This window comes from Pedobacter cryophilus (assembly GCF_005116455.1).
Lineage (GTDB): Bacteria > Bacteroidota > Bacteroidia > Sphingobacteriales > Sphingobacteriaceae > Pseudopedobacter > Pseudopedobacter cryophilum.
Genome location: NZ_SWBP01000002.1, coordinates 1 through 57,671 on the forward strand (window position 1 = coordinate 1; position 57,671 = coordinate 57,671).

General features: G+C 33.8%; 50 protein-coding genes, 1 rRNA gene and 1 pseudogene. 34 read left to right on the forward strand and 18 right to left on the reverse strand.

From position 1 onward, the window contains the following. Positions 1 to 124: 124 nt before the first annotated feature. From rrf to FA046_RS05280, 11 genes and pseudogenes are all read left to right on the forward strand, one after another. Positions 125 to 236, forward strand: a 5S ribosomal RNA gene (rrf, locus tag FA046_RS05225). A 313-nt stretch (positions 237 to 549) separates the two neighbouring features. After that, positions 550 to 815: pseudogene (locus FA046_RS17465) on the forward strand (transposase). A 362-nt stretch (positions 816 to 1,177) separates the two neighbouring features. Next, positions 1,178 to 2,407, forward strand: coding sequence for a glutamyl-tRNA reductase (gene hemA, locus FA046_RS05240; RefSeq protein WP_136825342.1), 1,230 nt, complete (start codon positions 1,178 to 1,180; stop codon positions 2,405 to 2,407). A gap of 94 nt (positions 2,408 to 2,501) precedes the next feature. After that, positions 2,502 to 4,088: a hydroxymethylbilane synthase gene (hemC, locus tag FA046_RS05245; protein ID WP_136825343.1), complete on the forward strand. Its 1,587-nt coding sequence runs from the start codon at positions 2,502 to 2,504 to the stop codon at positions 4,086 to 4,088. A 66-nt stretch (positions 4,089 to 4,154) separates the two neighbouring features. Further along, on the forward strand, positions 4,155 to 5,126 hold the full coding sequence (hemB, locus tag FA046_RS05250) for a porphobilinogen synthase (RefSeq protein ID WP_136825344.1): 972 nt from the start codon (positions 4,155 to 4,157) through the stop codon (positions 5,124 to 5,126). 52 nt (positions 5,127 to 5,178) lie between these two features. After that, a complete protein-coding gene (gene hemL / locus FA046_RS05255) occupies positions 5,179 to 6,552 on the forward strand; it encodes a glutamate-1-semialdehyde 2,1-aminomutase (protein WP_136825345.1) in 1,374 nt (457 codons plus the stop codon). A gap of 2 nt (positions 6,553 to 6,554) precedes the next feature. Beyond that, positions 6,555 to 7,424, forward strand: coding sequence for a sensor histidine kinase (locus FA046_RS05260; protein ID WP_136825346.1), 870 nt, complete (start codon positions 6,555 to 6,557; stop codon positions 7,422 to 7,424). Positions 7,425 to 7,435: 11 nt separating this feature from the next. Beyond that, positions 7,436 to 8,140 (forward strand): response regulator transcription factor, encoded by a 705-nt coding sequence (locus tag FA046_RS05265; RefSeq protein WP_136825347.1) that lies wholly within the window; start codon positions 7,436 to 7,438, stop codon positions 8,138 to 8,140. Between the two features lie 6 nt (positions 8,141 to 8,146). After that, the gene (locus tag FA046_RS05270; RefSeq protein ID WP_136825348.1) at positions 8,147 to 8,659 is read left to right on the forward strand and encodes a tetratricopeptide repeat protein; all 513 of its coding nucleotides are present in this window, start codon (positions 8,147 to 8,149) and stop codon (positions 8,657 to 8,659) included. Next, complete coding sequence (gene hemE, locus FA046_RS05275; RefSeq protein ID WP_136825349.1) at positions 8,660 to 9,685, forward strand: uroporphyrinogen decarboxylase; 1,026 nt, start codon at positions 8,660 to 8,662, stop codon at positions 9,683 to 9,685. A gap of 86 nt (positions 9,686 to 9,771) precedes the next feature. Continuing rightward, on the forward strand, positions 9,772 to 10,308 hold the full coding sequence (locus FA046_RS05280; RefSeq protein WP_136825350.1) for a CopD family protein: 537 nt from the start codon (positions 9,772 to 9,774) through the stop codon (positions 10,306 to 10,308). A gap of 59 nt (positions 10,309 to 10,367) precedes the next feature. Here the strand turns inward: FA046_RS05280 and FA046_RS05285 are convergent, their stop codons facing one another. Further along, positions 10,368 to 10,553 (reverse strand): hypothetical protein, encoded by a 186-nt coding sequence (locus FA046_RS05285; protein ID WP_136825351.1) that lies wholly within the window; start codon positions 10,551 to 10,553, stop codon positions 10,368 to 10,370. A 76-nt stretch (positions 10,554 to 10,629) separates the two neighbouring features. Continuing rightward, positions 10,630 to 11,214, reverse strand: coding sequence for an RNA polymerase sigma factor (locus tag FA046_RS05290; RefSeq protein ID WP_136825352.1), 585 nt, complete (start codon positions 11,212 to 11,214; stop codon positions 10,630 to 10,632). Positions 11,215 to 11,615: 401 nt separating this feature from the next. On the opposite strand from FA046_RS05290, the gene uvrA (FA046_RS05295) reads away from it, so the two are divergent. The 16 genes from uvrA (FA046_RS05295) (at position 11,616) to FA046_RS05365 (ending at position 29,292) form a co-directional block, all read left to right on the forward strand. After that, entirely contained in the window at positions 11,616 to 14,414 is a 2,799-nt protein-coding gene (gene uvrA / locus FA046_RS05295) for an excinuclease ABC subunit UvrA (protein ID WP_136825353.1), read from the forward strand. Positions 14,415 to 14,548: 134 nt separating this feature from the next. Continuing rightward, positions 14,549 to 15,718, forward strand: a complete 1,170-nt coding sequence (locus FA046_RS05300; protein WP_136825354.1) for a trans-sulfuration enzyme family protein — start codon at positions 14,549 to 14,551, stop codon at positions 15,716 to 15,718. A 75-nt stretch (positions 15,719 to 15,793) separates the two neighbouring features. Next, entirely contained in the window at positions 15,794 to 16,210 is a 417-nt protein-coding gene (locus tag FA046_RS05305) for an OsmC family protein (RefSeq protein WP_136825355.1), read from the forward strand. A gap of 44 nt (positions 16,211 to 16,254) precedes the next feature. Further along, positions 16,255 to 16,686: an RrF2 family transcriptional regulator gene (locus tag FA046_RS05310; RefSeq protein ID WP_136825356.1), complete on the forward strand. Its 432-nt coding sequence runs from the start codon at positions 16,255 to 16,257 to the stop codon at positions 16,684 to 16,686. A 99-nt stretch (positions 16,687 to 16,785) separates the two neighbouring features. Beyond that, positions 16,786 to 16,914 carry an addiction module protein gene (locus tag FA046_RS17520; protein WP_262709946.1) on the forward strand — a complete coding sequence of 43 codons (129 nt, stop codon included), beginning with the start codon at positions 16,786 to 16,788 and terminating at the stop codon, positions 16,912 to 16,914. Positions 16,915 to 17,440: 526 nt separating this feature from the next. Next, positions 17,441 to 19,537: a HEPN domain-containing protein gene (locus tag FA046_RS05315; RefSeq protein WP_136825357.1), complete on the forward strand. Its 2,097-nt coding sequence runs from the start codon at positions 17,441 to 17,443 to the stop codon at positions 19,535 to 19,537. A gap of 2 nt (positions 19,538 to 19,539) precedes the next feature. Continuing rightward, positions 19,540 to 20,307, forward strand: a complete 768-nt coding sequence (cobA, locus tag FA046_RS05320) for a uroporphyrinogen-III C-methyltransferase (protein ID WP_136825358.1) — start codon at positions 19,540 to 19,542, stop codon at positions 20,305 to 20,307. Beyond that, on the forward strand, positions 20,285 to 21,805 hold the full coding sequence (locus FA046_RS05325) for a TSUP family transporter (protein ID WP_136825359.1): 1,521 nt from the start codon (positions 20,285 to 20,287) through the stop codon (positions 21,803 to 21,805). Before cobA ends, FA046_RS05325 begins: the two co-directional genes overlap by 23 nt. 31 nt (positions 21,806 to 21,836) lie before the next feature. Then, complete coding sequence (locus FA046_RS05330; RefSeq protein WP_136825360.1) at positions 21,837 to 22,541, forward strand: phosphoadenylyl-sulfate reductase; 705 nt, start codon at positions 21,837 to 21,839, stop codon at positions 22,539 to 22,541. 195 nt (positions 22,542 to 22,736) lie between these two features. After that, the gene (gene cysD, locus FA046_RS05335) at positions 22,737 to 23,627 is read left to right on the forward strand and encodes a sulfate adenylyltransferase subunit CysD (RefSeq protein WP_136825361.1); all 891 of its coding nucleotides are present in this window, start codon (positions 22,737 to 22,739) and stop codon (positions 23,625 to 23,627) included. Further along, a complete protein-coding gene (locus tag FA046_RS05340; protein ID WP_136825362.1) occupies positions 23,627 to 24,874 on the forward strand; it encodes a sulfate adenylyltransferase subunit 1 in 1,248 nt (415 codons plus the stop codon). Before cysD ends, FA046_RS05340 begins: the two co-directional genes overlap by 1 nt. Before the next feature lie 366 nt (positions 24,875 to 25,240). Continuing rightward, positions 25,241 to 25,690, forward strand: a complete 450-nt coding sequence (locus tag FA046_RS05345) for a hypothetical protein (protein WP_136825363.1) — start codon at positions 25,241 to 25,243, stop codon at positions 25,688 to 25,690. 435 nt (positions 25,691 to 26,125) lie between these two features. After that, entirely contained in the window at positions 26,126 to 26,350 is a 225-nt protein-coding gene (locus tag FA046_RS05350) for a hypothetical protein (RefSeq protein ID WP_169303307.1), read from the forward strand. Then, positions 26,326 to 27,111 (forward strand): sensor histidine kinase, encoded by a 786-nt coding sequence (locus tag FA046_RS05355; protein WP_136825365.1) that lies wholly within the window; start codon positions 26,326 to 26,328, stop codon positions 27,109 to 27,111. The genes FA046_RS05350 and FA046_RS05355 overlap by 25 nt, the downstream gene beginning before the upstream one ends. 920 nt (positions 27,112 to 28,031) lie before the next feature. Then, positions 28,032 to 28,661 (forward strand): LysE family transporter, encoded by a 630-nt coding sequence (locus FA046_RS05360; protein ID WP_136825366.1) that lies wholly within the window; start codon positions 28,032 to 28,034, stop codon positions 28,659 to 28,661. 97 nt (positions 28,662 to 28,758) lie between these two features. Further along, positions 28,759 to 29,292 (forward strand): YceI family protein, encoded by a 534-nt coding sequence (locus FA046_RS05365; protein ID WP_136825367.1) that lies wholly within the window; start codon positions 28,759 to 28,761, stop codon positions 29,290 to 29,292. A 156-nt stretch (positions 29,293 to 29,448) separates the two neighbouring features. On the opposite strand, the gene FA046_RS05370 is transcribed toward FA046_RS05365, so the two are convergent. The 12 genes from FA046_RS05370 to FA046_RS05425 form a co-directional block, all read right to left on the reverse strand. Further along, entirely contained in the window at positions 29,449 to 30,489 is a 1,041-nt protein-coding gene (locus FA046_RS05370; RefSeq protein ID WP_136825368.1) for a DUF2157 domain-containing protein, read from the reverse strand. A gap of 49 nt (positions 30,490 to 30,538) precedes the next feature. Further along, a complete protein-coding gene (locus FA046_RS05375; RefSeq protein ID WP_136825369.1) occupies positions 30,539 to 31,576 on the reverse strand; it encodes a bifunctional riboflavin kinase/FAD synthetase in 1,038 nt (345 codons plus the stop codon). A gap of 8 nt (positions 31,577 to 31,584) precedes the next feature. Then, positions 31,585 to 32,313, reverse strand: coding sequence for a tRNA pseudouridine(55) synthase TruB (truB, locus tag FA046_RS05380; RefSeq protein WP_136825370.1), 729 nt, complete (start codon positions 32,311 to 32,313; stop codon positions 31,585 to 31,587). Further along, positions 32,313 to 33,107, reverse strand: coding sequence for an undecaprenyl-diphosphate phosphatase (locus FA046_RS05385; RefSeq protein WP_136825371.1), 795 nt, complete (start codon positions 33,105 to 33,107; stop codon positions 32,313 to 32,315). The genes truB and FA046_RS05385 overlap by 1 nt, the downstream gene beginning before the upstream one ends. Next, positions 33,104 to 33,340 (reverse strand): DUF3098 domain-containing protein, encoded by a 237-nt coding sequence (locus FA046_RS05390; RefSeq protein ID WP_136825372.1) that lies wholly within the window; start codon positions 33,338 to 33,340, stop codon positions 33,104 to 33,106. The genes FA046_RS05385 and FA046_RS05390 overlap by 4 nt, the downstream gene beginning before the upstream one ends. Positions 33,341 to 33,346: 6 nt before the next feature. Beyond that, on the reverse strand, positions 33,347 to 34,225 hold the full coding sequence (locus FA046_RS05395; protein WP_136826058.1) for a cell division protein FtsX: 879 nt from the start codon (positions 34,223 to 34,225) through the stop codon (positions 33,347 to 33,349). Positions 34,226 to 34,484: 259 nt separating this feature from the next. Further along, positions 34,485 to 34,850 carry a response regulator gene (locus tag FA046_RS05400; protein WP_136825373.1) on the reverse strand — a complete coding sequence of 122 codons (366 nt, stop codon included), beginning with the start codon at positions 34,848 to 34,850 and terminating at the stop codon, positions 34,485 to 34,487. A gap of 1 nt (position 34,851) precedes the next feature. After that, positions 34,852 to 35,430, reverse strand: coding sequence for a chemotaxis protein CheB (locus FA046_RS05405; protein WP_136825374.1), 579 nt, complete (start codon positions 35,428 to 35,430; stop codon positions 34,852 to 34,854). Next, positions 35,427 to 36,248: a CheR family methyltransferase gene (locus FA046_RS05410; protein WP_136825375.1), complete on the reverse strand. Its 822-nt coding sequence runs from the start codon at positions 36,246 to 36,248 to the stop codon at positions 35,427 to 35,429. Before FA046_RS05410 ends, FA046_RS05405 begins: the two co-directional genes overlap by 4 nt. Further along, a complete protein-coding gene (locus FA046_RS05415) occupies positions 36,229 to 36,624 on the reverse strand; it encodes a response regulator (protein WP_136825376.1) in 396 nt (131 codons plus the stop codon). The genes FA046_RS05410 and FA046_RS05415 overlap by 20 nt, the downstream gene beginning before the upstream one ends. 1 nt (position 36,625) lies before the next feature. Beyond that, the gene (locus FA046_RS05420) at positions 36,626 to 40,192 is read right to left on the reverse strand and encodes a response regulator (RefSeq protein ID WP_136825377.1); all 3,567 of its coding nucleotides are present in this window, start codon (positions 40,190 to 40,192) and stop codon (positions 36,626 to 36,628) included. Then, the gene (locus FA046_RS05425) at positions 40,193 to 41,665 is read right to left on the reverse strand and encodes an ATP-binding response regulator (protein ID WP_136825378.1); all 1,473 of its coding nucleotides are present in this window, start codon (positions 41,663 to 41,665) and stop codon (positions 40,193 to 40,195) included. 190 nt (positions 41,666 to 41,855) lie between these two features. Here FA046_RS05425 and FA046_RS05430 point away from each other — a divergent pair, with 190 nt between their 5' ends. The 4 genes from FA046_RS05430 (at position 41,856) to FA046_RS05445 (ending at position 47,915) form a co-directional block, all read left to right on the forward strand. Further along, positions 41,856 to 42,287: a MarR family winged helix-turn-helix transcriptional regulator gene (locus FA046_RS05430; protein WP_136825379.1), complete on the forward strand. Its 432-nt coding sequence runs from the start codon at positions 41,856 to 41,858 to the stop codon at positions 42,285 to 42,287. A 22-nt stretch (positions 42,288 to 42,309) separates the two neighbouring features. Beyond that, on the forward strand, positions 42,310 to 44,715 hold the full coding sequence (locus tag FA046_RS05435) for a 3-hydroxyacyl-CoA dehydrogenase/enoyl-CoA hydratase family protein (RefSeq protein ID WP_136825380.1): 2,406 nt from the start codon (positions 42,310 to 42,312) through the stop codon (positions 44,713 to 44,715). A gap of 115 nt (positions 44,716 to 44,830) precedes the next feature. Continuing rightward, on the forward strand, positions 44,831 to 46,006 hold the full coding sequence (locus FA046_RS05440) for an acetyl-CoA C-acyltransferase (RefSeq protein WP_136825381.1): 1,176 nt from the start codon (positions 44,831 to 44,833) through the stop codon (positions 46,004 to 46,006). A 118-nt stretch (positions 46,007 to 46,124) separates the two neighbouring features. Further along, positions 46,125 to 47,915 (forward strand): acyl-CoA dehydrogenase family protein, encoded by a 1,791-nt coding sequence (locus FA046_RS05445; protein ID WP_136825382.1) that lies wholly within the window; start codon positions 46,125 to 46,127, stop codon positions 47,913 to 47,915. 620 nt (positions 47,916 to 48,535) lie between these two features. On the opposite strand, the gene FA046_RS05450 is transcribed toward FA046_RS05445, so the two are convergent. From FA046_RS05450 to FA046_RS05465, 4 genes are all read right to left on the reverse strand, one after another. After that, positions 48,536 to 48,892 (reverse strand): helix-turn-helix domain-containing protein, encoded by a 357-nt coding sequence (locus FA046_RS05450; RefSeq protein ID WP_136825383.1) that lies wholly within the window; start codon positions 48,890 to 48,892, stop codon positions 48,536 to 48,538. Next, entirely contained in the window at positions 48,892 to 49,200 is a 309-nt protein-coding gene (locus FA046_RS05455) for a type II toxin-antitoxin system HigB family toxin (protein WP_136825384.1), read from the reverse strand. The genes FA046_RS05450 and FA046_RS05455 overlap by 1 nt, the downstream gene beginning before the upstream one ends. A 110-nt stretch (positions 49,201 to 49,310) precedes the next feature. Then, a complete protein-coding gene (locus tag FA046_RS05460) occupies positions 49,311 to 51,170 on the reverse strand; it encodes a hypothetical protein (protein ID WP_136825385.1) in 1,860 nt (619 codons plus the stop codon). A 214-nt stretch (positions 51,171 to 51,384) separates the two neighbouring features. After that, positions 51,385 to 53,220, reverse strand: a complete 1,836-nt coding sequence (locus tag FA046_RS05465) for a pseudouridine synthase (RefSeq protein ID WP_136825386.1) — start codon at positions 53,218 to 53,220, stop codon at positions 51,385 to 51,387. Positions 53,221 to 53,432: 212 nt separating this feature from the next. On the opposite strand from FA046_RS05465, the gene FA046_RS05470 reads away from it, so the two are divergent. From FA046_RS05470 to FA046_RS05480, 3 genes are all read left to right on the forward strand, one after another. Continuing rightward, positions 53,433 to 54,185: a lytic transglycosylase domain-containing protein gene (locus tag FA046_RS05470; protein WP_169303308.1), complete on the forward strand. Its 753-nt coding sequence runs from the start codon at positions 53,433 to 53,435 to the stop codon at positions 54,183 to 54,185. A gap of 121 nt (positions 54,186 to 54,306) precedes the next feature. After that, entirely contained in the window at positions 54,307 to 57,165 is a 2,859-nt protein-coding gene (uvrA, locus tag FA046_RS05475) for an excinuclease ABC subunit UvrA (protein WP_136825387.1), read from the forward strand. 60 nt (positions 57,166 to 57,225) lie between these two features. Further along, the gene (locus FA046_RS05480) at positions 57,226 to 57,423 is read left to right on the forward strand and encodes a hypothetical protein (RefSeq protein ID WP_136825388.1); all 198 of its coding nucleotides are present in this window, start codon (positions 57,226 to 57,228) and stop codon (positions 57,421 to 57,423) included. Positions 57,424 to 57,671: the final 248 nt, after the last annotated feature.

Genomic DNA, 57,671 nt, shown 5'->3' on the forward strand with positions numbered 1-57,671 from the left:
CTCTGCAATTACTTCTTTCAATAATATGTCATTGTTGTCATGTTATAAGTTAAGAGTTATATGTTTTAAGTTGAAAAACTTTGGGCTATAGCTTGAAACTAATGACTAACAACTATTAAAATATTTAGGTGCCTATATCGGCGGTGTCCACCTCTTCCCATTCCGAACAGAGAAGTTAAGCCCGCCAGAGCCGATGGTACTGCAGTAAAATGTGGGAGAGTAGGTCGGTGCCAAATTTTATAAGTCTAACGACTATAAAGCTTAAACCCTTCATCCAAATGATGAGGGGTTTTTTGTTTTTATCCCTGCTCTAAATCCCTGATGGGGACTATTTGGGATCAAGTGTAAAAGTTGGAGAGGAATAATTTTTAATTATTTTTGTAGAAAGACAATATTTTGAATTCTACATTACTATCAATAATACTTCCTGAGGGGCTGAGCGACTACTTTGAAATAGATAAAGTAGAGACGATAACAGATAGAGTTGTTGTTTAAGCATATCCAGATTTACAGGAAGCCTATAAGATTTCTCAGGAACTATCTACCATATTGAGCCATTCAAAAAATAGATTAGTCGCTTTTAAGAAATTAGCAATCTGGTATAATAAAATAGAGAGATTAGGCTACAAATCCTTTAATACCATAGCAAGAACCATTCAAAACAAAATGAAACCATATTGAATTACTTTGATAACAAGAGCACAAATGCATCAGCAGAATCATTTAAGGCAAAAATAAAGGCTCTTAGATCTCAATTTAGAGGGGTGAGAAATGTTAAATTCTTCCTGTTCCGATTATCTAAAATCTATGCCTAAGCTAGTCCCCAACTTTTACGCTTGATCATTTTTTGTGTTAATGAAATGATAGCAGAGCGAACAGGTTTTTTGGGTTGATTGTACAGGTTTGGCTACCTAAACCTTATTGAAGTGGATACCTGCCATCGTGTGTAAGGCCTGAGGCCGTATGAACGGAAAGAAGGACTACATAACTTTTTTGGAATACGGAAATAGCGTTTCTAAATTATCTTTACTCCTACATAAAGCAAATAAATACCTTTAGTCCAAATATTACAATTAACACCCTATTTATACTCCTTCTAAATAGTTTCAATTGACAAATGATTGACACATACTATTGCTTGCTATTATACTTTTGTGAGAATTAAAAAATTAACTAATTGAAGTACTTAAAGGTTATAGCATTTACGCACAAGCAAATTGATTTGAAAGAATTGGGATGCTTAGTTTTACGTAATGAAGCTATTGATGAAAGGCTTTTATTAGTGAAATCTAAGTTTGATATCCCTGAAATTTTCTATTTAGCGACGTGTAATAGGGTTGAGTTTGTATTTACCGCAGAGCAAAAAGTGAATAAGGAATTTGTTCATGAATTTTTAGGTACTCTTCACGCAGAGTATTTAATGAGTGAGCAATTAGAAATGATTGTTGAAAACTGTTGTGTTTTTGAGCAAGAAGAGGCTCTAAATCATTTAATGCGTGTTTCTAGTTCATTGGAGAGCTTAGTTGTGGGTGAAAAGGAAATTCTGGCCCAAGTTAGAAAAGCATACGAAGAATGCCGAATTAAGAAATTTACTGGCGATTATTTAAGATTGGTAATGAATAGAGTTGTAAAGACAGCTAAGGAAGTTTACACTTATACTAATATTTCTAAAAACCCAATTTCTATTGTCTCTTTAGCTTATAGGAGACTTAGAGATCTTAAAATGTGTTCGAATTCTAGAATATTAATTATTGGTGCAGGGGAAACCAACCAAAATATTGCTAAATATTTAAAAAAGCATACCTATACCAATTTTTCGGTTTTTAATAGAACTTTAAGTAAAGCGCAATCTCTTGCTAATGAGCTTGGAGGCGAAGCTTTTAGTTTGGAAGATCTTCAGAATTTTGACAAAGGATTTGATGTTATTATTACTTGTACCAGTGCTACTGATCCTATAATTACTGAAGAATTATACAAAAAACTATTAGGTGGTGATGAATCAGCAAAGGTTATAGTTGATTTGGCTATTCCTAATGATACTGCCCCCGAAGTTGTACAAAATTACAATGTACAATATATTGAGGTGAACTCTTTAAAAGATACTGCTGAGAAGAATTTGCAAGAGCGTTATCAGGAATTAATTAATGGTGAAGCGATTATTGAAAGTAATATTAAAGAATTTAGACCAATTCTTAAGCAAAGAAGAGTTGAGTTGGCAATGAGAGAGGTTCCTAGAAAAATAAAGGAGATTAAAGAGACTGCGTTAAACGCAGTTTTTGCAGATGAAGTTAATGGGTTGGATGCTGATTCTAGAAAAGTATTAGAAAAAGTGATGAATTATATGGAAAAGAAATACATCAGTGTACCCATGATAATGGCCAAAGATATTTTGGTTAATAATGACTAATATTCCCCTAATTGTCATTAATTAGAAATAATAGATTTTCTTTAAGTAAAACAATTTTGTAAAGTTTAATTTTACGAACTAAATCTCTAATGTATTGAACAGAACAATTACCATAGGAACCAGAGGAAGTGATCTTGCTTTATGGCAGGCGAATTATGTAAAAGATAAACTTGCTGAAATAAATGTTAAGGCTGAGTTGAAAATTATTAAGACGCAAGGAGATAGTATTCTTAATCTGAGACTTGATAAATTAGAAGGAAAAGGTTTTTTTACCAAAGAATTAGAGGAACATTTATTAGAGGGTTCGGTTGATTTGGCAGTGCATTCTCATAAAGATTTGCCAACTAAAAATCCTGAAGGGCTAATTATAGCTGCAGTTTCTACTAGAGAAGATCCTTCGGAGCTTATTCTGATTTTAAAGGATTGTGTAGACTCTTCTAAAAAGCTTTCTGTGAAGCATAATGGTACCGTAGGAACTTCATCTAACAGAAGACAATCTCAATTATTTGCTGTTAGGCCTGATTTAGAATTTCAAAATTTAAGAGGAAATGTTCCTACAAGAATTCAGAAATTAAGGGATGAAGATTACGACGCCATTATTATTGCAAAGGCTGGAGTGAGTAGGTTAAATATTGATTTATCTGAATTCTATGTGGAAGAAATTGAGCCTACTGCAGAATTAGTCCCATCTCCAGCGCAAGGCGTTTTAGCTATTCAGATTAGAGAAAACGATCAGGAGTTATTTGATGTTTTACAGCATATTCATAATAGTGAAGTTGCAGCTCAAATTGCTGTTGAAAGGAAAGTGCTGAATTTATTTGATGGCGGTTGCCATATGCCTTTAGGTTGTTATTGTGAGAAGGAAGATGACCTATTTCATGTTTGGACAACAAAATCTAAAGATGCGGAGGAGTTTCCAGATAGATTATACATTTCTTCTCAAACTACAGAGGGATTAGCAGAATTAATTGTGTCTAAGTTTGATGTTGAAAAAAGAAAAATGCCAAAGAAGGTGTTTATTTCACGAGAATTAAGTGAACATAGTTATTTTAGAAAATCGTTAGACAAGCATACTATTGAAGTTGAAGCCAGATCTTTAATTAGAACCGTTCCCACCATTCATAAATTAGACTCCTATATATTTAGGAATGTCGATTGGATTTTCTTTAGTAGTAAGAACGGGATCGAGTATTTTTTTGCATTAGAGCCAATTTTACCAAAAGATTTAAAATTTGGTGTAGTTGGAAGAGGTTCTGAAGAAGCATTAAAACAATTAGGGAAAGTTGTTTCTTTTGTTGGTGAAAGCATTGATACTACTGAAATTGCCGAAGAATTTGCAGTTATTGCAAATGGTCAATCTATCTTATTCCCGTCTGCAAAAGATTCTTTACGAACCATTCAGAAGGCGATGTCTGCTGAAACCACAATTTTAGATTTAACGGTTTATGAAACCATTTTAGAAGAAGGGGTTAGTCAGAGTTTTGCCGATGTTTTGGTTTTTACCAGTCCTTCTAACGTAGACGCTTACTTTGCTAATAATTTATTAGATCCAGGACAAAAAGTGGTAGCAATAGGAAAGTCAACAGGAAAGAAATTTGATGAAATGAATGTAAATTATATTTTGCCATCATCTCCTGATGAGATTGGATTGGCAGAAGTAGTTTTTGGAATAGATATTTAATTAGGATTAAAGAACAAGGATTATAGGGCAAGGATCAGAGAACTTGTAATCAAAAATTCAAATCATATGTTAATCAGACCAAGAAGAAATAGGAAATCTCAAGTAATTAGAGATATGGTGCAAGAAAATCGTCTTCATGCCTCTGATTTTATTTTTCCTTTATTTATTATCGATGGAAAAAATCTAAAAACAGAAGTGGCCTCCATGCCTGGTATTTTTAGATATTCTATAGATAATTTATTGTTAGAGGTAGAAAGTTGTTTGAAGTTGGGCTTAAAATCATTCGATCTTTTCCCAAACTTGGAAGAATCTCTGAAAGATCAAACAGCCTCTGAAAGCTTGAATGAAAAAGGACTTTATTTAAGAGCAATTAAAGAAATAAAAACTCATTTTCCTGAGGCATGTATTGTTACAGATGTGGCAATGGATCCTTACAGTTCTGATGGTCATGATGGTTTGGTTGAAGATGGCGAAATTATCAATGATAAAACTTTAGAAATTCTTGCCCGCATGGCTGTTGCGCAGGCAAGGGCTGGAGCAGATATTATTGCTCCGTCTGATATGATGGATGGCAGAGTACAATATATTAGAGAAGCTTTAGATGCTGATGGGTTTTCTAATGTTTCTATTATGTCTTACACAGCTAAATATGCGAGTGCTTTTTATGGGCCGTTTAGAGATGCGTTAAATTCAGCTCCAAAATTTGGAGATAAGAAAACGTATCAAATGAATCCTGCCAATCAAAAAGAAGCTCTTATTGAAGGTGCATTAGATATGCAAGAAGGTGCAGATTTTTTAATGGTGAAGCCTGCTTTAGCTTATTTGGATGTGATTAAGTTAATGAAAGATAATTTTGATTTACCAATTGCAGCCTACAACGTAAGTGGCGAATATTCTATGTTAAAAGCAGCTGCCCAAAGAGGATGGTTAGATGAACAAAGAGCAACTTTGGAGACCTTAATGGGTATTAAAAGAGCTGGTGCAGATGTGATTTTAACTTACCATGCAAAAGAAGTACTAGCTAAGGGCTGGGTTTAATTTTTGATTTACTTTAGGCGATTAATATGCCTTAAGTTTTATGCTTTAAAAGATGTTTGATTCAATAAAAAAAATATTTAGTACCGAAACCGAAAATGCATCTCCAGTTTATGGTGACAAGCCAGATATTATCAGAGAGAAATCGGCAGAGTTGTATGAGAGGGCTAAAAATTATTTTCCTGGCGGAGTTAATTCTCCTGTAAGAGCTTTCAAATCAGTTTATGGAACTCCTTTATTTATAGAAAAAGGAGATGGTTCTAGACTTTGGGATGCTGATGGAAATGAATTTATTGATTTTTGTGGTTCTTGGGGACCATTAATTTTAGGTCATAATCATCCAAAAATTAGAGAGAAAGTAATTGAAGTGATGCAAAATGGAATGTCTTTTGGTGCTCCAACTGCTTTAGAAAACGAGCTTGCAGAACTTATTATCAAAAATAATAAATACATAGAGAAAATTAGGTTTACAAGTTCTGGTACAGAGGCTGTAATGTCTGCCATTCGTTTAGCCAGAGGCGTAACTAAAAGAGATAAAATCATCAAATTTGAAGGCTGTTATCATGGCCATACCGATGCGCTTTTAGTAAAAGCAGGATCTGGATTGGTTACATTTGGAGAAACATCTTCGGCGGGAATTCCTAAAGCTTACGCTGATGAAACCATTGTTGTTTCTTTAAACGATAAGGAAGCTGTGAAAGCTGCTTTCGAACAATTTAAAGAACAAATTGCCTGTGTAATTATAGAGCCTGTTCCCGCAAATAATGGTTTATTACTTCAAAATCAAGATTTTTTAGAGTTTCTAAGAGAGATATGCGATCAAAATTGTTCGTTATTGATTTTTGATGAAGTGATTTCTGGTTTTAGAGTAGGTTTTGAAGGTGCTGCAGGTTTTTATAATATTAAACCAGATATCATCACTTATGGAAAAATAATTGGTGGTGGTTTACCTGTTGGTGCTTATGGCGCTTCTAATGGAATTATGTCTAATATTTCTCCTGAAGGAGGTGTTTATCAAGCCGGAACTTTATCTGGTAATCCGGTAGCCATGGCGGCAGGAATTGCTCAGTTAACTGAACTTTTGAAATCTGGTTTTTACAAAGAAATGAACCAGAAAACTTTAGAATTTACAGATTCTATTCAACGTTATGCGACATCTAAAAGTTATAAGTTTAAGGTTTTTCAAATAGGATCAATTTTTTGGTTTGCTTTTACCGAAAAAGAAAAAATTCAAACTTCAGAAGATATTGATGCCTCTAGTATGGAAAAGTTTAAAATGATGCACAGAGAGTTGCTTAATCGAGGAATTTATTTAGGTCCGTCTGGTTACGAGGTAGGTTTTGTTTCTGCTGCACACAGTAAAATAGATTTAGAGAAAGCTAAAAGAGCTATCTTTGAAAGTCTTGATATAGTTTTTAAGAACAGATAAACATGTCGACAAAACCAATTGCCATATTTTATGCACTTGTTTTTTATGTGTTCGCTCAGCTTTTTTGGTGGGCAAGTCTTTTAATAGAATTAGAACCTACTAAAAGAGGAATGGTAATGGGTGAAGGATTTGTCTTTATTTCTTTGATGAGTTTTGGAATTTATAAGCTTCATCAAGCAATTAATAAAGATAAAAAGATAAGCAATCAGCAAAAGAATTTTTTACTCTCGGTAACCCACGAATTAAAATCACCTTTGGCTTCTATAAAGCTTTATCTCCAAACTATTCATAAAAGAGAATTAGACCGAGAGCAACAACGTAATTTCATTGGTAAATCTTTGTTAGATATAGAGCGATTGGATGATTTGGTGGAGAATATGCTGTTGGCTACCAAAATAGAGAATAAATCATACAGCTTTCCCAAAGAAGAATTAAACTTATCAGATTTGGTTGAAAAAATTGTTTCGAGGTTACAAATTCATGTTTGCAGTAAAGAAGCAATTATTACTGCTATAGATCCAAATGTTTATATTACGGCAGATAGATTTGCAATGGCTTCTGTTGTTACCAATTTAATTGAAAATGCAGTAAAATATTCGCCAGATTGTATGCCTGTTCATGTAGATTTGCATCGAAAAAGCAATGGAAAGGTGTGTTTTAAAGTTGCCGATTTAGGTATTGGTATACCCGATGAAGAGAAACCTAAGATATTTAATAAATTTTACAGAGTAGGAAGTGAAAATACTCGTAAAACTAAAGGTACAGGTTTGGGTTTATTTATTGTAAAGCAAGTACTTGATCATCATCAAGCACAAATAAAAGTAAAAAATAACCAGCCAAGAGGAACGGTTTTTGAGGTTTCTTTTGATTAAATAAAAAGAAAATGTCTGTAAAACAAAGAATTTTATTGATGGAAGACGAAGAGCATTTGCTCGAAGCCATCAAATTGAACCTCGAAATGGAAGGTTTTTTTGTAAGAGCTGTCACCGATGGTAAAAAAGCACTAAAAGTTTATAAAGAAGAGAAATTTAATCTCATTATTTTAGATGTGATGGTACCAGAAATTGATGGTTTCCAAGTGGCTGAAACCATAAGGTTAGAAAACAGTGAAGTTCCTATCATGTTTTTAACTGCAAAAAACACTTCCGAGGATAGGATTATGGGGTTGAAAAAAGGTGCTGATGATTATTTAACTAAGCCTTTTAACTTAGAAGAATTGATTTTAAGAGTACACAACCTCATCAAAAGAAGTATGAAGGGTGATGATTTGAAAGAAATCAATTCTTACAAAATTGGTGACAAAACCATTTATTTTAACTCTTTTGAATTAAAGAATGATGATGGCACAGTTACCGCATTAACAAAAAAGGAAACCATGCTTTTAAAGCTTTTAATTGAGCGTAAAAATGAAGCAGTTTCTAGAGAACAAATTTTAGAAACGGTATGGAACTATGATGTTTATCCATCTACCAGAACCATTGATAATTTCATTCTTACCTTTAGAAAATATTTTGAACCAGACCAAAAAAATCCAATCTATTTCCATTCTATTCGTGGTGTAGGATACAAATTTACCGACGGGCATTAATCAAACATGTTCAGTAATTCGGCAAGAATAGCAGTTTGTGGTTTATTATTTTTAGTTGCAGCCTTGGCTGTATACCTAAAAGTATATGAAGTGTTTGCTTTATGCCTGATGTTTGTAGGTATAGTAATTTGGGGGTATTTTAAAGAAGGTACAGTTATTTTAGCTGCTAAACAGTATAAATTAAAAAACTACGATAAAGCTAAAACGCTTCTTTTGTCTATTCAAAATCCAGCGTATTTAAAAAAAATACGTAAAGCTTACTATGAGTTTTTATTGGGAAGTATAGCCATTAATCAACTCGATTATCATAACGCAGAGTTTCATTTAGGAAAAGCCGCAGTTTTAGGTTTAAGAGCGAGTGATTTGGGCGTAGCGTTAATGCACTTATCCAACATCAGTTTAAGAAATCAAGATAAAGAAAAAGGCTTAATTTGGATTAGACAAGCAGATAAATTACCCTTAACAGAAAAGTATAAGAGTATATTAAGTAATATAGAAAAAGAACTACAAAAAATTTAAATGAACGATTCCTTATTTATTAAAGCCGCATTTTCACAAAAAACAGAACGTCCACCAGTGTGGATGATGAGACAAGCAGGTCGTTTTATGCCTCAGTACTGGGAAATTAAGAACAAATATTCCTTTTTGGAGATGTGTAAAACACCAGAAATTGCTGCTGATGTAACCATGTTGCCTGTAGATTTATTAGGAATTGATGCCGCCATTTTGTTTTGCGATATTTTAGTAACAGGTGAGGCAATGGGTGGCGATTTAAGTTTTACTCAAGGTGTAGGTCCAAAATTCGCAAATCCAATCAAAAATGCAAGAGACATTGATAATTTACGTGTTGATGTGATGGATAATTTGCAATACGTAGCAGATGCCATTAAAGTAATTCAACAGCGTTTAAATGGTTCCATCCCTTTAATTGGTTTTGCAGGGGCGCCGTTTACGGTAATGAGTTATTTAATTGAAGGTGGGTCATCTAAGGATTTTAAATTAACCAAGCTTTTTATTCATAACCATCCAGATTTAGCACATAAATTATTAAGCAAAATTGCAGCTGTTACAGCTGATTATTTAAACCTTCAAATCGCTGCTGGCGTAAATGCCGTACAATTATTTGATAGTTGGGCGCTTGCTTTATGTTGGGACGATTATAAAGAATTTTCTCATAACTATAACGTAGAAATCATTTCAAAATTAAACCGTAAGGATATTCCAGTAATTTCTTTTTGTAAAGGAAGTTCAGTTTTTGCGCCTTTAATGGCCGAAGCTAAACCAGATGTGATCTCTATAGATTGGAACGCCGATTTAAAAGATATTAAGCATCGTTTACCATCAAACATTGCGGTTCAAGGAAACTTAGACCCTCATATTTTATATGCTGATAAACATGTAATTAAAGACAGAATTCACAGATTGTTTGAGCGTATGCGAGGAGAAAATGGATTTATCTTTAATTTAGGTCATGGTATTATGCCCGATATTCCTTTTGACAATGTAAAATATGCTATTGATGTAGTAAAGGAGTTTAGGTATTAGCCTCATCCTAAATCCTTCTCCGAAGGAGAAGGACTTTTACTTGCAAGCTTTTACTTTCTACTTTTAACCTTAAACTTATAACTTCAGTGTACCAATACGTACTTGCCATTCATATTATTTTTGTAGTTAGCTGGATGGCTGGCTTGTTTTACATTGTGAGGTTGTTTATATACCATACTGAAGCAAATTTAAAACCAGAGCATGAACGATTAATTCTTCAAAAGCAATTTGAAGTAATGGAATCTAAGCTTTGGAATATCATTACCACCCCTGCAATGGTACTTTCTGTAAGCGCAGGTTTATTAATGCTTTATCTTAACCCACTGCTTTTAGAAACAGATTGGATGTGGGTTAAACTTGGTTTTGTAGCGGGGTTAATTGTTTATCATGTGATTTGTCAAAATATTATTTCTCAATTAAAAAGAGGAAAGTATTGGATGACCAGCACTCAGTTAAGATTTTGGAATGAATTAGCTACTATTTTCTTGGTGGCAATTGTTTTTACGGTGATCTTAAAAAGCGCAATAGATTGGCTTTACGGGCTTTTAGGCTTAATGGCATTTGCTGTTGTAATTATGATTGCGGTAAAAATTTATAAAAAGCAGCGTGAAAAATCTAAATAGATATAAAACAAAAAAGAGGTCAATTAATTGACCTCTTTTTTGTTTCTAATTGCAATTAATTACAATGATTTTGAGATATTCAATATATTTTGAATACTTTCTGATGAAGGATTTCTTGCCAACTGATTTAAAGAAGGTTTGATACTTTCATAAAAATTGATTTCCGACTCGGTAAATACCGAAATCATTCCATCAATTTCATTGTCTAAAATTGAATTTGAAGTAGGAGTAACAGTTTCTATCATACGCTTTGTTTGTTTTTTTATAGAATAGAAACGTGTATCCTTGTTTAATATTTTATTTCATAATAAAAAGTTAAAATTAATTTTTTAGGGTTAATTCTTTGCTTACCATCATCTTACGTAAGTTATTAAGTGCATACCTCATTCTTCCTAAGGCGGTATTAATACTTACGTCAGTTAGATCTGCAATTTCTTTAAAACTCAAATCGCCATAATGTCTCATAATCAACACTTCTTTTTGTTCTGAAGGTAAGAGGTGGATTAAAGCTTTAAGATCATCATAAGTTTGTTGCTTCACCATTTTTTCTTCAATGCTTTCATCATGAATGCCCAGCACATCAAAAATGTCAAAACCATCTCCGTTGGTAATTACAGGCGAACGTTTTTCTTTTCTAAAATGATCAATAACTAAATTATGCCCAATTCTTAAAACCCAAGGCAAAAACTTCCCTTCTTCATTATACCTTCCTGCTTTTAAAGTTTTAATTACTTTAATAAAAGTATCCTGAAAAATATCTTCAGCTAAAAACTCGTCTTTAACTAAAAGATATATAGAAGTATAAATTCTTGATTTGTGTCTCGTGATGAGATTTGATAGCGCAATTTCATTCCCTTTAATGTAAAGGTGTACCAATTCCTGGTCGGTTTTCAGTTGAAAGTTCATAATTACTCCTACTTTAAATTCTTTCTAAATTAATCTTAAAAGTGAGTAGAGTATCTTCTATATGTTTTCTCCTATGTTTGAAATTTGAACTAATATTATTTATTGCATCAAATGAAATAATAATTTTACTAAAAACAAAATATAAAAATGAATTTAAAGTAATATGAAATATTTAATACTGTAAAATAACATTTTCATGATAATTTTATTTCTTCTTTGACCTCAATATAAACTTAATTACGCAATTATTTATATGAATGATACAATAACTTAACCAAATATTAAAAGTAAAGTCAATTTTTTTAGGAATAGAGAAAAGATAGATATTACCACTATTTTTGCAGCACTAAACAAAATCTTTAGAAATTGTTTAAGATAGATGAGAAGCTGAGAATTTTGAGATGAAAGAAGAAGAAAAAGATCCAAAAAAGAATATTATAATTAAAGGTGCCCGAGTACATAATTTAAAAAATATTGATGTTGCCATTCCAAAAAACAAATTGGTAGTCATCACAGGGATGTCTGGCTCAGGAAAATCATCCTTAGCTTTTGATACTTTATATGCAGAAGGACAAAGAAGATATGTAGAAAGTTTATCTTCTTATGCCCGTCAGTTTTTAGGCAGAATGAACAAGCCTGATGTTGATTATATAAAGGGTATAGCGCCAGCAATTGCCATTGAGCAAAAAGTAATTACTTCAAATCCTCGTTCTACAGTGGGGACTTCAACAGAAATTTACGATTATCTTAAGTTGCTTTTTAGTAGAATTGGAAAAACTTTTTCACCAATTTCGGGGCAATTGGTGAAAAAAGATTCGGTAACGGATGTAGTGAATTATTTATCGGCTTTGCCAGAAGAAAGTACTATAACTATTTTATGCCCACTTTATCCTCATAACCAAAGAACTTTAAAAGAAGAACTTGCTGTATTATTGCAAAAAGGGTTTTCCAGAGTTTCTATTAATAATGAAATCAGAAAAGTTGAAGAACTTTTAGAAGACGAAACCATTGAAAACAAAGAAGTTGAAGATGAGCACAAAGTTTTAATACTCATTGATAGAATAGTTACTAATCAGGAAGATGAAACCATAAGCCGTATGGGCGATTCTGTTCAAACGGCTTTTTTTGAAGGTAAAGGCGATTGTTATGTTGATTTTGAAGGTAAAAGGAAGCATTTCTCAGATAGGTTTGAGCTAGACGGAATTAAATTTGAAGAGCCAAGTCCTAATTTTTTTAGTTTCAATAATCCTTACGGAGCTTGTCCAAAGTGCGAAGGTTATGGTAAAGTAATGGGTATTGATGAAGATTTGGTTATACCAGATAAATCAAAGTCGGTTTACGATGGCGCCATTGCTCCCTGGAGAGGCGAAAAAATGAAAGAATGGTTAGACGCATTAGTTGCCAATTCTATTAAATTCGATTTTCCAATACACCGTTCCGTGAGTCAATTGACTAATGCCGAGAAAAAACTCCTTTGGAAAGGAAATAAATATTTTAAAGGTTTGGATGATTTCTTTAAATTTTTAGAAGAACAAACCTATAAAATCCAATATCGTGTCATGTTATCTCGCTACCGCGGAAAAACCAACTGTCCTGATTGTTTAGGCAGTAGGCTAAGGCCCGATGCTACCTACGTAAAAATTGATGATCACTCCATTACAGATATTGTGTTGATGCCGTTAAAAAAAGCTTTAACCTTTTTTGACGATTTAAAGTTAGACGAGCAACAACAAAAAATTTCTAAAAGACTGATTTTAGAGATCAGAAATAGAATTTTGTTTTTAAACGAAGTGGGATTAGGATACCTTACCTTAAATCGTTTATCTAACACTTTATCAGGCGGAGAATCACAAAGAATTAATTTAGCTACCTCTTTAGGAAGCTCATTAGTAGGTTCTATTTATGTTTTAGATGAGCCAAGCATCGGGTTACACCCAAAAGATACCAATAGGTTAATTGGCGTTTTAAAATCTTTAAGAGATGTGGGTAATACCGTTTTGGTGGTAGAGCATGAAGAAGAAATGATGCAAGCCGCAGATCATTTAATTGATATTGGACCAGAAGCAGGTACTTTAGGTGGTGAGTTGGTTTACTCAGGAAATTATAAAGATATATTAACAGATGAGCGTAGCCTCACCGGAAAATATTTAAGCGGGAGAGAGCAAATTGAAATTCCTAATAGAAGAAGAAAACCAACTGATTTTATTGAAATTAAAGGCGCTAGAGAAAATAATTTAAAAAATATTAATGTCAAATTCCCTCTACATGTTTTAACCGCCGTTACAGGAGTATCGGGTTCTGGAAAAACTTCATTGGTAAAAAGAATTTTATTTCCCGCTTTGCAAAAAGTAATAGGTAATTATTCTGGAGAACAAACCGGTTTTTATGATGGGATTGAAGGAGCATTAAATAGTATTTCACAAGTAGAAATGGTTGATCAAAATCCAATAGGAAGGTCGTCAAGGTCTAATCCGGTAACTTACGTGAAAGCTTGGGATGAGATTAGGGCTTTATTTTCTAGTCAGGGAGCAGCAAAGGCTGCAGGTTTAAAACCAGCGGCATTTTCTTTTAACGTAGAAGGCGGCCGATGTGATGTTTGCCAAGGCGAGGGCGAAGTGAAAATAGAGATGCAGTTTATGGCCGATATTTATTTGCCTTGCGAATCTTGCGGAGGGCAACGCTTTAAGCAACATGTTTTAGATGTAACTTATAAAGACAAAAATGTTGCTGAAGTTTTAGAAATGACCATTGATGAAGCCATTATCTTTTTTGCTGAGGAACAAAAAATTCTCAATAAAATTAAGCCTTTGGCAGAAGTAGGCTTGGGTTATGTGCATTTGGGGCAATCATCTAATACTTTGTCTGGAGGTGAGGCACAGCGTATAAAGTTGGCGTCTTTTCTAATTAAAGGCAACAATAGTCATAAAACATTATTTATTTTTGACGAACCAACCACAGGGTTACATTTTCACGATATTAAAAAATTGATGAAATCTTTTGATGCTTTAATTGAGCAGGGAAATACCATTATTGTAATTGAACATAATATGGATGTGATAAAATGTGCCGATTGGGTAATTGATATAGGTCCGGAAGGTGGAGATGAAGGCGGCGATTTAGTTTTTGAAGGCACACCAGAAGAATTAATTGAAATAAAGGATTCCTATACCGGAGTATATTTAAAAGAGCGGTTTAAATAGAAGTCCGAAGTCTTCAGACCGTAGTCTGAATGGCTAACAAACTGTAAACTTATAACCATTAACCGGTAACTAACATCCGATATCCGTCAACTAGCAACTGACAACTAACAACCAATAACTGACAACTGAATACAATGAAAGAAGAATCTAAACTCATCAGAACGCAAACGCCAAGATCATCAAATAGAGAGCATTCTACGCCTTTATACCTCACTTCTAGTTTTATTTTTGATGATGCAGAACAAGGCAGAGCTATTTTTGCTGATGAGCAACAGGGAAATATTTATTCAAGATACTCTAATCCAAACACAACCGAGTTTATAGACAAGGTTTGCGAGTTAGAAGGTGCCGAAGCTGGTTTAGCTTTTTCATCTGGCATGGCAGGTGTTTTTGCTTCTTTTGCAGGTTTGTTAAAAGCCGGAGATCACATTGTTTCTTTTCGTTCTATTTTTGGTTCTACACATCAGTTGTTAACTACTCTGTTTCCACGATGGGGAATTACTTCAACCTACGTTGATGCTGCAAATCCGGATGATTTAGAGAAAGCTATTCAGCCAAATACCAAAATGATTTTCTTAGAAACACCTTCTAACCCAGGTTTAGAATTGGTAGATTTAGCATGGTTGTGCAAAATAAAAGAGAAACATCCTCATATTATTATTAATGTTGATAATTGCTTTGCCACGCCTTATTTGCAAAAACCAATTGCTTATGGTGTTGATATTGTAAGTCATTCGGCAACAAAATATATGGATGGGCAAGGCCGAGTTTTAGGTGGAGTAGTAGTTGGCAGAGCCGATTTAATAAAGGAAATGATGTTTTTTATCAGGCATACCGGTCCGGCAATGTCGGCTTTTAATGCGTGGTTATTGTCTAAAAGCTTAGAAACACTTCCGTTAAGAATGGATAGGCATTGCAGTAACGCTTTGGCTGTTGCCAAAGCTTTAGAAAAAAGTGCTGAAGTTGAAGTAGTACGTTATCCTCATTTGCCTTCTCACCCACAATATGAATTAGCAAAAAAGCAAATGAAACAAGGTGGTGGGATAGTTACTTTTGTAATTAAAGGCGGCTTTGAAAGAGCAAAAAGATTTTTGGATGCTTTAGAAATGATTCTGATTTCCTCTAACTTAGGAGATTCCAGATCTATAGGTACGCACCCATCTTCTACTACACATTCTAAATTATCAGAACAAGAAAGATTACAAATAGGCATATTTCCAGGAAGCATCAGGCTTTCTATTGGCTTAGAAAATGTAGAGGATATTCTTGCTGATGTGAAGAATGCTTTAGAAAAGTCTAAATAGGTCATTAATAGTTTAAATTTTCTTGAGTTTGCAAGATTCTCATATCTCACATCTCAATACTCATATCTAAAAAAAATGAAAATAGAATTAAACAGAGTAAATAGTGCAGTCCACTTTGAAGCTACAGGTAGCAGCAGTGATATAAAAGTACATATAGATGGTTCACCTGAGATTGGTGGAGAAGGTTTAGGCGTTCGCCCGATGGAATTGGTGTTAATGGCTTTAGGTTCTTGCAGTTCTTTAGATTTAGTGAGTATTTTAAAAAAGCAACGTCAAGAAATTACCGATTTCTCTGTAGAAGTTAGCGGAGAACGAAGAGTAGAATTGCCACCCGTTTTTACTAAAATTCACATGTTAATTAAGTTAAGCGGTAACTTAGATGAGCAAAAAGTAAATAAAGCTGCCGAATTAGCCATTAGAAAATACTGTTCTGTACATGACATGTTGGTTGCTGGCGGCGTTGAGATTACTTATTCAATAGAAATCAATTAATATTCATAATTTTAGATCTATTAATTACGCTCTAAACAAATACCTTGCTCTCTAAAAAAACAAAATATGCCATTAGAGCCCTTATTGCCTTAGGTGAGCAATTTGGCGGCGATTCTATGAATATTTTAAGCATTTCGCAAAAAGAAAAAATTCCTAAAAAGTTTTTAGAACAAATTCTTTTAGAAATGCGTAACGCTGGCTTTCTTTTCAGTAAAAAAGGTGCTGGTGGCGGTTATTCTCTTCTAAAAAATCCTGATGATATTAATTTGGTGCAAGTGATGCGTTTAACCGGTGGACCTATTGCTCAATTGCCTTGTGTAAGCTTGAATTTTTATCAGAAGTGCGATGAATGTAAAGAAGAAGCAACTTGCGGCATTCGAGCTACTTTCATGAATGTTAGAGATGCTACTCTTAAAATATTATCAGAAACCACTATAGGTGATCTTATCCGTAAAGAAAAAAGCTTAAGTAGCTAATTTTTATTCTGTTAAATTTTTTATTTTACTTATTTTTAATAAAAATTAATATGGAAAATTCAATTTATCATATCAGAATTAAAAAGGATTATGCTTCTGTTGATTGAAGATAAAACACCCGATTGGCAAAAAGAGGAATCGTTAAAACGACTTGAGAAAATGAAAAGTAATCCTGAATCGGTTATTTCTGAGGAAGATTTTTTTAGGATTTTAAATAAAAATGCCTAACAAATACACTGTTTTATTTTCTTCAGAATCCATTATCGATGTTTAAAATGCAGTATAATGGTATAATCAACAACAAGAAAACTTCAAAAACGAATTGAAATTTACTCTTAAAATCCTTTCCAAAAATCCGTTTCATTATCAGATTAGGTATAACAATATTCGGATGGCAAATTTCCGATTATTTCCTTTTGCAATTCATTTTGAAATAGATAAAGTTTCGTCTATTATTAGAATAATTTCAATTTTTCATTTCAGCAGAAATCCTTATTGGTTAAAATAAAAAAAATATTTTCACAAAAAGACTACTAAATACATAGACATTATATATATTTGTTGCGTGATCAGAAATTCAACTATTCAAAATACCATGTCTTACTGTTGCTGTATAAAATTTAACAGCGTTTGTTAAGCAGTAGAGGCACTATAAGATCTTTTTAGTTAGTGTGTTAGTTTAAGCCTCTTCTATTTATTGGGAGAGGTTTTTTTTTGATTTAGGTTAATATTAATACAAGGATTACAATATATTATGCAAAGCTTTAGAACAGAATTAGAAAATCCATTAGTTGAAAAAGACATCATTGCTTTAGAGCAAAAGATTAGGGCTTTTAGAGAAGGGAAAATTGATGATGAAAGATTTAGAAGTCTGCGTTTAGCGAGAGGTGTTTATGGCCAGCGCCAACCTGGAGTGCAAATGGTGCGTATCAAATTGCCTTTTGGTAAAGTTACGTTTAAGCAATTTCTAAAAATAGCCGATATTTCTGATGAATATGCATCAAGTAATTTGCATTTAACCACCCGTCAAGATATTCAAATCCATTATGTGAGTTTAGATCGTACGCCAGAGCTTTGGTCTAAATTAGAACAAGATGATATTACTTTAAGAGAAGCTTGTGGCAACACGGTAAGAAATGTAACAGCATCGCCAACTGCCGGAATAGATCCTTCAGAACCTTTTGATGTTTCTCCTTATGCTCATGCTTTTTTCGAATATTTTTTGAGAAACCCTATTTGTCAGGAAATGGGAAGGAAAATAAAATTTGCTTTCTCTTCTAGCGAGGCTGATACCGCTTTTTCTTTTATCCACGATTTAGGCTTTATCCCAAAATTAAAACTAGAAAACGGGGAAGACGTAAGAGGTTTTAAAGTGGTTTTAGGAGGTGGCTTAGGCGCCCAACCTTCTTTAGCTCATATTGTACATGAGTTTTTACACGAAGATTTAATTATTCCTTATGCCGAAGCCGTTCTACGTGTTTTTGATAGACATGGCGAAAGAAATAACCGTAATAAAGCCCGCTTAAAATTCTTAGTCAACAAAATAGGTATTGACGAATTGGTGAAATTGGTTGAAGAAGAAAAAATAGCCAATAAAGTTAAAACCTTTAAAATCAATAGAGATTCCATCATCCAACCACAAGCTGCTGCACCACAAAATTTTGCTGAAGTAGCAATCAAAGATCAATTAGCCTATCAATTATGGTTAGATACCAACGTTTTTGAGCAAAAGCAAAAAGGTTTTTACGGGGTGTATGTAAAAGTTCAAACCGGCGATATCAAAACAGATTTAGCCAGAAAGTTTATAGCCGCCATTAGTGGTTTAGTGGCAGATGAAATTAGAATTACCATTAACCAAGGCTTGCTTTTAAAGTTTGCAACAAAAGAAGCTTTGCCTTCTTTGTTTCTAGCTTTAGAGGAATTAGGCTTATCAGCGCCAGGTTTTGATAGCGTTGCCGATGTCACTACTTGCCCAGGTACGGATACCTGTAATTTGGGAATTTCTAATTCTATGGAGCTTTCTAGAGTGTTAGAATCGGTGATTTATGATGAATATCCTTCCTTTATTGAAGACAAAGAAATCAAAATAAAAATTAGCGGTTGTATGAATTCATGCGGTCAGCATGGCTTGGCTCAAATTGGTTTTCATGGAAGTTCTATGAAAGCAAATGGAAAAGTAATGCCTGCCGTTCAGGTTTTATTAGGTGGTGGAATTGTGGGTGATGGAGTAGGCAGAGCTGCAGATAAAGTGGTGAAAGTTCCTTCTAAAAGAGCACCTCAGGTATTAAGAGCCGTTTTAAATGATTATCAGGCCAAAGCCGATACTTATCAAAGCTTTCATCAGTATTATGATGATTTAGGTAAAGATTATTTTTATCAATTATTGAAACCAATTGCAGATCAAACTACCTTAACGGATGAAGATTTTGTGGATTGGGGACATCAAGAAACTTTCCAAACCGCAATTGGTGTGGGTGAGTGTGCCGGTGTGGTGATAGATTTAGTAGCAACTTTAATTTTTGAGGCTGAAGAAAAGTTTGAATGGGCAAAAGCATCATTCGAAAATAAGGCTTTCGCCGATGCTATTTACCAAGCATATAATGCAATGGTAAGTGGTGCAAAAGCTTTGTTATTAGATAAAGGAGTGAATCAAAGTACACAAACTGGTGTAATGAAAGCTTTTGACGAGCATTATGCCGCCGCTTTAGCAATAGAAAGTTTTACCGATTTGGTTTTACAAATCAATAAAAACGAACCTTCAGCAGTTTTTGCCGAAGCATATTTAGCTTCAGCAAGTGATTTCTTAACAAAAATTAAAAATTTCAGGGTGCAACCTGAGTTAGCAATATAACAATGGTTAAAGAACCTAAAATAACATTAGTGGGCGCAGGCCCTGGCGATGTAGATTTAATGAGCATTAAAGGTGCGAAAGCTTTAGCAAAAGCCGATGTGGTATTGTATGATGCCTTAGTAAATGAAGAAATACTAAGCCTTGCACCAGAAACGGCGGTAAAGATTTTTGTAGGGAAGAGAGCCGGAAAGCACTCTATGAAACAAGAAGAAATTAATCAATTATTGGTAGATTGCGCCTTAAATTACGGTTATGTAGTTCGTTTAAAAGGAGGAGATTCTTTTGTTTTTGGACGTGGATACGAAGAAATTGATTTTGCAGCTTCTTATAATATAGAAACAGACGTAATTCCTGGAATTTCTAGTTCTATAGCCGTTCCTGCATTGTGCGGGATTCCTATTACTCATCGTGGCGTAAGCGAAAGTTTTTGGGTAATCACAGGAACCACAACCTCAGGAAAAATATCTGATGACATTTATGTTGCAGCAAAAACACAAGCAACTGTAGTGGTTTTAATGGGGGTAAATAAAATTGCCGAAATTGTTAAGATTTATCAAAAGGAGGGTTTTGGAAGATTACCAATCGCTATCATCCAAAATGGATCAATGCCTAATGAGCGATATGCCTTAGGCGTAATTAATACTATTGAAGAACAAATAGCAGAAAAGGGCATTGCTGCTCCGGCAGTAATTGTAATAGGGGCTGTGGTGGGTTTACATCCAAAATTTCAGCCTATTTTAGAGTCTTATGAGTTTGTTGACGCAGAATAAAAATATAGCAGAGGAAAAAGAAAGCAATGAGCTTTTTCCAATTTTTTTGAAACTACAAAATTTCCGTACCCTTTTGGTAGGAGCCGGTAATGTAGGTTTAGAAAAATTGGAGGCTATGCTGTTCAATAGTCCCAAAGCTAATGTAACCGTTTTAGGAGAGCGTGTTTTGCCACAACTTAAAGAACTTATAAAAAACTATCCAACTGTCGAACTTTTTGAACGAAAGTTTAAAGAAGAAGATTTAAAAGGAGTAGAATTAGTGGTTTTAGCTACTGATGATAGAGATTTGCACAGATATATTAGGGGGATTGCTAAAGAAAGAGGTTTACTGGTAAATGTTGCCGATACGCCCGAGCTTTGTGATTTTTATTTAGGATCAATTGTAAAAAAAGGAAATTTAAAAATTGCCATCTCAACCAACGGAAAATCGCCAACAGTAGCAAAACGCATTAAACAGGTTATTAATGATAGTTTGCCTGATGAAATTGATGACACTTTAGATCAAATGAGTAAGCTTAGAGATACCTTAAAAGGTGACTTTGCTTACAAAGTGAAGAAGATGAATGAAGCAACTGCCAGTTTAGTAGAAGAGCCAAAGCAATCAAAGCAAATCATCTCTTCTACGGCTTTAAGTTGGGTAATTTGGACTATTGTAGTTGCTTTTGCAACCATTACTTTTTTTGCCTTATGGAATCAAGAACCTGCTTTTAAAGCCTATATAGAACAAGTAAATCCTCATTTTTACTATTTTTTAGCCGCAGGTTTTGTTTTTGCAATGATAGATGGAGCCATTGGGATGTCTTATGGAGTTACCTCTACAACTTTTTCCTTATCAATGGGAATTCCACCTGCATCAGCAAGTACGGCAGTTCATATTTCCGAAATTTTAAGTAACGGAATTGCCGGTTGGATGCACTTTAGAATGGGTAATATCAATAAAAAATTATTCAAATTATTGATTATTCCAGGTGTTATTGGCGCAGTAAGTGGTGCTTATTTACTATCTTCTTTAGAGCATTACAGTCAATATACTAAACCTATTGTTTCTGTTTATACTTTGATTTTAGGTTTAGTGATTTTAAGAAAAGCATTCAACGTTAATAAAGTCATATCGGCAGATAAAAAGATTAAAAAAATTGGAGTTTTAGGTTTTACAGGTGGTTTTATAGATGCCGTTGGTGGTGGAGGCTGGGGTTCTATTGTTTTATCTTCTTTAATTGCCGGAGGTAGAAATGCTAGGTATTCTTTAGGAACAGTTAAACTGAGCAGATTTTTTATTGCTTTAATGAGTTCTTTAACCTTTGTAACCATGTTAAGCGGTTTACATTGGTATGCAGTAGCCGGTTTAGTAATTGGTAGTGCAATTGCATCGCCAATTGCGGCAAGGGTTTCTAACAAAATCTCTGCTAAAACCATTATGGTTGCCGTTGGAGTCATTGTAATTTTAGTAAGCTCAAGAAGTATTATCAATTTTATATTGCTTTTATTATCTAATTAACTAAAGAGGATATTCTTATTTTTACCGCAAAATGAATAGGGCAGAAGAAATACAAAACATCATCAAAGATTTAACGCCACAACAGGTTTTGGCGGTTTTGGCGAATCAACATCAAGGAGAAATTATTTTTTCTACCAGTTTTGGATGGGAAGATCAAGTGCTCACAGACATGATTTTTGCTCAGGATTTACCTATCAAAGTATTCACCTTAGAAACCGGTAGATTATTCACCGAAACCTATTATACCTGGAATCGTACTTTAGAAAGATACCAAAAACCCATAGCAGCCTTTTATCCTGATAAAGACAAACTAGAAAAAATGGTGACCGAAAAAGGGCCAAGTAGTTTTTATGAATCGGTAGAAAACAGAAAAGAATGCTGCGGAATTAGAAAGATAGAGCCTTTAAACAGAGCTTTAAAGGGATATAAAATTTGGATTACCGGTATCAGAGCAGAGCAATCTGTAAACAGAGAAAACATGGACTGGGTTGAATGGGATGAAGCGCACCAATTGGTAAAAGTTCACCCTATTTTTCATTGGACTTTAGATGATGTGAAAGCTTACGTTAAAGAAAATAATGTGCCTTACAACCCATTACACGATAAAGGTTTCCCAAGTATTGGTTGCCAGCCTTGCACCAGAGCCGTACAACCCGGCGAAGATTTTAGAGCTGGCCGCTGGTGGTGGGAAGATCAAAGTAAAAAAGAATGTGGATTACATGAAGTAACGAAATAGGTCCGCAGTTTGAAGTCGGCGGTCCGCAGTTTGAAGCGGAGACTCATCAAGCGGAAAGTAAAAAGTTTGCAGTCCGCAGACGTTAGTCTGAAGACGAGATTTATTAAACGAATAAAAAATATTTATAAATGAGCTTAAGTTCTTGATACTCGATACTTAGTACTAGATACTCAATACTCAATACTCAATAAAAAAATGGATTATTTAGATCAGTTAGAGGCAGAAGCCATAGCGATTTTACGGGAGGTAGCAGGGCAGTTTGAAAAGCCAGCTTTATTATTCTCAGGCGGAAAAGATTCTATCACTTTGGTGCGTTTGGCAGAAAAAGCCTTTCGGCCGGGTAAGTTTCCTTTTCCATTGGTGCATGTAGATACTGGGCATAACTTTCCTGAAGTGATTGAATTTCGTGACAAATTGGTAGAGAAAATTGGTGAAAAACTGATTATTGGACATGTACAAGATGCCATAGACAGCGGAAAAGTGATAGAGCAAAAAGGTAAAAATGCGAGTAGAAATGCTTTGCAAACCGTTACCCTTTTAGAAACTATCGAGAAAAACCAATTCGACGCTTGTATTGGTGGCGCCAGAAGAGACGAGGAAAAAGCCAGAGCAAAAGAACGTATTTTCTCAGTTCGCGATGAATTTGGCCAGTGGGATCCAAAACGTCAGCGACCAGAACTTTGGAACACCTTTAACGGTAAAATCCACAAAGGAGAAAACGTAAGAGTTTTCCCTATCAGTAACTGGACAGAGTTAGACGTTTGGAATTACATCAAAAGAGAAAACATAGAAATACCTTCTATTTATTATTCTCACGAAAGAGAAGTGATAGAACGTAACGGGGTTTTAATGGCCGCACATGAGTTCTTAAATATGGATGCAGATGATATTGTACAAACCAAAAGTGTGCGTTTCCGTACCGTTGGTGATATGACTTGTACCGCAGCCGTAGAATCAGTGAAAACAGAAATAGACGATATCATTTTAGAAATCAGTCAATCAAAAATTAGTGAACGAGGTGCCCGTATGGATGATAAAGTTTCTGAAGCAGCCATGGAAGACCGTAAGAAAGGAGGATATTTTTAGTGGATATATTAAAATTTTTAACAGCCGGAAGTGTTGATGACGGTAAAAGTACCTTAATTGGTCGTTTGTTATATGATACAGGTTCTGTTTTGGCCGATCAGCTAGAAGCTATTCAGAAATCTAATCGTAAAAACGACGATGGAACAGTAGATTTAGCCATTTTAACCGATGGATTAAAAGCCGAACGTGAACAAGGAATTACTATTGATGTAGCCTACAAATATTTCCAAACCGAAAAAAGAAAATTTATCATTGCAGATACTCCAGGGCATATTCAATATACCCGTAACATGGTTACCGGAGCTTCCAATGCAGATTTAGCCATTATTTTAATTGATGCCCGTAAAGGGGTAATAGAGCAAACCATCCGTCATTCTTATTTGGTTTCTTTATTGGCTTTAGAGCATGTGGTGGTTTGTGTGAATAAAATGGACATGGTAGATTACAGCGAAGAGGTTTTTGATAAAATCCATGCTGATTACCATACTTTAGCCACCAAATTAAATATTAAGGAAGTTACTTTTATTCCCGTAAGCGCTTTAAGAGGCGATAATATTGTTTTTAATTCTGAAGCCATGCCTTGGTACAAAGGCAAAAACTTATTAGAACATTTAGAAACCGTTCCGGTGCATGAAATTGACAGCTTATTGCCTGCTCGTATGGCGGTGCAATGGGTGGTAAGGCCGCAAACAGACGCTTTACATGATTACCGTGGCTATGCCGGCAGAGTGTTGAGTGGCGCTTTTAAATTGGGCGATGTAGTAAAAGTTTATCCATCAGGTACCAGCTCTAAGATTTCAAAATTAGAAACCTTTGATGGCGATTTACAAATTGCCGAAGAAGGAAAATCCATCACGCTGCATTTAGAGGGCGAAATTGATATTAGCCGTGGCGATATGATTGGCGAAATTGAAAGAGCACCTATAGTTGCCAGCCAAATAGAAGCTGATATTTGTTGGATGGATACCCGCGAATTAGACACCTCCGCAACTTATTTTATTCAACACCAAAGTAAAGTAACCCGTTGCAAAATTAAAGAGGTATTGTACAAAGTAAACATCAATACTTTAGAAAAAGTAAATGCAGATACTTTTGGTTTAAATGATATTGGCCGGGTAGAAATTAAAACCGCCGATGAACTCGCATTTGATCCTTACGAAATCAATAAAAGAAACGGGGGCGCCATTATTATAGATAGTAGAACCAATGTTACGGTAGGCGCTTTAATGTTAAGAGCCGCTTTGTAACCAGTTTAATAAATTAACCAAAAAGCCCTTGATGTTAATCGTGGGCTTTTTGGTTTTGGGCGTTTTAACACGCTGTCCGCTAAATCTTTTTGGCTCCAAAAAGCCAAAAAGGATACCGCTTCCATCGTTAACGCACTATTTCCCTTTATTTAAGATTTGCTTTTTCCTCTCCAATAGCGAATTTATACTTCTCCAAAAAAATTAAACTTTGAGCCTTGGTAACACTATTGCTTGGGTTTTAAATGCCATCTTTTTGTAAAAAGCAAAAGCCTACCTAACCTCTTTTACAACGAAATTTAAAATACCAGAATATTTGTATTCTCAATTTCTATTAAATAATTTACTTTTAGGGAAAATCCTAAAATAATGAGTAAAAAACCCGTTAAGAAGAAAATTATTAAAGCAATGGTTGATGCTTATGATAAAAGAAGACTAAGAAACAGCCAAGATCTACCAATTATTATTCCTGGTGAAAAAAGAGAAGACACTAAAAGTATTTGGGTGCCTAAAGAAACATTAGATAAGTTGTTTGCAGATAATCCTACCGCCAATGGTTTAAGAATGTACTTAGGCGTTGCGGGGAATTATAAAGTAGATAATGATACCTATACCTCAGCAGAAAATCATCTCGGGCAAACTACTTTAATTTTTGTAACTACGCATTCAAGCGTTAGCCCTCCAACAATGGCAAGTAGTGTTGATTTATTAAATAATGACGATATTTCAATTTCTGATGATGACTTAGGAGGATCGGGTTTAAACGATCAGGAAACTTGTCCACCTCCACCCATAGGTTCATCTTGTACTGAATTTTAATTTGATATGTTTTTACTTGTTTTTTCTTTTGTAGTTGAATTTTTTGCGGCGTTTATCGGGCTTCTTAGAAGAAAGTATTTAGAAAATAAAGGCTTAAGGTATTTCCCTATTTTTATATTTATTCAGTTTTTAAATATTTTGGCAAGTTCGCTTTACACCAGAGTATTTCTTATGGGGTATAACCTTTGGATGTATAACCTCTTTATGGTGTTTGATATGCTGTCTTTTTCATATTTCTTTTACTATCAATTTGATAGCTTGAAGCTTAAAAAAATAACGGTATGGCTTTCCATTCTTTTTGTAGTTTTTTATATTGTTAATTGGCTCTTTATTCAAGACTTTTTCAAATATTTTAGTAACCCGAGATCTTTAATGGGAGGTAATTTAATTGTGTTTTCATTAATGTATTTCTTTCAACTATTTAACAATCCTAAAATGGTAGAAGATATTAGTAGGAAAGCACAATTTTGGATAGTGATAGGGATTTTCTTTTTTTACCTTACCTCTACAGTAATTATGGGCTCATTAAATTATTTAATAGCCATGGATTCTGAGCTCTATAAATATTACAACCACTCTGCTACCATGAAATATTTAGCCATGTCTCTTTATAGTTTTTATATTATAGGTTTCTTATGTCACAAAACGGACCAGACGTAATAGGAACCATCATTTTTATAAGCATTGCTTTTGCGGCTTTAGGCATTTTTGTATTGATGTTATTATTTGCCTATCAGCGAAAATATATTAAGCACATTAAGGCTGAAGAAGCACTTAAACTAGAAAACGAGCGTAATCTTTTAAATGCCCAAATAGAAGTAAGAGAGCAAACTTTAAAAGATACCGGTGCCGAATTACATGATAATGTAGGGCAACTTTTACTGCTGGCAAAAATGCAATTAGCTCGCCAAAATGATGTTAAAACAGCCAATAGCAGAGATTTAATTCAGAGTGCCATTGAAGAAATTAGAGAACTTTCTCATCGTCTTAATTTAGACTGGAGTCAGGATTTTAACTTGATGGAACTCATCGAAATTGAGCTAAAAAAGTTAAGAAAATTAGATATTCTTAAAATTGAATTCCTTCCTTTAAAGCAAGATTTTTTAATAGATCAAAAGTATAAAATTATTATTTTAAGGTGTTTGCAAGAATCTATTCAAAACATGCTGAAACATTCCTCGGCCAGTAAAATAAAACTAGAGGTAGCATTAGAACAAAATCATTTGATAGTATCGCTTCATGATAATGGTAAAGGGTTTAACCCAATTTTAAAAACACAATCAGCAGGTTTAATAAACATGTCTGCCAGAATGAAATCTATTGGTGGAAGTTTTGAAATTAATTCTGACATGGCAGGCATGGGCACTACTTGCAAATTTATTGTTCCATGTGATTCCCAAATTGGAACTGACAGTAAATAATGCCACAAATTCGCGAATGAAAACGAATACTATGAGTTTAGCTTCGTGGAAATCCGTGTATTCGTAGCAAAAAAATAATCTTAGAAGCAGCATCCGCATCAAAAAATAATACCACGAATACACGAATGAAAACAAATATTATGCGTTTAGCTTCGTGAAAATTCGTGTATTCGTGGCAAAAAAAACAAGCTTAAAAGGAGCATGCGCATAAAAAAATAATGCCACGAATACACGAATGAAAACGAATACTATGCGTTTAGCTTCGTAGAAATCCGTGTATTCGTAGCAAAAAAATAATCTTAGAGCAGCCTCCGCATCAAAAAATAATAACACGAATACACGAATGAAAACAAATATTGTGCGTTTAGCTTCGTGAAAATTCGTGTATTTGTGGCAAAAAAAATAACCTTAGAAGAAGCATTTGCATCAAAAAATAATGCCACGAATACACGAATGAAAACGAATGTTATGAGTTTAGCTTCGTGAAAATTCGTGTATTCGTGGCAAAAAAATAACTTTAGAAGAAGCATTTGCATCAAAAAATAGTACCACGAATACTATGCGTTTAGCTTCGTGAAAATTCGTGTATTCGTGGCAAAAAAAGTAACCTTAGAAGAAGCATTTGCATTAAAAAATAATGCCACGAATACACGAATGAAAACGAATACTATGCGTTTAGCTTCGTGGAAATTCGTGTATTCGTGACAAAAAAAAATAACCTTAGAAGAAGCATTTGCATCAAAAAATAATAACACGAATACACGAATGAAAACAAATATTATGCGTTTAGCTTCGTGAAAATTCGTGTATTTGTGGCAAAAAAAATAACCTTAAACTATGTGGCAATAAAAAAGCCACGAAAGAACAAGAATGCTATTATTTCATTTCTCTAAAATTTTCTTTCCTATTATATTTACCTTATGCTTTTACTCACTTTTATAGTGGCCATTTTGGTTAATTTTGTAGGATATGCCCCTTTAGGTAACATCAACCTCACCACTGTTCAAATTTCTATCAATAAAGGTTTAAAGCAAGCACTCATTTTTGTTACTACTTTTTCAATTATAGAAGGAATTTTCACCTACGTTTTAATGCGTTTTGCCGAATGGTTTGCTTCCAAAAAAGATTTACTGCATTGGTTAGATTGGGTTATTGTTGCCGTTTTAATCATTATGGGAATAATTAGCTTAAACCAAGCAAGAAAAGAAGTAATGCCAACAGACGATGTGAGAAAAAGGGATAGCATTAAAACGGGTATTATTTTAGGCGTATTTAATCCGATGATTATTCCTTATTGGATGATTGGTGGTACTTACCTCATTAGCCATCAATGGATTACTACCAAAGGATTGGGCTTAGAGATTTTTGCAGTTGGGGCGGCAATTGGCTGCTTTCTATCCTTGTATTTGTTTGCTCGGTTTGCGCAATATATTCAAAATAGATTCTCTTTTAGCAATAAAATGATTAACAAAAGCATCGCCATTATCTTTTTTGCTTTAGCATCTATTCAAATTATCAAGGAAACTTATTTCTACTTTGTAAAATCATAATTGTGTAAAGACTTGAAAATAATTTAGTTTAATAATACATGTTTAAACATATATTATTATCTTTGACCAGAATTAGAAACTATTAAACTAAAAAAGTATGTCAAATCAAGGAAAATGGGTTTTAGATCCAATGCACTCAGAGGTTCAATTTAAAGTAAAACACTTAGTAATCTCTACCGTAACAGGGACTTTTAAAATTTTTGAAGGAAGTTTAGAAACTACAAGCGAAGATTTTTCTGGTGCAAACATAGAATTTTCATTAGATGTAAACAGCATTGATACCAACCAAGGAGATAGAGATAATCACTTAAAATCAGCAGATTTTTTTAATGCCGAACAATATCCAGCTATTAAATTTAAATCAACATCTTTCACGAAAGACGGAGATGATTATAAATTAGACGGTCATTTAACCATTAAAGACGTCACTAAACCTGTTTCTTTAAAAGCAGAATTCGGTGGAATAGCAACAGATTTTTACGGAAATGTAAAAGCTGGTTTTGAAGTTACTGGTAAAATTAACCGTAAAGAATTTGGCTTAACTTGGGACGGTATTACCGAAGCAGGAAGTATTGTAGTAGGTGAGGATATTAAATTAGCCATCAACGTACAATTTGCTAAACAAGCGTAATTGAGTCCGGAGTTTTCAGACGGCTGTTTGCAGCTCTGGATGACTAATATATAAATAAAAAAGTCGGAATAGCTCCGACTTTTTTTATGACCTCAAATTTTTAATCTTTATTCCTTTCTCTTTGTTCCTTAATCTTTATTCCTTGTTTCTTGCTCCCTACTCTTTTTTCAAAAACTCCAGATTCCAAATTTTCTCAGCCTTTCGGCCGATAATCCAAAAAGAGATAGCTAAAACCATAAAAAATAAGGCTTTGTGCCAAGTATCCCAAAAGTATTCAAAAAACCTACTGTAGAGATTTACAATTAGAAATGTTGCGCCAAACTCTCTGGCCATTTCATCTTTAAACTTAAAACCTAAAAAGAAGGTAAGTCCACAAATAAAAATAGAAAGTGAGCCCCATCCAATTAAAGAAGTTTGGTTAACGCTATACCATTGATCAATAGAACCAAAATTTCCGAAGATGGATAATAGCCATAAAGCTGTAAAAGTGTATAAATAAGCTATAAAATAAGTGGTTTGGAATAGAAATTCTAGTTGTTTGATGTTTCTTAGCAACCATGCTCCTGCAATTAGTAAAGTACCAAAACAAACAAACCTTAAAGGATAATTCATCCCTAAAAAGTATAAATTTCCTTTGCTGATATAGCTTGTCTCGGTGCCAAACCATGAGCCTAGTGAGAGTAATGCAAAAGCCCAAATCAATTTTGATTTAAAATAGTAACCTAAAAAAGCATAAATAGGAACTGCGGCTAAGAATATTAAAGAATAATGATCAGTATTTCTAGAAATTGATTTCCCAAAATAAGCCAATCCATTTGCTATAAATAAAATACCACCAAACAAAAGTGCTTCATTGCTAAATACTTGGCGCACTTTGTTTTTTCTTCTTTTATTCCCTAAAAATAAAAACCATGCAGCCGCTAAAAAAGATAAAATACTGATGATAATGTTAGGTGTTTGATAAAGTGTTTCTAGCAAAACCAGTATCTCTTTATCAATTAACAAAGAGCCCAGAGCAAAAACACCACAGGCTAAAGCAATGTAAATAGAATATTGAGCCAGTTTTTGCCAATCAAAGTTTTTGATGGCATAGCTTTTCTTTAATTCAGCAGATTTTACTGGGTCTAACAATTTCTCGTCTTCCCAGTGTTGAATCATTTTATCTAAAAATTCAGCTTTTTCACGGTCGATGCGCATGTATCTAAATTAAAGAATAGCTTTGATATTGAAGAAAAAGAAACTAGCGTTAATGAGTTTGGTTCTCAAAATAGTTTAAAGTACTGATTTTGTCTTTCGCTAACTGTTCAGTTAGTTTAGCTAAACCTTCAAATTTAATATCATGACGAATAAAGTGAAGGAAATCTAAGCGAATACTTTCATGATAAATATCTTCATTAAAATCAAAAATATTCACTTCAATATTTTGGCTCATTCCGTTAATGGTTGGTCTATGACCAATATAAGCCATCCCTCTAAATTTACAATTGTGGTTTTGATGGTTTTTTAGATTTGATTTTTGATTATCTGATGGAGAGAGTTGAAAAGGATTATCAATAACTTGATTTTTATTTTTGTTGCTTTTCTCTGGAATATGAATTTCCACAGCATAAATCCCATCAGAGGGGATAATTTTATAACTCTCTTCTATAAATAAATTTGCAGTAGGGTAACCTAAAGTTCTTCCAATTTGGTCGCCTCTAATCACTTTTCCTGATAAAGAAAAAGGATGTCCCATCAATTCATTGGCAACATCAACATCTCCAATAGAAAGAGCCTTTCTAATACGAGTAGAGGAAATGGCTACATCGGCAATGTCTTGCTCTGGAATTTCATTGATTTGGTAACCATAAACTGGGCTAAATTGCTGTAATTCTTTTAAGCCACCGCTTCTGTCTTTTCCAAATCTATGGTCGTAACCAATCACAATACCTTTCATCCCAATTTGATTGATCAAAATTTCTTTGATGTATTGCTCTGCGTTTTGGTTAGAAAAATCTCTGGTAAAAGGAGTGATAATAAGGTGATCTACTCCCAATTGCTCCAACAATAAGGCTTTTTCGGCAATGGTATTGATCATCTTTAACTCATGATCTTCGGGGTGTAAAATCATCCTGGGATGAGGGAAAAATGTTAGGATTACCGATTCCCCTTTAATTTGATGTGCTTTTTCTATCAGTTTTGTAATGATTTTTTGATGCCCTAAATGCACCCCATCAAAAGTGCCAATGGTAACCACAGCATTTTCTAATCTTTCAAAATCTTTAATGTGATGATAGATTTGCATGTTTGAAATTACTTAAAATCAGGCTGAGTTTTAATTTCTCTGATATGATTTACCAGTTCCATAATTTCAAAAGAGTCTTCAATTTTAAAGTTGCCACTTCTTGTTCTTCTCAGTTTAGAAAGAAAAGCACCGTTATTTAGTTTCTTGCCAAAATCATGAGCAAGAGATCTAATGTACGTTCCTTTGCCGCAAACTACTCTAAAGTCAACTTCTGGAAGCTCCACTCTGGTAATTTCAAATTCAGATATGGTTACTTTTCTGGTTTTTAATTCTACTTCTTCGCCTCTTCTGGCTTTCCTGTAAAGTCTTTCTCCATCAACCTTAATTGCCGAGTGTACTGGCGGATATTGGTCTAACTCGCCAATAAAATTTTGGCAGTTTGCTAAAATAGCTTCTTCTGTGAGGGTAGAATAATCAAAAGTTTGGTCTATCTCTGTTTCTAAATCATAAGAAGGCGTGGTAGCTCCTAAAGTAAAAGTACCTGTGTACTCTTTTTCTTCGGCCTGATAGGTTTCTATTTGTTTAGTAAGCTTGCCAGTGCAAAGTATCAGTAAGCCAGTAGCCAACGGGTCTAAGGTGCCAGCGTGGCCAACTTTTAACTTTAGCGGTTTAAAAGAATTTCTAATTTTTCCAACTACATCAAAAGAAGTCCAACCATAAGGTTTGTTTAGTATTAAAACTTCGCCTTCGGTAAAATTAAATGCAGGAAATATTTTCTTTATCGAGTTTTCACTCATTACATCACGTTAAGGTTATGGCCGCTTAATAGCAACACAATAATAATTGCACCGACTATAATTCGGTAAATCCCAAATATTTTAAATCCGTTTTTACTTAAATAGCCTATAAAACTTTTAATCGCTATTAAAGCAACAACAAAACCAATCACATTACCAATTAATAATAAATTAATTTCATGATTACTAATGGTATGTCCGTCTTTATAAAAATCATAAAGCTTTTTGGCCGTTGCAGCAAACATGGTAGGTACAGCTAAAAAGAAAGAAAATTCGGCAGCAGCTTTTCTGGTGAGTTTTTGAGTCATTCCGCCAATAATAGAAGCTCCTGATCTGGATACTCCAGGGATCATGGCTAAGCATTGAAAGACACCAATTTTAAATGCCGTAGGATAAGAAATTTGATCAGGATCATCTAAATCAGCATTTTTAAACCATTTATCAACAAACAATAAAATGATTCCACCTAATAATAAAGAAATAGCTACAGTTAATGGACTTTCTAATAATTGGTCAATGGTATCACTAAATAAAAGCCCAAAAATTACTGCGGGAATAAAAGCTACCAGAAGCTTAAAATAGAAATCAAAAGATTTAAAAAACCTTTTAAAGTATAAAACCACAACAGATAGGATAGTGCCTAATTGAATGGCTACTGTAAATAATTTAACAAAGTTATCTGATTGAATGCCCATCAATGATGATGCGATAATCATGTGGCCAGTAGAAGAAACAGGTAGAAATTCGGTAAGGCCTTCAATAATGGCCAATACAATCACTTCAAAAATGTTCATACTTTAGCTGAAGACTTTTTTAATATGGCATAAAACCCCAAAGCAAAGCCTATTAAAACTACAATTGGCGCTAAAATAATTTTTGTAAAATTATAAATATCAGTATCGCCACTCATTAGCGTGAATCCTGTAATTACTACTACAATACTAATGATGAGCAATTGGTAATTTTGCTTACCAAAAACAAATTGAGCAGGACTATTATCTGATGGATTTGACTGTTTTTGAGCCATAATTTCTTATCTATATAAATCGTAAACTTTTAATTTTAAATATTTTGTAACTGCAAAATAGGTGCTTAAACATGATATGAAAATGCCTACACCAATTACAGCAATAAACACAATTCCAAACTCGGTATAATTGGTTAAAATCACCAGTTCTGGGATTTGTTGTTGCGCAAAATATAAGGTGAGCACCAATAAAATAATGGCAATTAAACCTGCAATTAGGCCGTGTAAAACTCCATACATAATAAACGGTTTTCTAATAAAACCTCTTGTTGCACCTACAAGTTGCATACTTTTTATTAAGAAGCGTTGTGAATAAATAGCCAACCTGATGGTATTATTTATTAATGCTACCGCGATGATTAACAATACAAATCCAAATCCGAATATGACTAATGAGATGGTTTTGATGTTTTGATTGATCATATCTACCAAAGATTTTTGATAGCGTACTTCGTTAATTAAAGGATTCTTTTGTAGTTGTTTGCTTAAAATGTCTATGCTTTGGTTATTTGCATAATCAGCTTTTAGGTAAACATCTATGGAGGAAAGTAGTGGGTTATAACCTAAAAACTTAATAAAATCTTCTCCTAAATCTTGAGTTAAATTTCTGGCGGCTAATTCTTTACTAATATATTGAGTAGATTTTACGTAATTGTTAGCTTCAATTTGCTTTTGTAAAGATAGGATGTCAACTTCCTTGGTCCCTTCGTTAATAATTACGTTTAAAACAATGTTTTCCTTCACATAGTTAGACAAGTTTTTGCCATGTACTAAAATGAGACCTAATAAACCCACCATTAAAAGCACTAAAGAAATGCTAATTACTGTAGAAATATAAATGGTTTTGGTTTTTTTAGATGCTTTGCTGTCTTCAAATTCTTCCATAAACAAAAGATTATTCTGCGAAATTAATAAACCTGTGCTTAAAATAAGCATCTAAGTTTGTAAACTATATAATTTAACATTTTTTAGCTTAATTTTTTGTTGGTTTAAATCAAAAAATAAGTAAAATTTAAATGGTATTTTAAGTAAAGCCAAGGCTAATTACTGAACTAAAATTATGGAGGTTGAAAATTTTAAAAGCGTAAAATTGAAACGATATTTTAATCATTAAAAGGATTACAACTTGAAGATGTGAATGCTATTATTTAGCTTTTAAAATGCTTTTAATGAGGTTTTCTAGCTCATCTAAATCAAAAGGTTTGGCTAAAATGGCATCAGCGCCGGCTATTTTTGCTAAAGACTGAATATCATTGTTTGCCGAGAAATAAATTACCGGAATGTGCTTGTAATCTGGATGGCTTTTTAAAAGTTGAGTGGCTTTTATTCCGCCAATTTCTGGGATCCAATTATCCATTAAAATAGCATCGGGGTTAACCTTAGAAACTTTCTCAATAATATCATGTGAAGTTTCTGAAACCTCCACATGGTATCCCCAATCGGTTAAAATAATAAAACATAATTCTAAAATGTTTACATCATCATCAAAAATAAGAATCGTTTTTTTCAATTTAATTAAGGGTTGTGTTAATGTTGTTTATGTAATTAATTATTTCTTCAATATTAAAAATATGATCTACCTCAAAAAGGTTGATGGCTTGCTGTGGCATAAATTTAATTTCGGCAACCGCAGGATCTTGCACAATAGTTATTCCATTATTTCTTTTAATGTAAAATAATCCTTTGGCACCATCAGAATTTGCACCCGAAAGTAATATGGCAGCTAAATTTTCGTGATACAGATCCGCTAAATTTTTGAAGGTTACATCTATAGATGGTCTTGAATAATTTACTTTTTCAGAAGAATCTAAAGATACACTATGGTCATTTTCAACTAGTAAGTGATAATCTGGTGGCGAAAAATAAATAGTGCCAGGTTGCAAAATTTCCTTTTCTTCACATTCTATAACGGGTAAGTTTGTTTTTGAAGAAAATATTTTTGCAATTGAAGTTGGGGTATTACTTTTTCTATGGAGTATAATAATAATAGGGAAATTTATATCACTTTTAATTTTAGGAATAACTTGCAGCAAAACATCAAAAGACCCTGCCGACCCTCCAATTACCAATAATTCTATTTTTTTGTTCAACAATTTTTCCTCCATATTTTCTCTCGTCCAATTTGTGTGTATTTTGATTCGAGATCAGAAAAGCGGATAGTTTCTTTGCTCCCTAATGCCAAAAAAGCCGAATTTTCTAAACTATCATCAAAAAGAGTTAAGACTTTTTCTTGCAAATCTTTATTAAAATAAATGAGCACATTACGGCAAATAATTAACTGAAACTCATTAAAAGAACGATCAGCAACTAAGTTATGGGTGGCAAAAACGGTGTTGAGCTTAAGCTCATCTATTAGCTTGATATGATCATAAATAGCTGAATAATAGGTGCTAAAATCTTTAATTCCGCCACTATTAATGTAGTTTTCTGAATATAGTTTCATATCGCCTATAGCATAAATGCCTTGTTTAGCAACTTCTAAAACCGAGGGATTAATATCAGTTGCGTATAAAAGCGTTTTATGTAAGAGCCCGGTTTCATGTAATACAATGGATAAAGAATAAACTTCTTCGCCGGTAGAGCAACCTGCTAACCAAATTTTAATGTGTGGATGTGTGGCTAATTCTGGTATAATGGTTTCTCTTATAGTTTTATAGAAACTGGGATCGCGAAACATTTCGGTTACATTTACTGTAATTTCTTCCACAAAACGACTTAAATATTCTTCGTCATTTAAAATCCTATATCTTAACTCTGCAAAACTTTTATGCTTGTCTATCAAACATAAACGGTTAACTCTTCTTTTAAGAGAAGCCATGCTATACTCTGTAAAGTCGTAACCGTATTTTTGAGCTACGTCTATCAATAAAATATGAAGCTCATCCTCCTTAATTAAGTCGGCTTTCATTATCTATTAAGTATTTGTTTATAAAAATCATTAAATGATCTAGGTTTACGGGTTTGGCAATATAACCATCAGCGCCAGCAGCAATACACCTTTCTTTATCGCCAACCATTGCTTGAGCGGTAACTGCAATAATGGGTAGGTTTTTGAAATCATCTGTATTTCTTAGTAGTTTAATTGCTTGATAGCCATCAATTTCTGGCATCATCATGTCCATTAATACCAATTTAATGGCGGAATGTTCTTGAAGAATAATTAGACCTTCTTTGTAGCTTAAAGCATGATGAGCAGAAAAACCTTTTGCCTTAAGTACCATCTTTAATGCAAAGATGTTTCTATAGTCGTCATCAATAATAAGTATCAAATTATTACCAATCATATTAATTTTGATAAAGCCAAACTCTTAATAAGGAAAGTAGCTGATCTAAATCTACCGGCTTAGAGATATAATCTGATGCTCCTGCTTTAATACATTTTTCACGGTCGCCCATCATTGCTTTAGAAGTAACTGCAATAATAGGCAGTTTTGCATATTTAGCATTTTTTCTGATGGCTTGTATGGTTTCGTATCCATCCATTTGAGGCATCATAATATCCATTAAAACCACATCAATATTGGGGTTGTTTTCTAATTTAATTAATGCTTCTTTACCATCTATAGCACTAATCATGTTCATTTGGTATTTTTCTAAAACTTTAGAAATCGCAAAAATATTTCTCACATCATCATCAGCAATTAAAACGGTTTTATTTTTAATTACCTCGCTTAAAACCCCTAATTTTCTTAAAGTTTTCTCTGATTTCTCTGTAGAGTCTTCACTTACTAAATGTAAAAATAAGCCTACTTCATCTAAAATTCTTTGATAAGTATTTGCGGTTTTTACCACAATGGTATCGGCATATTTTTTAATTTTTTGTTCTTCTATTTTAGAGATATTTTTACCTGTAAAAACAATAATCGGTAGATTTTCTAATCCTTTGTTTTTTCTTATAATTTCTAGTGTTTCAAAGGTTTTACTATCGCTTATCCCCATATCTAAAATCACGCAGTCTACATCTTGCTCTTGCAAAGCTTTAGCGCTATCTGCTACCGAGTTTTTAATTTCAGTAGAAATATTAAAATTGCTTAAATAGTAGGAAAGTGCTGTGGCATGTTGTGGGTTTTCTTCTACAATTAGTACCTTTTTTGGGTCTTTATTTAAAGCATTTTCTATTTTAGTAAAAATACTTCCTAGCTGCTCAAATGCAAATGGTTTATCAATAAAATCAACAGCACCTTTTAGTAAACTTTCTTTTTTAGCCTGCAAAGAAGACATAATATGTACCGGAATATGCCTGGTTTTAGTGTTGGCTTTTAACGCATCCATCACCATCCAACCATCCATTACGGGTAACTGAATGTCTAATAAAATTGCAGACGGCTTATATTCTAAGGCAGCAGGTAATGCTAAATCGCCTCTAACTACCACAATTGCCTTGTAGTTTTCTTTATTGGCGTAAGTAATTAATGTTTTAGCAAAGAAAATATCATCTTCTACAATCAAAATTACTTTATCATTGGGGCTGATGTTTAAGCGATCATCTGCAACATCAGCAGGAATGGTTGTTACAATATTTGAATAATCTGGAGGCGAAATTGCTTCTTTTTGCTCTTCTATTTTATTATTATCTTCAACTAAAATTGTGGCTTGTTGCGTTGTAAATTTTGGAAGAGTAACTATAAAAGTACTGCCTTTGCCCGGCTCACTTTCTAAAGTGATAAAACCACCAAGTAATTTAACTAATTCTCTACTAATGGATAATCCCAATCCGGTTCCGCCAAATTTTCTGCGGGTAGAGCCATCTTCTTGCTGAAAAGCTTCAAAAATAAGTTTCTGTTTATCTTTTGAAATGCCTATTCCTGTATCTGTAACGTTAAATGATATTTGATTGTCTTTTTCTGATATGTGCAGGCTTACCTTTCCTTCCGAAGTGAATTTGATAGCATTAGATAATAGATTTTTAAGAATTTGCCCTAATCGGGTAATATCTGTTCCTATGGTATCGGCATGTTCATCAATAGTAAAAACCAAACTAATATTTTTCTGATTTACTATTGGGTTAAACATTCCACTTAATTCATCCACTACAGTTTTTAAAGCGGCTACCTCATAGTGCATATCCATTTTACCGGCTTCAATTTTTGATAGGTCTAATATTTCATCAATTAGAGCCAATAAGCCATTACCTGAACTTTGTATTACTTTAGCAGATTCTATTTGATCTTCATTTAAATTTCCTTCTAAGTTTTCGGCTGTTAGCCTAGAAAGTAAAAGAATAGAATTAAGAGGCGTTCTTAACTCATGAGACATGTTGGCCAAAAATTCTGATTTATACTTGGTACTTAAAGCTAATTCTTCGGCCTTTTCCTGAATAACAATATTTCTATCTATAATTAATTGATTTTTTTCTTCTAATAGTTTAGATCTTTCTTCTAATTCCTGATTAGATTCCATTAATTCTTCTTGTTGTACTTTTAATTCTTCTTCAGATGCTTGTAGTTTTTGAGTTTGAACTTCTAATTCAAAGTTTAGCGCTTCTAATTCAGTATGTTGTGATTGTAACTCTTCTGTTTGTGCTTGAGTTTGCTCTAATAAATTCTGATTATGTTTTCTAAAGCTTGCACTAATAATTGCTGCCCCAATGGTTGTTGACGCACAATCATGAAAAGATAAATCTATTTCATTAAATTTACTTGTACTGCCTAATTCAATAACGCCAACAGTATTTTTCTCGTAAGTAATAGGTATAATTAATAATGAGTCTAATTTTATTTTGCCTCCAGAAAAACTAAGCCCATAATTTTCTTCTGTTAAATTTTCAATCAGTTTTAATTTCTTTGAGGTAAATACTTGGCCAATAATTCCTTCACCTTCATCAAAAGAATTTTTCATGTATTCTTCTTTACCGTAGGAGGCTTTTAATTCTAATTTACCCTCATTATAAATGTATATGGCGCCATTATTACATTGGCCGTATTCAATTAAATAATTTAAAGATTCACCTGCTATTTCTTTAATGTTTTTATTCCCAACTAATTTATCATTAATGATAGCCAGCCCTTTTTGCATCCATTCATCGTCATTAATTTTATTAAAAGAAGTTTCTAAAGATTCGGCCATTAGGTTTAGCGACACACTAATTTTACTTAAAATGCCTAAATCATCACGTTTAATTCGGTCCGAATAATTTCCTTTAGCAATTTTAATGGCAATATCTTCAATAGCTAAAATACTCTCACTGGTCTCGTAATCTTTAGTTAATAATTCATTTTTTAATTCTTCACGCATTTTAAAATCACTTCTTATTTTTCTGTAAAAAATAAGAGCTGACAGTAAAGAAATTATTGTGAATACAAAAATGAGAATAGAGGTGTAAGTGGCTGATTGCTTTGCTTCTTGGCTTCTGCTTTTAAATAAGGTTTCTTCAATTTGGGTCATGTTGTCAATCAGAAATTTACACTTATCCATTTCTAATTGTCCGTTTAACATGTCTTGTAAAGAAACAGACTGATTTTTTAGTTTTCGATCTAAATTTCGATCTAAAATTCCAGTTCGTGAATTGATGATGGTATTTAATTCAATCCAATTTTTTTCTTGAATTGGATTATCTGAAGTGATTTCTTTGAGTGAGGCTAATAAATCAGGAAGTTCTGTTTTACTTTTTAAATAGGGCGCTAAGAATCTTTGATCTGATGTAATTACGTAACCTCTTTGTCCGTTTTCGGCATCTTTAAGGCTCGACATTACATTTTCTAATGATCTTAAAACTTTTTCGGTATGTCCTACTAAATCTTGATTCTCTACTAATCCTTTAATAGAAAGTAATGCAGCAGCCGAACTAGCAATAAGTAATATAAAGGAAAGGCTTAAACTTAGTTGTAAGTTTTTTAAGAAATTTGAATTCATTTAATCTTTTAATTTAATAGGAATACTAAAATAAAATTCAGCGCCGTTGCCTTTACTGCTGTTCACTCCAAATTTTCCAGTATGTTTATTGATAATTTCTGCGCAAATGTAAAGGCCTATTCCTAAGCCCTGAAACTTTAGAGATGATTCCTCAACCCTATAAAATTTATTAAATACGCTTTTTTGTTTTTCAAAAGGTATACCAATGCCGTTATCTTTTACTTTAATAACAACCTCATTTTTATTGTTTTCTCTGGTGATGGTCACCTGTTTATTATCTGGCGAATATTTTAATGCGTTGGTTAAATAGTTAATTAGCACTTGTTCTATTCTTGCCTCATCAGCATAAACTTCTAAAGGTTGCTCATTCCCTAAAATAGTGATAATGGCATCTTCATGTGTTTGATGGATGGTTTCACAAGTACTTTCTATTAAATTTTGAATATTAAATAAATGCTTGTTAAGCTTTAATTTCCCGCTATCTATTTTAGAAATGTCTAACAGTTCGGCAATTAAATTATTCAATTTGCCTACCTGTAAGTGTGCTTTTTCAATGTACTTTTTAATCTGTAAAGATTCGGTGTCTTTTAAGTTTCTATCTAAAAGTTGAATGTATGCCTTAATACTGGTTAAAGGAGTTTTAAGTTCATGGCTGGCAATACTTAAAAATTCATCTTTTTTCTTTTCAATTTGCTTTTGGTCTTCAATATCTGTAAAAGTGCCTACCCATTTTGTGATTTTTTCCTCGTCTTTTATAGGGATAATTCTTAGTAAATGAAATCTGTAATCTTCACTATTCAATTTTTTCACTCTAATTTCCATTTCTAAGCTATTACCCTTTTGCAGTTCAACAGCCCATTCGCTGGTGATATTTTTATCATCAGGATGCGTATCTGGAAAAATTTTATCGCTTGATGAATAGCTAAACCAATGCTTATTTACAAACTCTATGTTACCACCATCATCAGATGTAAAAGCAATTAAGGGTAAAGATTCTAATGTGCTATGTAATTGTTCTACTTTATCTCTTAGTTGGGCTTGTACGGTTTTTCTTGTCTCAATCTCTGCTCTTAAAATAGTTTGAATTTCATGAAGCTCTTTGGTTTGTTGATATAACTTTATAAAAGTATTTACTTTCAAAAGTAAAATATCTGGATCTATAGGTTTAGTTACATAATCAATTCCGCCAGAGGCGTAACCTTTAGCAATAAACTGCTTATCAATATTTACTGCAGATAAAAATATGATGGGAATATCTTTGGTTTTTTTAAAACCCGAGAGTGTTTCGGCAACTTCAAAGCCATCCATTGCAGGCATTTGAACATCCAAAATAATTAATGAATAATCAAAAGAAAGCACTTTTTTTAAAGCTTCTTCACCAGATGAAGCAATATCAACAGGATGATTTTTTAATTCAAGCAGCTTTTTTAACGAGTAAATATTCTCTGGTTTATCGTCAACAATTAAAATCATATTTCATTAAAAAATACAAACTAAGATTAGTTTTTACTCAGAATGGACGGTAAGATAAGATAAGATTTCTGAAAAGTTTTTTTTAGTTCAATTAATAAATTATTTCTCAGAAATAATAAGCCATTAAATTTATTATGCTTGCATAGTAAGTTAAAGATTGTTAGCTTTGAAATACCATTTAAACTTAATAATGAAGCACCAAGAAACTATAGATTATTTTCTAAAGATAACCTGGCAAAATATTGCTAACCGCTATAATCAATTAGCGTCAGAATTTGGCATTACTCAATCTATTGGTTATATGCTCATCAATATTGATGAAATAGAAGGAACTACGGTTTCAGAAGTTGCGGCTTTGCTGGGCTTAAAATCAACCAGCTTAAGTAGAATGTTAAATAATTTAGAAACTGATGGTTTAATTTATAGAGAAAGTCACCTTACAGATAAAAGATCGGTTAAACTTTATCTAACAGATAAAGGTAAAGAGAAACGCCATTTAGCCCGTGTGGTGGTAAAAAAGTTTAATGATTATTTAGAAGCCAATTTAGCCGAAGATGAAAAACTTCATTTAGTTAATTCGCTCAAAACCATCAACCAATTAACAACCGATTACAAACCCTGATTTTTACAATATTTTATTATTTATGAAAAGATCAATCAAAAAAGTAGCAGTGCTAGGTTCAGGAATTATGGGATCACGTATAGCTTGTCACTTTGCCAATATAGGTTTAGAAGTTTTACTCTTAGATATTGTTCCTAAAGAGCCAAATGATGTTGAGAAAGCAAAAGGTTTAACTTTAGATATCCCAGCTGTTAGAAATAGAATTGTAAATGAAGCCCTCGCTTTTGCCGCAAAATCTAATCCATCGCCAGTGTATAATAAATCGGTTTTAAACCGAATTAAGACCGGAAACTTTGAGGATAATATGAAAGATATTGCCTCTTGTGATTGGACAATTGAAGTGGTGGTGGAAAACCTAGACATCAAGAAAAAAGTTTATGATCAGGTAGAAAAACATCGTAAACCAGGCACTTTAATTACTTCTAATACTTCTGGAATTCCTATTCACATGATGGCGGAAGGCCGATCAGAAGATTTTAAAAAGCATTTTTGCGGGACTCATTTTTTTAATCCACCACGTTATTTAAGGTTATTAGAAATTATTCCAACACCGGCAACAGATCCAGAAGTTGTTGATTTTTTGATGCACTACGGAGATAAATTTTTAGGAAAAACTACGGTTTTATGTAAAGATACTCCAGCATTTATTGCCAACAGGGTAGGCGTTTATTCCATTATGGCACTATTGCACTTGGTGCAAAAAATGGATTTAACCGTTGAAGAAGTGGATAAATTTACTGGTCCGGTTTTAGGTCGACCAAAATCTGCCACTTTTAGAACTACTGATGTGGTTGGTTTAGATACCATGATTAACGTAGCAAACGGGCTATATGCAAATGTGCCAAATGATGAAGCTAGAGAAGCTTTTGTATTGCCAGATTATGTGAAGAAGATGCAAGAGAACAAATGGCTTGGCGATAAAACTGGGCAAGGCTTTTATAAAAAGACAAAAGATGCAGCCGGTAAAACCGAGATTTTAGCTTTAGACTTAAAAACACTCGAATATCGTTCTCAAAATAAAGTAAAATCAGCCACTTTAGAAGCTACAAAACCTATTGAAAATTTGCGTGAGCGAATGAAGGTTTATGCAGCAGGTAAAGATAAAGCAGCAGAGTTTTTTAGAATTTCTTTTTCAGGATTGTTCGAGTACGTTTCAAATCGCATTCCCGAAATTTCTGATGAAACCTATAGAATAGATGATGCCATGCGAGCTGGTTTTGGTTGGGAATTGGGTCCGTTTGAAGTTTGGGATGCACTGGGTGTTAAAGCAGCTGTAGAAATGATGAAGGCCAACGGAAATACTCCGGCAGCTTGGGTTACTCAAATGTTAGATGCCGGCAATTCCTCATTTTGTAAAGTAGAAAACGGAGCTAAATCTTATTATGATATCCCTTCAAAATCTTACAAACAAATTCCTGGTCAAGATGCGTTTATCATTTTAGATAACATTAGAGCCAACAAAACCATTTGGGAAAATGCAGGTACAACCTTAACCGATATTGGCGATGGAATTTTAAACTTAGAGTTTCATACCAAAATGAACACCATAGGTGGCGAAGTGTTAAGCGGAATTAACAAAGCCATTGATATTGCCGAGAAAGATTATAGAGGTTTAGTCATCGGTAATGATGGTGCAAATTTCTCAGCCGGAGCCAACGTTGGGATGATTTTTATGATGGCAGTAGAGCAGGAGTGGGACGAAGTGAATATGGCCATTAAAATGTTCCAAAACACCGCAATGCGTTTACGATATTCTTCCATCCCAGTAGTGGTAGCACCCCATAATCTTACTTTGGGTGGCGGTTGCGAGTTTTGTTTGCATGCCGATCATGTTCAGCTTAACGCCGAAACCTACATGGGTTTAGTCGAGTTTGGTGTAGGTTTAATTCCTGGTGGTGGCGGTACAAAAGAATTTGCTTTAAGAGCTTCGGATGCTTTTGTTGAAGGGCAAATAGAGCAAAATGTATTGAAAGACAGGTTTTTAACCATTGCAATGGCAAAAGTTTCTACTTCAGCACAAGAAGCTTTTGATTTAGGTTACTTATTAAAAGACAAATATTCCATTTCTATGAATAGGAGCAGGTTGATTGCTGATGCCAAACAAAAAGCTTTAGAATTAGCTGATGCTGGATATACCCAACCTGTAAGAAGAACCGATATTAAAGTATTAGGGAAATTTGGTTTAGGAATGGTTTACGCCGGTGCTAATACGATGAAATCTGGAAATTATATTTCAGAGCATGACCAAAAAATATCTCAAAAACTAGGATACGTGATGTGTGGTGGAGATTTATCTGCGCCAAGCATAGTAACCGAACAATATTTATTGGATTTGGAAAGAGAAGCATTTTTGAGCTTGTGCGGAGAAAAGAAAACTTTGGAGAGAATTCAATCAATCATAACTAAAGGAAAACCTTTAAGAAATTAGAGAAAGTATCAAGATATGAGTATCAAGTATCAAGATGCTCATAAAATGAAAAATTAAATCATTTATGCGTTTACAAGTCTAGATACTTGATACTCGCTACTCAATACTAAATAAAATGGAAGCATACATAATAGCAGGATATAGAACCGCAGTTGGTAAATCAGCAAAAGGCGTTTTTCGTTTTACTCGAGCAGATGATTTAGCTGCTGAAGTCATTAGAGAATTAGTAGCATCTGTTCCTAATCTTGATAAAACACAAATAGACGATGTAATCGTAGGAAACGCTACGCCAGAAGCAGAGCAGGGGCTAAATATTGGTAGAATGATTTCTTTAATGGGATTAGATACTGATAAAGTTCCTGGGATGACGATGAACAGATATTGCGCATCGGGCTTAGAAACCATTGCCACGGCAGTTGCAAAAATTAAAGCCGGAATGGCAAATTGTATTGTTGCTGGTGGGGTAGAAGTGATGAGTGGAATGCCTTTTGGCGGATGGAAAATTGTTCCAAATCCAGAGGTGGCCATAAAAAATCCAGATTGGTATTGGGGAATGGGATTAACTGCAGAAGCTGTAGCTAATGAGTTTAATGTGAACCGAGAAGATCAAGATGAGTTTGCATTTAAATCGCATCAAAAAGCAGTTGAAGCCATCAAAAATGGGCATTTAAAAGATGGCGTTTTACCAATTACGGTAAAAGAAAACTACGTGGATGCCAACATGAAGAAGAAAACCAGAGAATATATAGTGGATACTGATGAAGGTCCAAGGGCAGATACCAGCACTTCGGCTTTAGCTAAATTAAAACCGGTTTTTGCAGCTGGAGGGTCGGTAACAGCCGGTAATTCTTCTCAAACTTCAGACGGGGCTGCATTTGTTTTAGTGGTTTCAGAAAAAATGTTGAAAGAACTTAATGTACAGCCTATCGCTCGTTTAGTAAGCTATTCGGTAGCTGGTGTTCCACCAAGAATAATGGGAATTGGTCCAATAGAAGCAATACCAATGGCATTAAAGCAAGCCAACATGAAGTTAGACGATATGGATTTAATAGAATTGAACGAAGCTTTTGCTTCGCAATCACTAGCCATCATCAGAAAACTAGACTTAAATACCGATAAACTAAATGTGAATGGTGGTGCAATTGCATTAGGGCATCCACTAGGTTGTACCGGAGCAAAACTAAGTGTGCAAATATTCAACGAATTAAAAAGAAGAAACCAGAAATACGGAATGGTGACCATGTGCGTAGGCAGCGGACAAGGTGCGGCAGGGATATTTGAAATGCTATAATAAAAGGAATCAAGATAGGAGTATCAAGAATCAAGATGCTTTTATGGTTAAATTATAAATTTTTATGCGATTTGAAAGTGTCTTGATACTTGATACTCGCTACTTAATACTAAACAGTATGGAAACACTAGAAAAAAAATCAATCAAAGGCGGTGAGTTTATCATCAGTGAAACTAATTTTCAAGACGTATTTATTCCTGAAGAATTTGATGAAGAGCAATTAATGATTAAGAAAACCTGCCAGGATTTCTTAGAAGCAGAAGTTTATCCAAATTTGGATAGAATAGATAGCCAAGAAGAAGGTTTGATGCAATCTTTAATGGATAAAGCAGGCGAACTAGGTTTATTAGCAGTTTCTATTCCAGAAGAATACGGTGGTTTTGGAAAGAATTTTAATACTTCTATGCTGGTTGCAGATGTAGTTGGCTCGGGTCATTCATTTGCGGTGGCACTTTCTGCGCATACAGGAATTGGTACTTTACCTATTCTTTATTACGGAGATCAAGCACAAAAAGATAAATACATTCCAAAATTAGCTTCTGGCGAGTGGAAAGCTTCTTATTGTTTAACCGAGCCAAATTCTGGTTCTGATGCTAACAGTGGAAGAACAAAAGCTGTTTTAAATGAAGCCGGAACACATTATATTGTCAACGGACAAAAAATGTGGATTACCAATGGTGGCTTTGCTGATATTTTTATTGTTTTTGCCAAAATTGATGATGATAAAAATCTATCCGCTTTTATTGTTGAGAAAGATTTTGGTGGAATCACCATGAATCCCGAAGAGCATAAAATGGGAATCAAAGGATCATCAACTCGGCAGGTGTTTTTTAACGATTGTCCTGTTCCTAAAGAAAACCTACTTTCTGAAAGAGAGAACGGATTTAAAATAGCAGTAAATATTTTAAATATTGGGCGTATAAAATTAGGCGCCGCAGCTATTGGTTCTTCTAGAAAAGTATTGGATCATGCTATTAATTATTCAAATGAAAGAGTTCAGTTTGGATTGAATATTTCAAAATTTGGAGCCATTAGATATAAACTGGCAGAAATGGCAGTAAGGAATTTTGCGGTAGAAAGTGCTACTTACAGAGCTGGTCAAAATATTGATGATGCTTATGATGCTTTAGTAGCTGGCGGAATGGATATGGCGAAAGCTAAGTTGAAATCAACTGAGACTTTTGCAGTAGAATGCGCCATTATCAAAGTTTGGGGATCAGAAATGTTGGATTATATTGTAGATGAAGGCGTACAGGTTTACGGCGGAATGGGTTATTCTGCAGATGCGCCAATGGATAGAGCTTATCGCGATAGCCGAATCAACAGGATATTTGAAGGAACTAATGAAATCAACAGATTGCTGATTGTAGATATGCTTTTAAAAAGAGCGATGAAAGGTGAGCTAGATTTAATGACTCCAGCCCAAGCTGTAGCAGGCGAATTAATGTCGATTCCCGAATTTGGTGAGGAAGATGATGCCTTATTTGCAGCAGAAAAGAAAACTTTAAAGAATTTAAAGAAAGCAGGTTTAATGATTGCTGGTGCAGCAGTACAAAAACTAATGATGACACTTTCTAAAGAGCAAGAAATTTTAATGAACATTGCCGATATTATTGGCTCGGTTTACGTGGCAGAATCAACCATTTTAAGAGTCGAAAAATTAGTGAGTATCAAAGGCGAGGAAGCTTGTAAAGGGCAATTAGATATGATGCGTATTTACTTGCAAGAATGTGTAGATAAAACCCACTTAGCAGGTAAAGAAGCTTTAAACTCTTTTGCCGAAGGCGATGAATTAAATATGATGTTAATGGGCTTACGCCGATTCACTAAAACAGCGCCTTTTAATATCAAAGATGCCAGACAAAGAGTTGCGAAGCAATTAATTGATGCGAATAAATATTGTTATTAATTGCAGACGGTTTATCAAATAGCCCACGGTTTAAACCGTGGGCTATTTTGTTTGCCCTATGCCTCGGTCTGTATCCTCACAGACCGAAATGCAGTAACTTTTTAAATAACCAATTTTGGCAAATGAAAAAGGTTCATTAAAAGTTGATTTTTTTTAACGTTGTAGCGATTCAGAAGATTCCGAAATCATCGTTTACTGTTGAATAAAATAATAGGAAAAAATTTGAAAAGTAGGGATAAACCTTGGGTTGTCCTTTACAATTTTTTAACAAACGGATAATCCGAGGATTATCCCTACACCATTGGCGAATTGGTGACTATAAATCGTATTCTTTTATTAAGTCAAAGATTTAGTAAACTTTATTTTTAATTATAGATTTTATTGTTCTGGCTATAATAGCTAACCAAGGATCTATATCATCCCAATTATTATAGGGTGATTCTACATCTTTTACCCCCATCTGTCCGTAGTCTTAAGCGTAGCTTGATTACGGATTAACTAATAAAAAGGAGTTTCTGACTCTTTTTACATGATTTTGTTTCTCCAGAAACCGAAATTTGATTATTAAAAAATAATGCTCTGTGAAGACATAGAACATGGAAAATAAAGAAATATCAAATTCAAGCCAAAAATACTTCCGCAGGAATCCCTAATTTTTGATGCAGCACTTTTGCAATTTTAAGGGTTAAAGGTTTTTTGCCACTTAACAATGCCGAAACATAGCTTTTGCTGCCAATCCAATTGATTAGATCTTTGTTTTTTAAGCCTTCTTCTTCCATTTTTTGCTTTACAACCAAAAGTGGGTCGGGTTTTGGGATTTTAAAGTGCACATCTTCATATTGTTTAATTAGCAATAAAGCCACTTGTAAATCTTCACCTACTTTACTGTCAATAGAAATGTTCAAATCAAATTGAGCATCAACCCAATCTAATAATTCCTGATATTCTTCGTCTGTTTTTAAGATATGTAAATTCATTAGTGTTTAAATTTTATGGTTGATACATCTATTTTATCATATTCTTTATGAGTCCCAAACCACTTAATTTGAATCACTTTATAAATAAAAATAACTCTAATCACCAGTCTATAATGGTTGCCCATAATATTAATTACTACACGGTCATCACCTACTAAACTTGCATTTTTATAAGTCGCTTTTAGCTCCTGAAAATTTTTAAAATCAGCATTTAAAAATTCATAATACCATTCAAGTAAAGCATTCTTTGCTTTTGGATATTCCTGTACATAAGTTAAAAGTGTTTTTCGGTTGATGATGTTAAACATTTAGAGTTTACTTATAGTGAACAAAGTTAAAAGTTTTCTATTAGTAAACAAGTTGTTTTGACAATTTAGATTTCTTATCATCAAAATGAAGTTCTTTAGCTAGTAAATCATCAATTTTTGATCTCCAACTCCTGTTCTTCTTTCTTTTTTTGTTCTTGTTCTTTTTCTGTTTTTTTCTCGTCTCGCCGTACTTCTCTTTTCTCTTTTCTTTCTTTTAAATTTTCTTTAATAGAAGAAAAAGCGTCCTTAGCATCATCAACTAAGCTTCCGATTTTTGCAGCGCTCTTTTTAAGTTTAGCTTCTTTTTCTCGGCTCACCCCAACACTTTCTTTTACACCCGTAAAAAGAGATTGCCACAGGTAATTAAAAAAAGAAGCATAATAGGGTCGGCTATATAAAATACGCCCTTCGGTAAATTCTCCCTTTTTAGAAGGATTTTCAGATTTGATGATAAAACCATTGGCAACGGTAGAAATAAAACCTTGATCTTTTAGGTTTCCATTTTCTTCTCGTTTTAAAATACTCACATTTAAATCAGAATAATAAAATTGCATGGTGCCTCTTGCTATGTTTTGATTGGCCTTTACATCAAATGAAACCTTACTTATGGTGGCAGATTTTATTTCGGCCATGCCTAAAGGTTTAACTATTTCATTTAAAATTTTGCCGTTAAAAGCACCAACCGTACCGCTATAATCATGGGCGCCAAGTTCACTTCTCATGTAAAATTTCATATTTAAACTTACCGGGGCTTTTCCAAATATTTCGGCCTTAACATTAGCAATCATTACGTCATCCTTTTTTAGCGAAGCAATATTATTGGTTACATTATTTATAGTTCCACGTAAGTTGTTAAACCTAATAATACCGGTACGCTTACTTTTTGCATCATACTCAGCATAGCTAATATTTACATTGTTGAGATTAACTTGCTTAATGCGCATATCTAAAGCTACGTTTAGCAATTGTTGATGTGGGAATTTTCCGGTTTTGTCTGTTCTTTTTCTGTGGTAGGCATTGTTATTATAAACATCCACTCTTGCTTTCTCAATCGAAAGTGATTCGGCCATTAGAATTTGCTGCTTTAAGAATAAGTCGAAATCAACATCTTTAATAATGATATTTTCAAAATCCAAGTCAAATCTGTCTTTTGCATAGCCTGCTTTCTCATGAAACGCTGCTTTACTTAGCCGGGGTTCCATTTTTACATTTTTTAACAGCAATTCATTTCTAATCGTCGAAAAACTGAGTTCGCTGGTTTTTACATAATACAAGCTATCAGGAGTGGCAATTTGATAGTCTTTAATATTGATTTCTACATTTTTAGTGTAATAAACCCTGTTTTTATCTTGTGATGCTAAGGAGTCAATTAATAAATCATTAATAGTAATATTTAGATTTTTTAAAGAGGTTTGCTTTTTTTGCTCGTTGCTATTATTTACAAAAGTAAAATCTACGTCCTTAAGTTGAATAGTATTGATTTTTAGCTCTTTAAATATTTCTTTAATCAGTTCATAAGGGTTTTTCTTTTTCTTAAGCGTATCAACAATGTCGTTATAAGGCTGTCTGTTATTCGTGATTTTAAGTTGTGGATGATCAATAATAATGTTGGCTATATTTAATTTTTTGGTGCTTACCGCTTCTTTCGCATTGGCTTTATTAATAATCAATTCGTCAACAGCTAATTCGTAAAGATTATCTGGAGCCTCATTTGTAATTTTTAGTTTCTCGTAAACTTCCATAATGGGCGTGAGTTTGAAATCTACCAAATTAAGATTCCCATTTATAGGATTTACATCAAGGCTTTTGTATTCTATTTTGTACAAGCTATCAGTTGAGTTGATCACTGCCTGTTTAAGCTGTTCTTCTAAAAGTGGTTTCCAGTTTCTTTGCAGGTACTTTGCGCCAAAGAATAAACCAATACCAGTGATTAAAATAATACCAAGCAGCCACAATAGAATTTTTTTCATATTTGAAATTTGTGTGGTAAGGCTATTATTATACCGTTTCTTTAATTTAAAGGAATTAAATTTTTAAAACTGAAAAGAGAAAGATTTTGAAAGTTATTTTTTAGCTAAAAGGCCTTAAATTAATTTCAGTTTAATTTTTTGACATAAAAAAACACCAATCTTTTTAAAGATTGGTGTTTTTAGTAAAGAGAATTAAAAAGGATGATTTACAAAATTATCCCTTTACAAAATGTTTCAACTGAATAATTTCTTGGTCAGTTAAATATCTCCATCTGCCTCTGGTTAAATCTTTCTTGGTTAAATTAGCATAAATTACCCTATCTAATTTTACCACTTCGTAACCTAAGCTTTCAAAAATTCTTCTTACAATACGGTTTTTACCACTATGAATTTGAATACCAATTTCATTTTTAGCGCCACCAGTTACATATTTAACTTCATCAGGCTTAATTAAACCGTCTTCTAGCTCTAAACCAAAGGCAATTTTGTTAAAATCTCCTTGAGAAAGGTTTCTGCTTAACTCTACCTGATAAATTTTGCTGATGCTATTTTTTGGATGAGAAAGTTTATCGGCTAACTCTCCATCATTGGTCATCAATAAAAGTCCTGTGGTGTTTCTGTCTAATCTTCCAACTGGGTAAATACGTTCTTTACTAGCTTTATCTACTAGTTCCATTACCGTTTTTCTTTCCTGAGGATCATCAGTTGTGGTGATATAATCTTTTGGTTTATTTAATAAAACATAAACCATTTTTTCTCTTTTTAATAGCTGACCATTGTATCTGATATCATCTACCATTGGGTTTACTTTGGTGCCCAATTCAGAAACGGGTTCGCCATTTACGCTCACTACTCCAGCTGCAATCAATTCGTCGGCTTTTCTTCTAGAGCAAATGCCGGCATTAGAAATAAATCTGTTTAATCTAACCAGTTCGCCATCTTTTTTAAATGCAGGTTTAGAACTGCTTCTGGTTCTTAATTTTACTTGGTCATCATTAAATTCATTTGATGAGGTATTTTTTTCATCATCTTCTCTTTTCTTATGAGGTCGGCTGTAATTGTCGCTTCTGTTTTCATCAGATCCACTGCGTGGTCTATCGCCAAAAGGCTTTTTATCTCTATCAAAAGATCCTTCTCTTTTATCACCGTAAGGTTTTCTGTCGCCAGCATCTTCTCTTGGTTTTCTATCGTAAGAACTAGCTTCTCTTGTTGCGTAAGGTTTTTTTTCTCCAAATCCTTCACGTTTATCGCCATAAGGTTTTCTGTCTGATGATCCTTCGTTTCTAGAGCCAAAAGGTTTTTTATCTCCATAAGAAGAACCTTCACGTTTATCGCCGTAAGGTTTTCTATCAGATGAACCTTCGTTTCTAGCGCCAAAAGGTTTTTTATCTCCGTAAGAAGATCCTTCACGTTTATCGCCATAAGGTTTTCTATCAGAAGATCCTTCGCTTCTAGCTCCAAAAGGTTTTTTATCTCCGTAAGAAGATCCTTCTCTTTTATCGCCGTAAGGTTTTCTATCAGATGAACCTTCGCTTCTGGTTCCGTAAGATTTTTTTTCTCCGTAAGAAGATCCTTCTCTTTTATCGCCGTAAGGTCTTCTGTCTGATGAACCCTCGCTTCTGGTTCCGTAAGGTTTTCTGTCGCCAGCACCTTCTCTTTTGTCACCATAAGCTTTTCTATCTTGAAAAGAGCTTTCGCTTCTTGTTCCGTATGGTTTTTTTTCTCCAAAAGAAGATCCTTCACGTTTTTCACCATAAGGTTTTCTATCGCTAGATCCTTCACTTCTGGTTCCGTAAGGTTTTCTGTCTGAAGAACCCTCACTGCGGGTTCCATAAGGTTTTTTTTCTCCAAAAGAACTACTTCCTTCTCTTGAGCCATAAGGCTTTTTATCTCTGTTAAATCCAGAATCGTCTTTCTTGCTAAAACTTGAAGAGGATGATTTAAAGGATTGATCAGATTTTGATCTGCCGGTGGTTTCAGATCTATTTGGCTTATTAGGGCCTCTTCCGGATTTGTCGTCGCGACTGTTCCTGTTATTATTAAATGGCATGCTACAAAAATTAACCTTACAAAAGGGGCACAAAGGTACTAAAAACTTTAAGTATTAGTAGTTTATCCACAATTTTAAATCATAAAATTCGAGCAATTTTTTGCGTAAAATGAAGGGCTTAAAATGGAGTAATTTTGTAACTATTTGAAAATGTGGCATGTAATTTGTAAATTTGTAAAACTTTTTAAGTATTGGGGATTAAAACAAGAATTATGGTAAAGAAATACGTAGTTGCTTGTAGCATGATGTTGGTAATTTGTGTACTCACAAAAATGTTTGGTTACAGCTACTCCACCAGTTTTAGTAAAGTGATTTTTCCAAATATAGAAAGCGCCAGAAAGTTAACAGAAAGCGTTTTTTATAAGGATTTAAATTTCGCTAATGAATTATTGCCTATTGGCGATAAAAAAATTGAATATAGAATGGAAAAGGCTTTAAAAGCCAATTCATATTCAAAATTGCAAACTCTTAAATTACACCAAAAGGCCGAGGTATGGTTTCCTATTATAGAGCCAATTTTGAAGAAATATGGTGTGCCCGAAGATTTTAAATATGTTCCTTTAATAGAAAGTGGTTTCACCGGAAATCAAGTTTCTCCAAAAGGTGCCGCTGGCTTATGGCAATTTATGCCGCAAACCGGTAGAGATTATGGTTTAAAGGTAAACGACCAAATTGATCAAAGAATGAACATTCGTTTATCAACTGTTGCGGCGGCTAAGTATATTAGAGATTTATACAAGCAATTTAACAGCTGGACTTTAGTTGCGGCTGCATACAATGGCGGCGAGGGCAGAATTAGAAGAGTGATCAACAAGCAAAACCAGGATAATTATTTTAAAATGGATTTGAATAAAGAAACTGGTAAATATGTGTACAGTTTAATTTCAATGAAAGAAATTATTGAACATCCTGAAGATCATGGCTATAAGATTAAAAATCCTAGAAAGTTGATGGCATTAAAATAGGAATAAAAATGACATTATAAATAACAAGGCTGAACTTTAGGTTCGGCCTTTTTTCGTTAATTTTGCGAGCTTTTAAAACAAAAATCATTACAATTTTTTATTAGCAGAGAAAGCTGTTTATATGAGTAAGAAACCAATTGATCTGGTAGAACAAAGTGAAGTAGAAGTATATGGCGCCAGGGTTCATAATTTAAAGAATATAGATATTTCATTCCCTCGTAATCAACTGGTAGTAATTACCGGTTTAAGTGGTTCGGGAAAATCATCTTTAGCTTTTGATACCATTTATGCTGAAGGACAGCGACGTTACATGGAAACTTTTTCGGCTTACTCTCGTCAGTTTATGGGCGGCTTAGAAAGACCAGATGTTGATAAAGTATCGGGCCTAAGCCCTGTAATTGCTATTGAACAAAAAACCACTTCAAAAAATCCACGTTCTACGGTTGGGACTATTACAGAGATTTATGATTTTATGCGCTTGCTTTATGCAAGGGTAGCCGACGCTTATTCTTACAATACAGGCGAAAAAATGATGAAAATGTCTGAAGATCAGATATTACATCAGGTCTTAGAACAGTTTGACGGCAAGCCTATCAATATTTTAGCTCCAGTAGTAAAAGGTAGAAAAGGGCATTACCGCGAATTATTTGAGCAAATTAGAAAACAAGGATATTTAAAAGTACGAGTAGACGGAGAAATTGTAGATGTTGTGCCTAAAATGCAATTAGACAGGTACAAAATTCATGATATTGAAACCGTAATAGATCGTTTAATTGTAACTGAAAAAGATAAAAAGCGCTTGTACACTTCTATACAATCGGCTTTAAAAATTGCAAAAGGCATTATCAAAATTTCAGATAAAGAGAACAAGGTTTACCATTTCTCTAAATTTTTAATGTGCCCAACCACAGGCGTTTCTTATGATGAACCGCAACCCAATACTTTCTCGTTCAACTCGCCTTATGGTGCTTGTCCAGAGTGTGATGGCTTAGGTTACATTTTTGATGTAGATGAAGAATCGGTCATCCCAAATAAAAAGCTGAGTATTATTAATGGTGGTTTGGCTCCTTTAGGCGATTACCGCGAAACCTGGATTTTTCAGGTAATTAAAGCGCTTGGAAAAAAGTATAACTTTTCGCTTTCGCAGCCCATAGAAAAATTAGATCCAAAAGCCATTGATATTCTTTTACATGGTGTAGATGAGTTAATTACTGTTCCGGTTGAGTATAATAAATGGAATGTACAAAATTATCAAATCCCTTTTGATGGCATTATAAAAATGCTGGAAGAACAAAACGAGAAAAAAGGAGATGCGGTAAGCAATGATTTAGAAAGTTTTAGGGTTTTAAAAACCTGTCCGCTTTGTGAAGGAGCAAGATTAAAGAAAGAATCGTTACACTTTAAAGTGGATCACAAAAATATTTTTGATTTAGCTTCTATGGATATTAAAAACCTGCAAACTTGGTTTGAAGGTTTAGAAGATAGATTAAATGAGCGTCAGAATATCATCGCTAAAGAAATTTTAAAGGAAATAAGATCAAGAATTGGCTTTTTGTTGGATGTTGGCTTGGTTTATTTAACGCTAGACCGTACAGCAAGAACGCTATCAGGCGGAGAGGCGCAACGTATTCGTTTGGCCACTCAAATTGGCTCGCAACTGATGAATGTGATGTATATTTTGGATGAGCCTTCTATCGGTTTACACCAAAGAGATAATGATCGCTTAATTAAAGCCTTAAAAGATTTGCGAGACTTAAGCAATACCGTTGTGGTGGTAGAGCATGATAAAGACATGATTTTGGAGGCAGATTATGTGATAGATATGGGGCCAGCTGCCGGTTTACATGGTGGCGAAGTCGTGGCACAAGGCACACCTGCTCAATTGTTAAAATCTCATACGCTTACTGCATCTTATTTAAATGGAGAAAGAGAAATCAGTATCCCGGCAAAAAGAAGAGAAGGAAACGGCAAAGTGTTATCCTTAAAAAATGCGACGGGTAACAATCTTCAAAACGTAAGTGTAGATTTTCCTTTAGGCCAGCTCATTTGCGTAACCGGCGTTTCTGGAAGTGGTAAATCAACTTTAATTGGAGAAACCTTATATCCGGTTTTAAATAAGCACTTTTTTAGAGCTAAAAAACAACCTATGCCTTTTAAAGAAATTAAAGGTTTAGAGCATATAGATAAAGTAATTGAGATAGATCAAACCCCAATTGGACGTACACCAAGGTCTAATCCCTCCACCTATACCAGTGTTTTTTCTGATATCAGGAATTTATTTGTGGCTTTGCCCGAGGCTCAAATTAGAGGTTATAAACCCGGCAGATTCTCTTTTAATGTAAAAGGTGGAAGATGCGAAACCTGCCAAGGTGGTGGAATGAAAGTGATTGAAATGAATTTCTTACCCGATGTTCAAGTTCCTTGTGAAGAATGTGGTGGAAAACGATACAACAGAGAAACTTTAGAAGTTCGCTTTCGCGGAAAATCCATCAGCGATGTGTTGGATATGAGCGTAGAAGATGCGGTAGCTTTTTTCGAGAATATTCCATCCATTTATCGTAAAATAAAAACTTTAAAAGATGTGGGTTTAGGTTACATCACCTTAGGACAATCATCCACAACTTTATCTGGTGGCGAGGCACAAAGGGTAAAATTAGCGACAGAACTTTCTAAAAAAGACACCGGAAATACTTTTTACATTTTAGATGAGCCTACCACAGGTTTACATTTTGAAGATATCAATGTGTTGCTGGGCGTTTTAAATTTAATAGTTGATAAAGGGAATACCGTATTGGTAATTGAGCACAATTTAGACGTGATTAAAGTAGCCGATTATGTGGTAGATCTTGGTCCGGAAGGAGGCTCTGGTGGAGGAAATATAGTTTTTGCAGGTACGCCAGAAGGTTTGTGCAAAGTGAAAGAAAGTTTTACAGGTATTTTCTTGAAAAAGGAAATGGATAGTATGATAAAATCAAAATAAAGAATGCTCAAAATGAGGTCTTATTTAATTTTAAGAAATTGATTAAATTAGATTCATCAAATGGAAGATAAAAAGATAAACATAGTTTCTGAGCCCACTGCTGATTATGAAAAAGCAGAAATGGATTTGCTTAAATTAGCATTGACTAGGTCATACACAGAAAGATTTTTAATTATGACAAGGCTAATGAAAATGGATATGATGTTTAGAAAAGCAAAAATTACCCATAAGCCATTTATAGAACCTAAAAATATCTAATTCCAATCTAAAAAAGCCGCTAATCGCTCAAAAGACCAAATAGATCTAATTGCTTTGGAGAAGATTAAGAACTTAAGAGGCAATAATAATTAGGAAATTACCCCTTTCAATATCCATCTCCTCTAGCCTTTCTCTAGAATCCCTTTTCAATAAAGTTTATATACTGTTTGCCCCCACCAATTAAAAACTATCTAACTATTTATATAATAGACAAATAACATTTTTTTTATCAAAATCATTTATTTCTA

What these genes read in the sequence shown, in the direction of transcription:
- FA046_RS05460 (WP_136825385.1), bottom strand. Translation starts at nt 51,170, where the DNA reads ATGAAAAAAATTCTATTGTGGCTGCTTGGTATTATTTTAATCACTGGT.
- FA046_RS05385 (WP_136825371.1), bottom strand. Translation starts at nt 33,107, where the DNA reads ATGAACATTTTTGAAGTGATTGTATTGGCCATTATTGAAGGCCTTACC.
- FA046_RS05445 (WP_136825382.1), top strand. Translation starts at nt 46,125, where the DNA reads ATGGAAACACTAGAAAAAAAATCAATCAAAGGCGGTGAGTTTATCATC.
- FA046_RS05265 (WP_136825347.1), top strand. Translation starts at nt 7,436, where the DNA reads ATGTCTGTAAAACAAAGAATTTTATTGATGGAAGACGAAGAGCATTTG.
- FA046_RS05410 (WP_136825375.1), bottom strand. Translation starts at nt 36,248, where the DNA reads ATGAAAGCCGACTTAATTAAGGAGGATGAGCTTCATATTTTATTGATA.
- FA046_RS05375 (WP_136825369.1), bottom strand. Translation starts at nt 31,576, where the DNA reads ATGCAAATCTATCATCACATTAAAGATTTTGAAAGATTAGAAAATGCT.
- FA046_RS05350 (WP_169303307.1), top strand. Translation starts at nt 26,126, where the DNA reads ATGGTAGAAGATATTAGTAGGAAAGCACAATTTTGGATAGTGATAGGG.
- FA046_RS05365 (WP_136825367.1), top strand. Translation starts at nt 28,759, where the DNA reads ATGTCAAATCAAGGAAAATGGGTTTTAGATCCAATGCACTCAGAGGTT.
- truB (WP_136825370.1), bottom strand. Translation starts at nt 32,313, where the DNA reads ATGAGTGAAAACTCGATAAAGAAAATATTTCCTGCATTTAATTTTACC.
- FA046_RS05455 (WP_136825384.1), bottom strand. Translation starts at nt 49,200, where the DNA reads ATGTTTAACATCATCAACCGAAAAACACTTTTAACTTATGTACAGGAA.
- FA046_RS05345 (WP_136825363.1), top strand. Translation starts at nt 25,241, where the DNA reads ATGAGTAAAAAACCCGTTAAGAAGAAAATTATTAAAGCAATGGTTGAT.
- FA046_RS05420 (WP_136825377.1), bottom strand. Translation starts at nt 40,192, where the DNA reads ATGAATTCAAATTTCTTAAAAAACTTACAACTAAGTTTAAGCCTTTCC.
- FA046_RS05480 (WP_136825388.1), top strand. Translation starts at nt 57,226, where the DNA reads ATGGAAGATAAAAAGATAAACATAGTTTCTGAGCCCACTGCTGATTAT.
- FA046_RS05435 (WP_136825380.1), top strand. Translation starts at nt 42,310, where the DNA reads ATGAAAAGATCAATCAAAAAAGTAGCAGTGCTAGGTTCAGGAATTATG.
- FA046_RS05330 (WP_136825360.1), top strand. Translation starts at nt 21,837, where the DNA reads ATGAATAGGGCAGAAGAAATACAAAACATCATCAAAGATTTAACGCCA.
- FA046_RS05300 (WP_136825354.1), top strand. Translation starts at nt 14,549, where the DNA reads ATGAAAGAAGAATCTAAACTCATCAGAACGCAAACGCCAAGATCATCA.
- uvrA (WP_136825353.1), top strand. Translation starts at nt 11,616, where the DNA reads ATGAAAGAAGAAGAAAAAGATCCAAAAAAGAATATTATAATTAAAGGT.
- FA046_RS05395 (WP_136826058.1), bottom strand. Translation starts at nt 34,225, where the DNA reads ATGGAAGAATTTGAAGACAGCAAAGCATCTAAAAAAACCAAAACCATT.
- FA046_RS05370 (WP_136825368.1), bottom strand. Translation starts at nt 30,489, where the DNA reads ATGCGCATCGACCGTGAAAAAGCTGAATTTTTAGATAAAATGATTCAA.
- FA046_RS05470 (WP_169303308.1), top strand. Translation starts at nt 53,433, where the DNA reads ATGGTAAAGAAATACGTAGTTGCTTGTAGCATGATGTTGGTAATTTGT.
- hemB (WP_136825344.1), top strand. Translation starts at nt 4,155, where the DNA reads ATGTTAATCAGACCAAGAAGAAATAGGAAATCTCAAGTAATTAGAGAT.
- FA046_RS05360 (WP_136825366.1), top strand. Translation starts at nt 28,032, where the DNA reads ATGCTTTTACTCACTTTTATAGTGGCCATTTTGGTTAATTTTGTAGGA.
- FA046_RS05305 (WP_136825355.1), top strand. Translation starts at nt 15,794, where the DNA reads ATGAAAATAGAATTAAACAGAGTAAATAGTGCAGTCCACTTTGAAGCT.
- FA046_RS05270 (WP_136825348.1), top strand. Translation starts at nt 8,147, where the DNA reads ATGTTCAGTAATTCGGCAAGAATAGCAGTTTGTGGTTTATTATTTTTA.
- FA046_RS05325 (WP_136825359.1), top strand. Translation starts at nt 20,285, where the DNA reads ATGAGTTTGTTGACGCAGAATAAAAATATAGCAGAGGAAAAAGAAAGC.
- FA046_RS05290 (WP_136825352.1), bottom strand. Translation starts at nt 11,214, where the DNA reads ATGAACTTTCAACTGAAAACCGACCAGGAATTGGTACACCTTTACATT.
- cysD (WP_136825361.1), top strand. Translation starts at nt 22,737, where the DNA reads ATGGATTATTTAGATCAGTTAGAGGCAGAAGCCATAGCGATTTTACGG.
- FA046_RS05415 (WP_136825376.1), bottom strand. Translation starts at nt 36,624, where the DNA reads ATGATTGGTAATAATTTGATACTTATTATTGATGACGACTATAGAAAC.
- FA046_RS05425 (WP_136825378.1), bottom strand. Translation starts at nt 41,665, where the DNA reads ATGATTTTAATTGTTGACGATAAACCAGAGAATATTTACTCGTTAAAA.
- FA046_RS05390 (WP_136825372.1), bottom strand. Translation starts at nt 33,340, where the DNA reads ATGGCTCAAAAACAGTCAAATCCATCAGATAATAGTCCTGCTCAATTT.
- FA046_RS05355 (WP_136825365.1), top strand. Translation starts at nt 26,326, where the DNA reads ATGTCACAAAACGGACCAGACGTAATAGGAACCATCATTTTTATAAGC.
- FA046_RS05450 (WP_136825383.1), bottom strand. Translation starts at nt 48,892, where the DNA reads ATGAATTTACATATCTTAAAAACAGACGAAGAATATCAGGAATTATTA.
- cobA (WP_136825358.1), top strand. Translation starts at nt 19,540, where the DNA reads ATGGTTAAAGAACCTAAAATAACATTAGTGGGCGCAGGCCCTGGCGAT.
- uvrA (WP_136825387.1), top strand. Translation starts at nt 54,307, where the DNA reads ATGAGTAAGAAACCAATTGATCTGGTAGAACAAAGTGAAGTAGAAGTA.
- FA046_RS05440 (WP_136825381.1), top strand. Translation starts at nt 44,831, where the DNA reads ATGGAAGCATACATAATAGCAGGATATAGAACCGCAGTTGGTAAATCA.
- hemL (WP_136825345.1), top strand. Translation starts at nt 5,179, where the DNA reads ATGTTTGATTCAATAAAAAAAATATTTAGTACCGAAACCGAAAATGCA.
- FA046_RS05260 (WP_136825346.1), top strand. Translation starts at nt 6,555, where the DNA reads ATGTCGACAAAACCAATTGCCATATTTTATGCACTTGTTTTTTATGTG.
- FA046_RS05315 (WP_136825357.1), top strand. Translation starts at nt 17,441, where the DNA reads ATGCAAAGCTTTAGAACAGAATTAGAAAATCCATTAGTTGAAAAAGAC.
- FA046_RS05465 (WP_136825386.1), bottom strand. Translation starts at nt 53,220, where the DNA reads ATGCCATTTAATAATAACAGGAACAGTCGCGACGACAAATCCGGAAGA.
- FA046_RS05285 (WP_136825351.1), bottom strand. Translation starts at nt 10,553, where the DNA reads ATGATAGAAACTGTTACTCCTACTTCAAATTCAATTTTAGACAATGAA.
- hemE (WP_136825349.1), top strand. Translation starts at nt 8,660, where the DNA reads ATGAACGATTCCTTATTTATTAAAGCCGCATTTTCACAAAAAACAGAA.
- FA046_RS05430 (WP_136825379.1), top strand. Translation starts at nt 41,856, where the DNA reads ATGAAGCACCAAGAAACTATAGATTATTTTCTAAAGATAACCTGGCAA.